Source organism: Microvirga terrestris (assembly GCF_015694425.1).
Lineage (GTDB): Bacteria > Pseudomonadota > Alphaproteobacteria > Rhizobiales > Beijerinckiaceae > Microvirga > Microvirga terrestris.
In genome coordinates, this window is record NZ_JADQDN010000010.1 from 1 (window position 1) to 56721 (window position 56721).

Below are 56721 nucleotides of genomic sequence, written 5' to 3' on the forward strand. Positions count from 1 at the left end.
GAGCGGGCGAGCTGGCCGACCTCGTCCTTGCGCTCGACCCCCGTGACGCTCACCTCCAGATCGCCCGAAGCCAAGCGACCCATCGCTCCCGTCATCGAGCCCAACGGACGCGTGATCCCGTAAACCGTAATCGCGCCAATGAGGCCAAGAGCAACAAGGATGCCGACAGCCGCAGAGGAAATCAGCATCCAAGAAGTGCTGGAGGCCAGCGCATCGGCATCGTCAGCGGCCTGAGCCAGAGACTTCTTGGCTCCCTCAATGCGCTCGGCGAGAAGTCCTCGGATCTTGATACGAACATCTCGGCCTTCGCCGTTGGAAATCTTGAGAGCGCCCGAGTCATCGTTCACACGAGCCCGCTCGATGCTCTTTTCCATGAAGCCGAAGTAATTCGCGACCTGGGTCTTCACCTCGGTATAGCTGGCTTTCCTCTCGGCCGTATCAGCGAGAGCCAGAAGCTCATCCGCATGCTGGAGCGCTGCGTCCTTGTATTTATCGAACTGCTTCGCGGCCGAATTCATCAGGTCGCCAGGCTCGTACAGGATGATGTTTTTCTCCTGAATCGACGCCTCATTCACCTCAGCATTGATCTGGAGCGTCAGCACTTGGCGTGCGACTTCCTGCTCCACCAGTTTCTGGGTGTCCTGCGCCATGTGGTTCAAACCGATGTCGGCGAGAAAAATGAGACCCGCTGTAATCGCGACGAAAATGGTGACCGGGATGGCCAGCTTCGTGAGAAGCTTCAAATTATTGAGAAAACGCATCGTCTTTCGGTGACCTGTCCGCATCGCCGCGGAGAGCGCGCGCCCCCCTGGCACGCAATATTCAGGTGAGAAGACCATTAGACAGATAAGTAAATGAGATATTAATTGAACATCATAAAAACTACTGAATAAATTCTTTAGGTATTAATACGTATATCAACGTTCACCTCTAAACTTTCCACGTTGATACTTACTTCGGAATGTCATTCCTCATCTGGATCTGCCTCATATTCCCTTTAGGCAGAATCATCGCCCGCTCGAGACGGCTCCTGTTCCAGAGCCTGCCCAATGCCTTCGTCACGGCTTGATCCCTGACGCGCCTGATGTCAGCTCCCGGCAGGGACACTTTTCGCGGAGAAAGCCTACTCGGCGGCTTCGCTGTGCTCCCGCTCGCCGGTGAACTGGAGGCGCGCGAGCCGCGCGTAAAGGCCGCTCTGGGCGAGCAGCGCCTCGTGGGTCCCTTCCTCGACGATCCGGCCCTGGTCCATGACCAGGATCCGATCGGCGGAGCGGATTGTGGCGAGCCGGTGGGCGATGACGAGGGTGGTGCGGCCTTCCATTAACCGGTCGAGGGCGCCTTGAACCTTGCGTTCGCTCTCCGCGTCCAGCGCCGAGGTGGCTTCGTCGAGAAGCAGGATCGGCGCGTCCTTCAGGATGGCGCGGGCAATGGCAAGGCGTTGGCGCTGGCCGCCGGAGAGCGTCACGCCGCGCTCGCCGATCATGGTGTGGTAGCCCTGCGGCATGGCCCGGATGAAGCCGTCGGCGGAGGCGAGCTCGGCAGCGCGGCGCACGTCGTCCTCCGTGGCCTCGAGCTTGCCATAGCGAATGTTGTCGAGAACGCTTGAGGCGAAGATCGTCGGCTCCTGCGGCACAAGAGCCATGCGGGCGCGCAAGGCAACGGGATCGGCCTCGTGGATAGGAACGCCATCGACCCAGATCGTGCCGCCCTGCGGATCGTAGAAGCGCAGGAGAAGTTGCAGGATCGTGCTCTTGCCGGCCCCCGAAGGCCCGACGATGGCGACCCTTTCACCGGCACTCACGGTCAGGCTCAGGCCATGGAGAGCGCGTTGCTCGGAGCGGGTCGGATAGGCGAAATGCACGTCCTTGAAGGCCACCGTGCCCAGGGGCGGGTTCGGCAGGGGCTTCGGGTTGCGCGGCGCCTCGATGGCGGGTTTGGTGGCGAGGATTTCACCGAGGCGCTCCGCCGCGCCGGCGGCTTGAGCAAGTTCGCCATAGACCTCCGAGAGCTGCCCGAGGGAGCTTGCGGCGAAGACCGCGTAAAGGACGAACTGCGACAGACGCCCGCCCGTCATGGTGCCGGCCAGCACGTCCTGCGCGCCGTACCAGAGCACGGCCACGACGCTGGCCGAAACCAGGAAGAGGCCCGCACCTGTCAGAAACGCCCGCATGGTGGTGGAGAGCCGGGCCGCACTGAAAGCCTCCTCGGCGGCTACGGCGAAGCGGGAAGCGGTCGCGCGTTCCATGCCGAACGCCTGCATGGTGCGCACCGCCCCGACGGCCTCCGCCGCATAGGCCGAGGCGTCGGCCAGGCGATCCTGCGCCGCCCGCGAGCGGCGCCGCACGGCACGGCCCGAGAACACGAGGGGCAGGACGATGACCGGAATGGCGAGCAGCACGAGGGCCGAGAGCTTCGGGCTCGTGATGATCATGAGCACCGTCGCGCCCAGGAACAGGAACAGGTTGCGCAGCGCGATCGAGATGCTGACCCCGAAGGCCGCTTTGACCTGGGTGGTGTCGGCGGTGAGCCGCGAGACGATCTCGCCGCTCTTGGTCTGATCGAAGAAGGCCGGGTCGAGGGAGGTCAGGTGGCGGAACACGGCGGAGCGAAGGTCCGCCACCACCCGCTCGCCCAGGGTGATGACGCAGTAATAGCGAAACGCGCTGGCCAGAGCCAGGATGCCGACCACGCCGATGAGGAGGATAAAATACGCGTTGATGTAGTCGCGGCCCTGGTCCGAGAAACCGAAATCGATGACCCGGCGCACTGCGATAGGAACGATGAGCGTGGCCGCGGAGGCCAGCGTGAGGGCTACCAGCGCCGCGGCAATCCTGCCCTTGTAAGCGAGGCCGTAAGGAATGAGCGGTCTCAGAGCGCTAAGCGCGGCCTTGGAGCGGGATGGGTCGGAGGGCAAATCGGCCATGTCAGCCTTCGTTGACGAAAATCACGGATCGGAGCTGCTTCCTTTGGCATGGGATCAGCCCTTGTCTTTTGAGCTGTCTCAATTTCCGGCAGCGAACCAAGCTTACGTTGCCAAAAAATGCTCTGGGACGGTTTAGCACCTTTGCCCCGGCTTGTTTCAACCACCTAAGTGAGGTATAGGCGCGCATTCATCAATTCAGGCTCGATTTCACATTGCGGGCTGACCAGACTTGGCTGGCCGCGAGAAGGACTATGGCAATGGCGCGCAAAGATACCGATCACCCCGACTACCACTTCATCAAGGTGGTCATGACCAACGGCACCGAGTACACGACCCGCTCGACCTACGGCAAAGAGGGCGACACCCTCAACCTCGACATCGACCCGAGCACCCATCCGGCCTGGACCGGCGGCTCGCAGCAGCTACTGGACCGCGGCGGCCGCGTGTCGCGCTTCAACTCGCGCTTCGGCGGCCTGAGCCTCGGCGGCAAGAAGTAACCGGGCGCCTCGCGCCGGTTGTTTCAACCCGGAATACAAAAAGCCCCGCTCTAGCGGGGCTTTTTCATTGTGTCCTATTCAGTCGGCCCAAAGGCTTTCTGGAGCATGCCAAGCTGGGCCGCGATCGGGTTGGGCGGTGCTTGGCGGGGAGCGGGTCCGGTCTCGGACATAAGCCGCTCCAGATGAAGGATCCGGGCATGGAGACGGGTCGCGAGACCCATGAGCTCCCGCAACCGTTCCGGCAATGCCTCATACTCGCCGATGCTCGTGGTGGTCTCCGACGAGTTCAACCGCACCCTGTTCTTCTCGGTCTGGGCCTGATCGGGAGAGATCTCTCCTTCGGCGACGGCCCGCTGCAGCAGCAGCCACGAGGCGACCTGCATCAGGCGGGTGGTGAGCCGCATGCTTTCGCTGGCATAGACAAGGCTCGTCTGGCGCTCCAAGTGACTGGACTCCTCCCGGCCCGGGCCGTCGAGATAGGCCGCCGTCTCCTCGATCAGCTCCATGCCCTCCTGGAACAGGGCCCTGAAGGCATCCGACCCCACGAAGCTCTGCCCGAACCGGACAGGATCGACACCAAGCTGGATCACGTCGGGTTCGTTCACGCGTCTCTCCCAAAGACCTCGCCTCCGCCAGGGCGGAGGGCTGCAATTCATGAGACGATTATAGGACGGTCCGGGAAGACTTGCCTCGGTAACCTCTTCTTAAGGTTAAGCCGGCGCATCGGGCGAAAAAGCGGTTCTGGTTTTAGTGCCACAGATGCGCAAATCAAAGAAAGTCATCGGGTCAATCCCAAAAGGGCAAATCCACTTTCGGGTCTGACGCCCCAAAAAATTGAGCCGCTCGTGGCGGCTCTTGAAGTCTAACAGGGAAGCGTCAAACAGAGTGAGCCTCTAAGCCACTCAGCATCCAGGGAGAGACCTGGATGCCCTATTCATGCTCGAAAATGGTTAATGGGCGGTTAAAGATCCTCAGGCCTGGCCAAGCTTGAAGAAGGCGCTCGCAGCAGCCAGGGAGCTTTCCTTCTTGGCCCTCGCCTCCTTGAGGCGGGCGATCTCCCGCTCAAGCATCTCGACGCGCTCATCGAGTTCGTCGATGGAGAGCATCGACAGGTCCTGACCGATTTCGTGTCCGCTGACGAGGGGCCGCGGTTCATCAGCGAAGGGATCGAGGGCCATGGCATTCTCCTCTTCAAGGGTGGTCGTGAGGTTAGTCGGACGTGTGTTCCTTGCCAACGGGGCCTATATCCCGGGAGAGTGTTGACCAAAGGAGGGAAAAATGGGGCAGATTCCGGACATGATGCGCGCCATCATCGCGGAAGGAAGCGGCGGACCCGAGGTCCTCAAGGTCGTGCAGCGCCCCGTTCCCAGGCCGGGAGACGGTGAAATCCTGGTGCGCGTGAAGGCCGCAGGGGTGAACCGCCCCGACGTGATCCAGCGCCAGGGCGGCTATCCGCCTCCGCCCGGGGCACCGGATATTCTCGGGCTTGAGATTGCCGGCGAGGTGGTAGCCGCAGGTCCCAGTGCCGGGCGCTTCTCGGTCGGCCAGCCCGTCATGGCCCTGGTGCCGGGCGGAGGCTATGCGGATTACGCGGTCGTGCACGAGAGCAACGCCCTACCCGTTCCTCCGGGCCTGTCCAACGAGGAGGCCGGGGCGATCCCGGAAACCTACTTCACCGTCTGGACCAACGTGTTCGACCGGGGCCATCTCCAGGCCGGCGAGACCTTCCTGGTCCATGGCGGCACCTCGGGTATCGGCACCACGGCGATCCAGCTCGCCAAGGCGTTCGGCGCCACGGTCATCGCCACGGCCGGATCCCAGGAGAAATGCGACGCCTGCCTGCGGCTTGGCGCCGACGTGGCGATCAACTACCGAACCCAGGATTTCGTGGCGGCCGTGAAGGAGGCCACAGGCGGCCGGGGCGCGGACCTGATCCTCGACATGGTGGGCGGCGACTACATTCCGCGCAACTACGAGGCGGCGGCCCAGGACGGGCGGATCGTGCAGATCGCGTTTCTGCAAAGCCCCAAGGTCGAGGTCGACTTCCGCCGCCTGATGGTCAAGCGGCTCACCCACACGGGTTCGACCCTGCGGCCCCGTTCGCCGGCGGAAAAGGCGGTTATCGCCCGCGCGCTCGAGGACAAGGTCTGGCCGCTTCTCGCCCAAGGGCGCTGCCGGCCTGTGATGGATTCAACCTTCGCCTTTGAGGATGTGGCCAAGGCCCATGCCCGCATGGACGGGGGCGAGCATATCGGGAAGATCGTGCTGAGCCTCTAGCGTCAGGCCGGAGCATCGGATCGGAAAACCTGAAACCAATTTTCGGGCCCGATGCTCAAAAGTTTGCAACATCGCGGCACGATCCCTATAATCATCCCGTTTCCCTCACATCGTGAGACGAGATGCTCCGGTCCGCACCGGTTCGGAGCGCAAGAGAGTTTTGCCGTGCGGCGCCGAAATGTCCGGCGCCCGGCCTGAAGGAGGTTCGCTTACATGTCCCAGGGACCGCTGATGCCGAAGGCGACGGCCGTTTGGCTCGTCGAGAATACGTCGCTGTCGTTCGACCAGATCGCCGACTTCTGCAAGCTCCACCCGCTCGAGGTGAAGGGCATTGCCGATGGCGAAGTGGCGGCGGGCATCAAGGGAGCGGACCCCATCTCCATGGGCCAGCTGACCCGCGAGGAAATCGAGAAGGCGCAGAGCGATCCGAGCCACCGCCTTCGTCTGGCTGAGTCGCGCGTGAAGCTGCCCGAGCAGAAGAAAATCAAGAAGGGCCCGCGCTACACCCCCGTGTCGCGCCGTCACGACCGTCCGAACGCGATCCTCTGGCTGGTGCGCAACCATCCGGAGCTCAAGGACGCGCAGATCATGCGTCTCGTGGGCACCACCAAGACCACGATCCAGCAGGTCCGCGACCGCACCCATTGGAACTCGGCAAGCCTCACCCCCATGGACCCGGTGACCCTGGGCCTGTGCTCGCAGATCGATCTCGACTTTGAAGTGCAGCGCGCCGCCAAGGACCGTCCGCAGGTGGAAGCCCAGGACCATGGCGGCACCCTGATGCCGGCGGAAGTCTCCACGGCCCCCGAGCGGCCCGTCGACCCCTTCACGGACATGAGCCGGCCGAAGCCGGTTCAGGAAGAGACCATCGACGTTAACTCGGTCTTCGCCAAGCTCAAGACGCTCAAGCGTGACGACGAGGATGAGGAATAAGGTTTACGCAAAAAGGCCCGGATCGCTCCGGGCCTTTTTGCTTTGTAGTCAGCCCGGACGAAGCGCAACGTAGATCCGGGATCGCCGGATGAGTGTGGCACGACAGCCCTCCTCCCCCTTGTGGGGAGGAGTTGGAGGTGGGGGTGCCGCGCAGGACTAGTTCAAGGTTGGCGCTCACACCCCCACCCTGGCCCTCCCCACAAGGGGGAGGGAAACCCGCGCTACATCCTGAAGCCGATCTCGGGTCGGCTTCGCCGTCCGGGATGACATTCGCTAGCCTCAGCCCACCAGCCCCCTCGCCTTCAGCACGTCGCCGATCTCCTCCAGGATGATCGGGTCATCGATGGTGGCGGGCGTGGTCCAGGGGTCGCCGTCAGCAATCTTTTTCATGGTGCCGCGCAGGATCTTGCCGGATCGGGTCTTGGGCAGCCGCGGCACGGTGATGGCGAGCTTGAAGGCGGCCACGGGTCCGATCTTGTCGCGCACGAGGCCGATGAGATCCTTCTCGATCTCCTCAGGGGTCTTCTGCACGCCGGACTTCAGCACCACGAAGCCGCACGGCACCTCGCCCTTGAGCGCGTCCTTCACGCCGATGACCGCACATTCGGCAACCGCCGGGTGCGAGGCCAGAACCTCCTCCATGCCGCCGGTCGACAGGCGATGGCCCGCCACGTTGATGATGTCGTCCGTGCGGCCCATGACCCAGACATAACCGTCCTCGTCGATGTAGCCTGCATCGGAAGTGTTGTAGTAGCCGGGGTAGACGGAGAGATAAGCTTCCTTGAATCGCTGCTCGGCCTGCCAAAGGGTCGGCAAAGCGCCGGGCGGGAGCGGCAGTTTGATGACGATGGCCCCCATGGTGCCGGGGGCGACCTGCTTGCCGCCTTCATCCAGCACCTGCACCGTGTAGCCCGGCAGCGGCACCGTGGGGGAACCGTGCTTGACCGGAAGTGCCCCAAGGCCTAGCGGGTTGCCGACCACCGGCCAGCCCGTCTCCGTCTGCCACCAATGGTCGATGACCGGAACCTGTAGGATGTCCTCGGCCCATTTCACCGTGTCGGGATCCGCCCGCTCGCCGGCGAGAAACAGGGCGCGGAAGGCCGAGAGATCGTATCGCTTCAGGAGTTCCGCACCCGGATCCTCCTTCTTGATCGCCCGGAAGGCGGTCGGCGCCGTGAATAAGGTCACGACTCCATGGTCGGCGATCACCCTCCAATAGGCACCGGCATCGGGCGTTCCCACGGGTTTGCCCTCGTAGAGGATCGCCGTGCAGCCATGAAGCAGTGGGCCGTAGACGATGTAGGAATGGCCGACCACCCAGCCCACATCGGAAGCGGCCCAGAAGACCTCGCCGGGCTCGATGCCGAAGAAATTCCCCATGGACCATTTCAACGCGACCATGTGGCCGCCGTTGTCGCGCACGACGCCCTTCGGCTTGCCGGTCGTGCCCGAGGTGTAGAGCACGTAGAGCGGATCGGTGGAGGCGACCGGCACGCATTCGGCCTGCCGTCCCTCCTGACGGGCATCGGCTATCGCCGTCTGCCAGTCCAGGTCGCGGCCTTCGACCAGGGAAGCCTCGCATTGTGGCCGCTGGTAGACGAGGCAGGCATCGGGCTTGGAAGCGGAGAGCGTGATCGCCTCGTCCAGGAGCGGCTTGTAGGGGATGGTGCGGGCGCCCTCGATGCCGCAGGACGCCGTGAGGATGGCCTTGGGCTTGGCATCGTCGATGCGGGTGGCGAGTTCCTTTGCCGCAAAGCCGCCGAACACCACCGAGTGGATGGCCCCGATGCGGGCGCAGGCCAGCATGGCGAAGGCCGCCTCGGGAATCATCGGCATGTAGATGACGACGCGGTCGCCTTTTTGGACGCCCATGTCCTGCAGCACGGCCGCGAGCGTCGCCACCTCGTCCTGCAATTCGGCATAGGAGATGCGGCGCTTGGAGTTCGTGACGGGGCTGTCGTAGATGATCGCCGCCTGATCGCCGCGGGCCGCCGCATGCCGGTCGACGGCGTTGTAGCAGGTGTTGCAGACGGCTCCCGTAAACCACGCGCCGTAGGTGCCGACAGCGGCGTCGAAGACTTTATCGGCGGGCTTGATCCAGTCGATCTCCCGCGCAGCCTGTGCCCAGAACCCTTCCGGATCGGCTTTCCAACCGGCATAGACCTCATGATAGCGGCTTTGGGTCGATGACATGGCGTTTCCCCGTTGCGTTCACGGCATGAGACTTCGAACGGCTGTTGTGGTAGCAGGCGTGAACGTCGTGGTCAGCGGAGACTTTCGGCGAGTCCTGCTTTCGGCGAGTTCCTCGTGATTACCGATCCTCTCTTCTATGCCGCGGCCATTCCTGCCGTGACGCTTCTGGGCTTAGCGAAAGGCGGCTTCTCGGGCCTCGGGATGCTCTCCCTGCCGCTTATGGCGCTCGTCGTCTCGCCGGTGCAGGCGGCCGCCATCATGCTGCCAACGCTGATCGTGCAGGACGTGGTCTCGGTCTGGGCCTATCGCTACACCTGGGATAAGCGCAACGTCGTCATCCTGGTCGTGGGCGCCACTTCGGGCATTCTCACCGGGTACCTCCTGGCGGCTCAGGTGTCGGATGCGGCGATCAAGCTCGCCGTAGGCCTTATCTCCATCGCCTTCGCCGCCCGCCGGCTGGTCCTGGAGCGGGGCGGACGGGAGCCGAAAGCCACACCGGCCGACCTGCCGCGCGGCATCTTCTGGGGCTGGGTGACGGGTTTCACCAGCATGATCGCCCATGCGGGCGGGCCGCCCTTCCAGATCTACGTGATGCCGCAGCGCCTGTCGCGCGACGTCTTCGTCGGCACGGGCGCAGTGGTGTTCGCGCTGATCAACTGGATCAAGGTGCCGCCCTATCTGGCGCTCGGCCAGATGACGGCCGAGAACATGGCAACGGCCGGAGCCCTGTTTCCCGTGGCCATCGCCTCCACATGGGCCGGGGTTATCCTGGTGCGCCGGGTGTCCGGTCAACTCTTCTATACGGCGGTCTATGTGCTGCTGGTCTTCGTGGGCGCCAAGCTCGTCTATGACGGAGCGAGTGCACTTCTCTGAGGCGCTCAAGCAAAAGCCGCCGCTTCCGAATGAAGCGACGGCTTCTTGAGGGTGGGAAAATTGAGGAAACGCGCGGCTAGTGCACCGCCGATTCGGAGCTTCTCAGTCGTGTGATCTCGTCCTTGAGCTGAAGCTTCCTTCGTTTGAGTTCTGCCAGCCTCATGTCATCTGCGGAGGGTCGGTTGAGCGTGTCCTGGATCTCGCGCTCGATAGCCCGATGCTTGCGTTCCAGTTCCGTCAGGTGATTCTGCAGCGGCATGTCAGTTCCTCCTATGTGATCTCTGACCCGGATATTGTGGCAGCCCGAGTGTGGCGAGTCGAAGGCAAAATTTGCAAAATCGAGAGGAGAAGATGCTTGGGCGATCTTGCTCTCCACAGACCCGCAGAGCATACTTCCGCCCCTCTTGGCCTGGCATCCATAGACGGCTTGGCGTTCTGGGTATTTTCAATGACCGAATTGGCTGAACTGGAAGCGGAATTGGCCCGCCTCAAGCAGGAACACCGCGATCTCGACATGGCGATCGATGCTTTGGAGAGCATGGTCGCCGGCGACCAGCTGCAGGTCCAGCGCCTGAAGAAGCGCAAGCTTTCCCTGAAGGACCAGATCATTCGGCTGGAAGACCAGCTCACCCCCGACATCATCGCCTGAGAATTCCGGTCTCAAGGGTCCGTATCGCCCTTGCCTGCCAGGGGAGCCTTCGCTATTCCGGCTGGACACTGAAAGCCCTGAAGCCGGAGCTACGCCATGGCGGGAACGCCCATTGCCATCATCATGGGCAGCCAGTCCGACTGGGCGACCATGCGCCATGCCGCCGAAACGCTGGAGGCGCTGGGCATCACGTATGATGCCCGCATCGTGTCCGCCCATCGCACCCCGGACCGGCTCTATGCCTTTGCCAAGACGGCCAAGGCCGACGGTTTCCAGGTGATCATCGCAGGCGCCGGAGGGGCGGCGCACCTTCCCGGCATGACCGCCGCCATGACCCCCCTGCCGGTTTTCGGCGTGCCGGTGGAATCGAAGGCTCTCTCGGGTCAGGACAGCCTGCTCTCCATCGTCCAGATGCCAGCCGGCATCCCGGTCGGAACGCTGGCCATCGGCCGAGCCGGAGCCGTCAATGCGGCGCTCCTCGCCGCCGCCGTGCTCGCCCTCCATGATCCGGCGCTTGCCGACCGCCTCGACGCGTGGCGCACGCGTCAGAGCGAGGGCGTCGCCGAGCGCCCCTCTCGTGAAAGCTGAAACGCGCATGATCCGTCCCGGCTGCACCCTCGGCATTCTCGGCGGCGGCCAGCTCGGCCGTATGATCGCCATGGCGGCGGCGCAGCTGGGCCTGAGAACCCATGTTTATGCGCCTGACGACAACAGCCCGGCCTTCGAGGTGGCGGCCGAGTGCACCATCGCGCCTTATGAGGACGAGGCGAACCTCGTGCGCTTCGCCAAGGCCGTGGATGTGGTCACCTATGAATTCGAGAACGTGCCGAGCGAGACCGCCGCGACCTTGAGCGCCCATACCCTGCTGGCGCCCAACGCACAGGCTTTGGCCGTGTCGCAGGACCGGTTCCTGGAAAAGAGCTTCATCGCAGGCCTCGGTATCGACGTTGCCCCCTTCGCAACTTTCGCGGACGAGGCCGAACTCGTCGAGGCGCTGGGGCGCATCGGCCGGCCGGCCGTGCTCAAGACCCGGCGCTTCGGCTATGATGGCAAGGGGCAGGTCATGCTCCGGCACGACACCGACCCTGCCGCCGCCTGGGCCGAGATTGGCCGCGCCTCCTCCATCGTCGAGGGCTTCGTGCCCTTCGAGCGTGAGGTCTCGGTGGTTGCCGCCCGTACCGCCTCAGGGGCCTTCGCAGCTTACGATTTGTGCGCCAACGAGCATAGCCACCACATCCTCGACACCACCCAGGTCCCCGCCGGTGTCTCGCGAGAAGCCGAGGAGCAGGCTGTCCGCATCGCCCGCTCCATCGCCGAGGCCCTAGACTATGTGGGTGTGCTCGCGGTCGAGATGTTCCTGGTCACGGAAGGCGGGCGCGAGCGCCTCGTGGTGAACGAGATTGCCCCGCGGGTGCACAATTCAGGACACTGGACCCTGGGCGGAGCCGTGACGTCGCAGTTCGAGCAGCATGTGCGGGCCGTCTGCGGCTGGCCCTTAGGGACCACCGCCCGGCTCGGCCGGGTCGAGATGAAGAACCTGATCGGGCACGATGCGGATGCCTGGGAGGAGATCTTAAGCGAACCGGGCGCGCGGCTTCACCTCTACGGCAAGGCCGAAGCGCGTGCCGGCCGGAAGATGGGGCACGTGACGCGGGTTTTTCCGGAGCGGGACTGAACTGTTTTCAGACCTAGCCGTTGTCTCTCTGGCCCGGCGCTTTTCTTGAGGGGCAACCCTGGACAGGCAAGGCTTCTTCTGATACTGACGCCGGCCAGATAGAGGTGCGCCTGACGCGCCTCCTTTGTTTTTTATCACAATCGAAACGGTTCAAATACGAGGAATTCGCGTGCAGGTTCTTGTCCGGGATAACAACGTCGATCAGGCGCTCCGCGCTCTCAAGAAGAAGATGCAGCGTGAAGGTATCTTCCGCGAGATGAAGCTTCGCGGCCATTACGAGAAGCCGTCCGAGAAGAAGGCCCGCGAGAAGGCTGAGGCCGTTCGCCGCGCCCGCAAGCTGATCCGCAAGCGCATGCAGCGCGAAGGCCTCCTGCCTTCGAAGCCGCGCCCGACGACGGGCGGCCGCTAAGCTCTTAATCGAGCCATCGGCTGGACTATCGGTTGTGAAACAGCGCCCGACGCGCAAGCGGGGCGCTGTTTGCATATCCAGCACTTGCTTACTGCGACCCAATGCTCCGTGCGGGAGCGAATTCGCCTGCCAAACGCCTTTTTGATGCCTTGTTTCACGGCTGTTAAGGATTTCCCGCCAGAGTGCCGCCTCCTGGTACTGAGTAAGAAGCTGGAGACGAACGTGTTCGCCCCATCGATCCGCCGTTTTGCCCCCTTGAGCCTGACCCTTGTTGCCCTTGGCCTTTCCGCCTGCGGTACGATGAGTAGCGGCCCTGCCCAGCGCATCGCCGTGGTGGAGGAGGACACTCAAGGAACGAGCACGGTCAACATCTCGTCCCTCTCGGACGTGATCCAGCGCAACCCGAACGACCCGAGCGCCTACAACACCCGTGGCGCGGCCTATGCCCGCGTGGGCAATTACAGCAGCGCGATGGCGGACTTCACCAAGGCGGTGCAGCTCGATCCGAATTATGCGCCAGCCTATTCCAACCGGGCCCTTGCCCTGCGCCAGACCAACCGCAACGACCAGGCGCTCGCCGACTTCACTCGCGCGATCCAGGCTGATCCGAACTACGGCCCGGCCTATATCGGCCGCGCAAACCTTTACCGCGCCCAGAACCAGTTCCAGGAAGCCCTCAGCGACCTGAACACGGCCACCCGCCTCCTGCCCGAATCGGCTGAAGCGCTGCATTCCCGCGGACTGCTCTACCAGCGCCAGGGCATGCATCCCCAGGCGATCCTCGATTTCGACGCCACCATCGACCGCAATCCTTTCGTGGGCGCGCCCTACGCGGCCCGCGGCCAGAGCTTCGTGGCGACGAACCAGTACGATAAGGCCATCGAGGACTTCAATGCGGCCCTCAACGTTGACCCCAAGGACGCCAATTCCTGGGCATGGCGCGGCGTCGCCATGGAGCGCAAGGGCGACAAGAGCCAAGCCCTCGAGAGCTACTCGCGAGCCCTCACCCTCGACAACGGCAACACCGTCGCCCGTCAGGGCTCGTCCCGCCTGCAGGGCGGCGTCGCCGGTCTGTTCCGCTCATAAAAAACTCTGGAGCGTGGCGACATGAACCCCGCCCCTCCCCTGCGGACGATCACCGACATCGAACGGCTTCTCGAAGCGCATGCGGCCTCGCATGCGCTTCTTGTCTATGTGGAGAGCCTCGGGCTCCCCGACGCCTGGATCGGCGCGGGCTTCATCCGCAACAGCGTCTGGGACGTGCTGCATGGGCGCTCCATTGATGTGATGCGGCTCGCCGATGTAGATGTGCTCTTCTTCGACTCCGACGACACAAGCAAGGAGCGGGAGGCCGGAATCGAGCGCCGGCTCCGTGTCTTGGCGCCAGGCATCCCTTGGTCGGTGAAGAACCAGGCCCGCATGCACCTGCGCAATGGCGATGTCCCCTATCGCAGCACCCTCGACGCCGTCGCTCATTGGGCGGAGACCGCCACGGCTATCGCGGCCCGATCAATCAGAGGAGAGGTGGGGGTGATGGCACCATATGGTGTCGACGACCTTCTGAACATGATCGTACGCCCGACCCCGGTCTTCGAACACAAGATCGACGTCTATCGCGAGCGGGTCATGGCCAAGGATTGGCCTGCGCAATGGCCGAGGCTGACCATGCTGATGTCATGGGAGGCGGCCTATCCAGCGCTTCACAGCTCCTTCGACAGGATCGACACGTAAGGCGCAAAACCGAAGGCTCGGTAGGTGCGCTCGGCCCGCTCGTTGGCCACCAGTGCTCCGATGACGAGGCGCTTGTGACCGGCCTCCTTCGTCAGGCGCTCGGCCTCGCTCAAGAGCATCTGGCCGATACCCTGCCCGCGCCACTCGCTGTGCACGATCAGGTCCGTCACGGTGCCGTGGTTGCGGACACCATCGATCACATAGGCCGCATCCTGATCAAGCGAAAAACCCATGGCGCCGACGATGACTCCCTCCGCTTCCGCCAGGATGATGCGGCCGTTGCGACGGGACAGACGCTGCATCAGCTCATCGTAATACTCCTCGGCCGACCCGTAATCGCGGCGCCGGTCACCGACGAGATCGGCCTCGAAGACGTTGAGCTGGTGGATCAGCTCGACGACGACGCCCCGGTCGGCGGGAAGAGCGGTGCGAAGGGTGATGGAAGGCATCGGAGAATCCGGCTGGCGCGACAGAGACGGCGTTAAAGCAGATTTCACCTTTGCCGTCACCGTTCCCCTGTCATTCCGGGGCGAGCGTTCGCGAGAGCCCGGAATGACAGTGACAGCGTCGACCAAAACAAAATGCCCGGCATGAGGCCGGGCATGAAGCGTTTCTCTGATGGCAGGATCAGAGGTTTTTCAGGATCTCGTCGACCACCTTCTTGGCGTCACCGAAGAGCATCATGGTGTTGTCGCGGAAGAACAGCTCGTTCTCCACGCCCGCATAGCCCGAGCCCATGCCGCGCTTGATGAATAGCACGGTCTTGGCCCGCTCCACGTCGAGGATCGGCATGCCGAAGATCGGCGAGGCCGGGTCGGTCTTGGCGGCCGGATTGGTCACGTCGTTGGCGCCGATGACGAAGGCCACGTCGGCCTGGGCGAACTCGCCGTTGATGTCCTCGAGCTCGAACACCTCGTCGTAGGGAACGTTGGCTTCCGCGAGCAGCACGTTCATGTGGCCGGGCATGCGGCCCGCCACCGGGTGGATGGCGTACTTCACTTCCACGCCCTCGGCCTTTAGCTCATCGGCCATTTCGCGAAGAGCGTGCTGGGCCTGGGCGACCGCCATGCCGTAGCCCGGCACGATGATGACCTTGGAGGCGTTCTTCATGATGAAGGCTGCATCGTCCGCCGAGCCCTGCTTAACGGGCCGGGTCTCGACCGCACCGCCGGCTGCAGCGCCTGCGGTCTCGCCGCCGAAGCCGCCGAGGATCACGGAGATGAAGCTCCGGTTCATGCCCTTGCACATGATGTAGGACAGGATCGCGCCCGAGGAGCCTACCAGCGCGCCGGTGATGATGAGCGCGAGGTTGCCGAGCGTGAAACCGATGCCCGCCGCCGCCCAGCCCGAATAGGAGTTGAGCATCGACACCACCACGGGCATGTCGGCGCCGCCGATGGGGATGATGAGGGTGACGCCGAGCACGAAGGAGACCAGCACGATCAGCCAGAAGGCCGCGTGGCTCTCGGTGCGGATGAAGGCGACGAGCAGCACCAGCAGCAGAAGGCCGAGGCCGATATTGATGAGATGGCGACTCGGCAGCATGATCGGCTTGCCGGACATGCGCCCGTCAAGTTTCAGGAAGGCGATCACCGAGCCGGTGAACGTGATGGCCCCGATGGCGACGCCCAGGGCCATCTCGAACAGCGAGCCGCCGTGGATGGCGCCCTCCTGGCCGATGCCGAAGGCCTGCGGCGCATAGAGCGCGCCTGCCGCAACCAGAACGGCTGCCAGACCCACCAGGGAGTGGAAGGCGGCGACCAGCTGAGGCATCGCCGTCATGGGCACGCGCCGGGCGATCACCGCGCCGATTCCGCCGCCGATGGCAAGGCCGAGGATCACCAGCGCCCAACCGCCGAAGCCGCTCGGGGGCGAGACGAACAGGGTGGTGAGGATCGCGATCCCCATGCCCACCATGCCGTAGAGATTGCCCTGCCGGGAGGTGGTGGGGTGCGACAGGCCCCGCAGGGCCAGGATGAACAGGACGCCTGAGACGAGGTAAAGGATCGAGGCTAGATTGGCCGACATTGCCTCATCCCTTCTTGCGGTACATGGCGAGCATGCGCTGGGTCACCAGGAAGCCGCCGAAGATGTTGATCGATGCCAGGATGAGGCCGATGAAGCCGAGGGCCCGGGCCCAGATCGGGCCTTCGCCGAGGCTCGGCGCCACGTTGACGCCCACCGCCAGGACGGCGCCGACCACGATCACGGACGAGATGGCGTTGGTGACCGACATGAGCGGGGTATGCAGCGCCGGGGTCACCTGCCAGACCACGTAGTAGCCGACGAAGATCGCCAGCACGAAGATGGCGAGACGAAACACCGTCGGGTCCACGGCCCCGTGGGTGACAACTGCTGCGGCATGACCTGCCGTGTCGGCCAGCTGATCGGCGATGCTCTGGGCCGATTCAGCGGCACGGCGGGCGGCATCCGCCGCCGCTCGGGCCTGCTCGACAGCCTGTTCGGGCGTGAGTGCCATGATGTCCTCCCCTGGACGTTTTTAAGCGGTCGGCTGGAAAGCGGTGTGAACGATGGCGCCGTCGCGGGTCAGGCAGGTGGCCTTGACCAACTCGTCGTCCCACTTCACGGCCAGTTCCTTAGTGTCCTTGTTCACCAGCGTCTCGACGAAGGCATAGAGGTTCTTCGCGTAGAGGCTGGAGGCCGTGGCGGCGAGGCGCCCGGGCACGTTGAGGTGGCCTACGATCTTCACGCCGTTATGCTCCACCACCTGTCCGGGAACTGCGACCTCGCAATTGCCGCCGCGCTCGACCGCCAGATCCACGATCACGGAGCCGGGCTTCATGGATTCGACCATGGCGCGGGTGACGAGCTTCGGGGCCGGGCGACCGGGGATCAGAGCCGTGGTGATGACGATGTCCTGCTTGGCGATGTGCGAGGCGACCAGCTCGGCCTGCTTGGCCCGGTACTCGGCCGACATCTCCTTGGCGTAGCCGCCCGCGGTCTCGGCCTGCTTGAACTCCTCGTCCTCGACCGCAATGAACTTGGCGCCCAGGCTCTCCACCTGCTCCTTGGCGGCAGGGCGCACGTCAGTGGCGGTGACCACCGCACCGAGGCGGCGGGCCGTGGCGATGGCCTGGAGGCCGGCGACGCCTGCTCCCATGACGAAGATGCGGGCGGCTGGAACGGTTCCGGCAGCGGTCATCATCATCGGGATGGCGCGGCCGTATTCCGCAGTGGCATCGATGACGGCTCGGTAACCGGCGAGGTTGGCCTGGGAGGAGAGCACGTCCATCACCTGGGCCCGGGTGATGCGGGGCATCAGCTCCATGGAGAAAGCGGCAACCTGCGCATCGGCCAGGGCCTTGAGGGCGGCGTCCTGGCCGTAGGGGTCCATGATGGCGATGACGAGGGCGCCGGGCTTGGCGCCGGACAGCTCGCCTTCGGCCGGACGGCGGACCTTCAGGATGACGTCGGCATCCTTGAGGGCGTCAGCGGCATTGGCCGCCACCGAGGCACCCGCTGCCTCGAAATCGGCATCGGGGATGCCGGCCTTGGCGCCGGCGCCGGCCTGGACGACCACGTCCGCACCGAGCGTTTTGTACTTCTTGACCGTATCGGGGGTGGCGGAAACACGGGTCTCCGCTCCATCGGTTTCGGAGAGAACGGCGATCCGCATTTTAGCCCCCCTGCGATCTGGTCAACGGCTTGAGATCAAGCTCTTGTCTCGTGTCAGTGGAAACCCCCGCTGCTCAGTAGAAGACGAGCGCCAGGAGGAGAAGAACGCCGACGGCGGCTGGTGCCCGCACCCCGACAGATGGGGCCATGGCCCCGAGCCCGCCGGCGGCCAGGGAGAGGACGACGCCGAAGATGGCCGTCAGCCAGGCGTGCTTGATGCCGCCGACGGCCAGCGCCAGCACGAAGCAGATCACGACGGCGGTGCTGATTTCAGCGAACTGGATGAACCCGTTGTAGGTCGCCTCATGAGCGCGGGCGTCCATATCCGGACTGTAGCCCCCATGCGGCGCATGTTTTGTATCGGCCATGATTCAAAGCCCTGTTTGAGCGTCACGTGTTAATTGCTGCGTTTAACGCATGCGGTGAGGAGCCGCAATCTTTCGAATGGCTCCCGACGAGAACTTTCTCAATGTTTCGTGGAATTATTGGATCCCCAGGAAGTCGCGCCATTGGGGCAGGCACACCTTTTCGTAATCGTATTTCGCAATGGCGATTCGGCGGGCCTCTGTGGCCATCGCGGCTGATTTCTCCTTCTCGGCCAAGGTCTCGCGCACCCGTTCGGCCAGGGCCTTTTCGTCGAAGAAGGGGAAGAGACGGCCGTTGACTCCGTCCTGAATGATCTCGCGCACCGGTTCCGTGTCGGACGCCACGATCCGGCATTCGAGCGCCATGGACTCGATGGACGACCAGGACAGCACGAAGGGATAGGTCATGTAGACATGGGCCGAGGAGACCTGAAGCACCTTCACGAACTGGTCGTAGGGCAGGTTTCCAACGAAATGAACCCGGGACCAGTCCACCGGACGCTCGATTTTGGCCTTGAACACGTCGAACCAGGACTGCCCGCCCGGGGCCGAGCCGGAATAGCTGGTGCCCTTGCCGCCGATGATCACCACCCGGAGTTCGGGGTCGATATCGAGCAGGTAGGGCAGGCTCTTGAAGACGATGTGGGCGCCCCGCATCGGCTCGATGTTGCGGGTCACATAGGTAACCACGGGTGTGTTGCGGGTGAGCGGGGGCCCGTCCTGTCCGAGCCTGATACGGACATTGCGGTCGGGGATGAGTCGCTTGGTGTCGATGCCGTCATGGATGATGGCGAGCCGGTCGCGCAAGTAGGCCGGGAAGGTGTCGCGCTGGTAGCGGGTGGGCGCCACTGCCAGATCGGCCGCATCCAGGGCGCCGAGCTGCATGGAGTTCTTGAGGCGCAGGCGCCAGATCACCTCCTCGTTGGTGACCGGAAACTCGGGATCGAAGTCGAGATCCTGCCCCTTGGCATGGTAGTAATATTCGAAATAGGCAACATGCTTGGCCTTCGGCCAGATGTCCTTCAGGAACAGGTTTTCGCCCCAGCCCGTGTTGACCACGACCACGTCCGGCTCGAAGCCTTGGCTAGCGAGCGCCTTGGCCCGGTGAGCGACGCCGTAGGCCCGGCGCAGGCGCGGAATGACGGGAGAATAGCGGTTCTGGAAGGGCGCATCCTCCGGCCCCGGCACGGCATCGTAGGAGAAGTATTTCACGCCCGGAATGGAGCATTGCTTGACCATTCCCAAACCCACGACCTCATGCCCCTCAGCGGCGAAGGACCCGGCCAGGCGCAGGAACTGCCCCGGAAAGTTCTGGTGAACGAAAGCGATCTTCATCGGCTGCCCCTAACGTATCGTTAGCCTCTAGGGCTAGATCACGAAAGATGCAACCTCATTACATGGGTTTTGGTAAACTGGAAGCCGCCAGGACCTCCCCTTGCCTCCGCTCAAGGTTTTCCAAGGAAAACCGCGCGATCTCGTTCTCGAACAAGTGGTGGTAGTTCAACTCGGCCTTCAGGTGCAGGAAGACGGCGCCCAGGCCCACCGCAGCCCGGTCCATGAAGACGAACTCGCGCGGCACCGTGACCGGCCCCTTCTCCTTCAGAGCCTTGTGCACCTCGAAGGCCTGCCGACGGCCGTATTCCCCCGGCTTGACCCCATCGGCTACGGTGCGGACCCGGTCGTCGAGGAGCGGGGCATAGATGAACCGGGCCCAGATATTGAGAATGTCGATCAGCTCGTTCGACAGGCTTTTGAAGCCCCAAGTCTCATAGGCATGGACGATGCGGGCACGGTCATCGGTCTGCAGGCCCCGGTAGAGATCAACCACACCGCCGACGAAGCGCGGGTGGAAGATTCGGACACAGCCGTAATCGAGGAGGTTGATGCCCCTCGCCTCTCCTGCCTCGGAGAAGACCGTGTAATTGCCGAGATGCGGATCGCCGTGGATCACGGCCGCATGGCTGAAGGGATGCCACCAGGCCTTGAACATGGCTACCGCCAGCCGGTTGCGGATCTCGACCGGTGCCTCGGTGAAGCTCAAGATCTTCTCACCCTCGAGCCACTGGAGCGACAGGAGCCGTTTGGTGGACAGCTCTGGGTGAACCCGCGGCACCCGAACCTCCTCTACATCGGAGAGCGTCTGGGCATAGAGCGCCGCGTGCTTGGCCTCGCGCTCGTAATCGAGCTCTTCGCGCACCCGCTCGCCGATCTCCTTGGCGATCTCCCGCGTGTCGATGGCCGGATCCATGCGGCGATGGACGGCAAAGACCCATTCGAGCTGACTCAGATCCGCCTCCACGGCCGATTGCATGTCCGGGTACTGGAGCTTGCAGGCGAGCGCCTCGCCGTCCTTCGTGGTCGCCCGGTGCACCTGGCCGAGGGAGGCAGCGGCCGAAGGGCTAAGCTCGAACGAGCCGAACCGGCTCTGCCATTGCGCGCCCAGCTCCGCCTGCATACGGCGTTTGACGAAGGCCGCCCCCATGGGCGGCGCCTCGCTCTGGAGCTTCTGCAGCTCTGCGGCGTATTCCGGCGGGATGAGGTCGGGGATCGTGGCGAGCAACTGCGCCACCTTCATGATCGGGCCTTTCAGGCCGCCAAGGGCCTGCGCCAGCACCGCCGCATTGGAGGCATCGCGATCATCGCCCCCGAACAGGCGCGACCCTGCCATGCGGGCAGCGACCCCACCCATATTGGCACCGACCCTGGCATAACGGGCAGCGCGCGCGGAAAAGCGGTTCGCTTCGCGGTCGGACTCAGCCATATCGTGAGATCTCTTGCTCTGAACTGGAGAACTTTAGATATGTCGCGCGGCGCTGAACGCTAGACTGCTGCGGCTTCAAGCCCTCTGGCTGCCGGCAGCCGCGAACAGCGGCATGGGTTCGCTCATTCCCCTGAGGGTAAAGGCGCCCCGATCCTCAAGGTGCAGGTTGGAGCCGGCAACGAGATCGCGCACTGTACGCGACACCAGGACTTCGCGGCCATCGGCCAGCGCGGCGATGCGGGACGCGATATGGACCGCAATACCGCCGATATCACCGTCTTTCATCTCGATTTCGCCCGTATGAACTCCGCAGCGGACCTGCAGCCCCAGCGCACACAGGGCTTCGATGATGGCGCTTGCACATCGCACGGCCCGCGCGGGACCATCGAAGGTTGCCAGGAACCCGTCGCCAAGGGTCTTGATCTCCTGCCCTTTGAAGTGGCCGATTTGGTCGCGCACGATCCGGTCATGCTGATCGAGGAGCGTACGCCAAGCGCGATCGCCCATCTTCTCGGCCTTGCCGGTCGAGTCGACGATATCGGTGAACAGCACCGTGGCCAGCACCCGGTCGGGTTCGCTCTCTGCGTGGGTACCGGTGAGGAATTCCTCGATCTCATCGGCCACCGGGTTCACATCCCCAGCCCACAGGACATGATCGATCCCTGGGAACTCGACATACTTGGCACCGGGAATGTTGGCCGCGAGATAACGGCCTCCCTCGACATTGACCCGCGTATCGCCGGCTCGATGCAGGACGAGGGTCGGAACGCGGATCGTCGGGAGGATATGGCGCACGTCGATCCGGCTGTTCATGCGCATGAGCGTGATGACGGAGGATGGGCTGGCGCTCAGCCGTTCGAAGCGGGCCCACCATTGCCGGAAGCGCTCGTCCGCAACCTTCGTCGGCGCGAAGGCGGCCAGGCTCTCGCCCTGACCCCAGGATCGGTCGATCTTCTCCAGAAACGTCTCGAAACGGTCACGCGGCAGGACCCAGGTGTGAAAATCGGCATAGGTGCCATAGAGGATCAGCGCCTGGGTGCGCTCCGGATAGGTGGCGGCGAAGAGCATGCTCATGGCGCCACCTTCGGAAATGCCGAAGAGCGCCGCCTTCCTGCTGCCTACCGCATCCATGACCGCGCGCACGTCATCCATGCGCTCTTCCAGGGTAGGCATGTTTCCGAGACGGTCCGAGAGGCCGGTTCCACGCTTGTCGAACAGGATCAGGCGGCTGAATGCACCCAGCCGTGATAGGAAGCGCGCCATGTTGGGCTCGTCCCAGTAGAGATCCAGGTTCGAGATGAAGCCCGGCACGAAGACCAGATCGAGCGGCCCCTGGCCGATGATCTGATAGGCAATCCGAAGATCGCCGCTCCTGGCATAATGCGTGTCGACCGGCATGGCCCGGCTCCCGAACAGGCTCCCGGTGAAAGGACCGGGAGCCGGTGGCGTTCAGGCTTAGAACTCCAACCTCATAGTGCCAGCACTATGGCGCTCGGCCAAGCAGAACGGGCCTAAGCGGCGGTCTCCTCCATCGCCTCAAGCTCGCCGATCAGCCGCTCGATCATCGACAGGCCGATCTGCCAGAACGAAGGATCGCTCGCATCGAGGCCGAAGGGCGCGAGAAGCTCGGAATAATGCTTGGTGCCGCCGGCCGCGAGCAGCGCGAAGTACCGGTCCACGAAGCCCTCGTTGGAGCGCTCGTAGACGCCGTAGAGCGAGTTCACCAGGCAGTCACCGAAGGCATAGGCATAGACATAGAACGGCGAGTGGATGAAGTGCGGGATGTAGGTCCAGTAGCTCTCGTAGCCCGTGCCGAGGCGGATCGCCGGGCCCAAGGACTCGTCCTGCACCGACATCCAGAGCTCGCAGAGCTTATCCGCCGTCAGCTCGCCGTTGCGGCGCTCCAGATGGACCTTGCGCTCGAAGGAGTAGAACGCGATCTGGCGCACCACCGTGTTGATCATGTCCTCGACCTTGGCCGCCAGCATCGCCTTGCGCTGTACCGGATCGGTGGTCTGGTCGAGGAGCCGGCGGAAGGTGAGCATCTCGCCGAAGACGGAGGCCGTCTCGGCCAGCGTCAGAGGCGTGGGCGCCATCAATGCGCCATTGGGCCCGGCCATGACCTGATGCACGCCGTGTCCCAGCTCGTGGGCGAGGGTCATCACGTCCCGCGGCTTGCCCTGGTAGTTCAGGAGCACATAGGGGTGAGCCGAGGGCACCGTCGGATGAGCGAAGGCACCGGGCGCCTTGCCGGGGCGGGTCGGCGCGTCGATCCAGCCCTCGTCGAAGAAGCGGCGGGCGATGTCGGCCATACGGGGCGAGAAGGCCGTGTAGGCGGAGAGCACCGTGTCCCTTGCCTCGTTCCAGGAAATCGTGCGTTGCTCGACCTTCGGCAGGGGCGCGTTGCGGTCCCAATGGTCGAGCTTGTCCTTGCCGAACCATTTGGCCTTCAAGGCATAGTAGCGGTGCGACAGGCGCGGATAGGCCTCATGCACGGCCGAGACCATGGCCTCCACCACCTCACGCTCGACCCGGTTCGCCAGATGGCGGGAATCGGCCACGTCCTCGAAGCCGCGCCAGCGGTCCGAGATCTCCTTGTCCTTGGCGAGCGTGTTGGTGATGAGCGTGAAGGTGCGCAGGTTCGCCTTGAAGGTCTTGGCCAGGGCGTCCGAGGCGTCCTTGCGCACGCTTTCGTCCGGATCCTGGAGCTTGTTGAGCGTCGGCTCGATGGGCAGTTCCTCGCCGCGCACGGTGAAGCGCAGGGAAGCGATGGTCTCGTCGAACAGGCGGTTCCAGGCGGAACGACCGGTGACGGACTTCTCGTGGAAAAGCTGCTCGATCCGGTCGTCGAGCTGGAAGGGTTTGTCCTTGCGCAGGTCCTCGATCCAGGGCCGGTAATGCTTCAGCGGCTCTTCGCCCATAACCTTATCAAGGACCGCATCCTCGATACGGTTAAGCTCGAGCGCGAAGAAGAGCAGCTCGGTCGAGGCGGCGGTGAGGCGCTCCTGTGTGTCGCCGTAGAACTTGGCCCGCACCGGATCGGTGGTGTCGCCGGAATAGACGAGACCCGCATAGGACATGAGGCGGCCGAGGAGATCCTCCAGCGCCTCGTAACGCTTAACGACGTCGGTCAACGCCTCGGAAGCGCGCTCGCCCCGCGCCATGGCATCGAGCTTGCCGCGATGAGCGGCGGCGAAGGATTTGCACTCGGCTTCGGCTTCGGCCAGGTCGCGCTTGAACTCCTCGCTGTCCATGCCGGGATAAAGATGGGACAGGTTCCATTCGGGCAGGGCCCCAAGTTCGGTCTGCGCCGCACCGGAGGACAAGGGGATATGAAAGGAGTGTGGTGTCTGAGAGGTCACGGGCAAAGGCCTGTCCGGGGATCGAGGGTCGGAGGTACTGCACACATATTGGCCGCCGGCCCACAGGGATCAACCCATGCCGGGCCGTCATGGGAGATCGCATGTCATTGTCAGCAATGACGCATTGCCATCCTGCCGGCTCGCAGATTTGCAAATGCCGAAGACGAGAGCAGCGTAAGACCCGACACGTACGCTTTACCGCTGATTAACCCTGTCTGGGAAATGTGGATGCCAGCCGCTCCAGACGCGCAGGCGATTGGCTCCGCGCTCCTTTACTATCAAGGACATAAGCCAGCCGATGCCGAGGCCGTGCGGGATCGGCCGACGTGCTCTTTACAGAAAATTGAAAGAACTTGGCCTAGACGGTGAAGCCGCAGAGCGTTTTGCGCGTTAAGCGTAACAGACGTGTGCCCGCACACGGACGAATTTCATTCGATGGAGGATTGATGAAGTCCTCCACCTTCATTGCGACGAGGAGCATGGTCATGCGTGGATTGCGCAAGACAGCCGTTTGGCTCGGTCTGATCGGATCGGTTTCCCTCCTGCCTCTCGTCGCTTCGGCGGACGATGTCGCCATCAGTCCACAGGCTGATCGGCTGGAACCCGTCGCTCTTGAAAGCCCCGCGCAGCCATCCTTCCACGATGTAGCGATGAAGGATGCGCCAACATCGAAGGATGTCGCTTCGCAGGCCATTCCGCTTGCCGAACCGGCACCCGTGTCGATCGAAGCCGCGGACCTGAAGCCTGCTCCCGCCATCGAGCTTCCCCTGCCCGATGCGGCGCCCGTCACAGCCCTCATGCAGGCTGATATCGGCCGTATGGCCGTGGAAGGCCTGTTCGCCGACGATGCGGCCATGCGCGAGTTGCGCGTGAGCGCCAAGGATCGCGACGTCCTGGCCGCCTATTACGCACAGTCCGAGCGTCCGCTGGTCTGGTCGCAGGATGGAGCCTGGACACCGGCGGCTCAGGCCGCCATGGAACGCCTGAAGGCCGCAGACGAGGACGGGCTCGACCCTGCCGACTACGTGCTCCGTGATGCGGGGCTGCGCAAGGATGCGCCGTTGGCGCAATGGGCTAGGGCCGATGTGAAGCTCTCCCTTTCCGTGATTCGCTATGCCCGCGATGCAAGAGGCGCCCGCATCGATTTTCCGCGCCTTTCGCCGCTCGTGACCCCGAAACTCGCCATGCCGGAGATCGGCGAGGTGCTGAGCAAGGTCGCTTCTGCGAAGAATGCCGGCGCGGCGCTGGCGGCCTACAACCCGCCGCATGCCGGTTACAAGGCCTTGAAGGAGCGGCTGGCGCAGCTACGGGACAATCACCCCTCCCAGCCCAGCGTACGCCTCCCAAAGGGGCCGATCCTGCGTGTGGGCATGACGGATCCGCGTGTGCCCCTGATCCGCGCGCGCTTCAACCTTGCCAAGGGTTCTGACAACCAGACCGTCTATGACGAACGCGTCGCCTCTGCGGTGGCAGCCTTCCAGAAAGAAAAGGGCCTGCCGGATACGGGCGTGCTGAACGCTCAGACGGTGGCGGCGCTTTCCGGCCCGTCCGTTGCGCAGCGCGAATCGGAGATCATCGCCAACATGGAGCGCTGGCGCTGGCTGCCGGCGGATCTGGGCGCTCGGCACATCACCGTGAACGTGCCGGAGTTCCGACTTCAGCTGGTCGAGGGCCGCAACGTGGTCCACCAGACCCGGGTCATCGTCGGCAAGGAGCAGTCGCAGACGCCGATCTTCTCCGAGAACATGAAGTATCTCGTGGTCAATCCGTCCTGGACGATCCCGCCTTCCATCATGAAGAAAGAGATCCTGCCGGCGCTGGCCAATGATCCTTATTATGCCGCGCGCAAAGGCTACAAGGTGATCCGCCGCGGCAATCAGATTTCGGTGCAGCAACCCCCGGGGGAGCGCAATGCGCTGGGCTTCGTGAAGTTCATGTTCCCCAACCAGCACGCGGTTTACCTGCACGACACGCCGAACCGCAATCTCTTCTCGGCGAGCAAGCGCGCCTTCAGCCATGGCTGCGTGCGCGTCGACAAGCCCTTCGAGCTCGCCGAAGCGGTGATGGGCCGGGACGGCAAATGGACCGAGGAGAAACTGCGTGGGCTCATCGGCAAGGGCGAGCGCTATGTGAACCTCACGGATTCCCTGCCGGTACACCTGACCTACTTCACCCTCTCGGTTGACGAGAAGGGCGAGTTGAAGCGGTTCGAGGATATCTATGGCCTCGACCGCAAGGTTCGTGCTGCTCTGAACTTGTCCGAATAGCTCCGTCACCCTGGCAGCTTTTTCTGCCGCTTTCCCTCGCCCACTTAACGGGAACGTAACCGTCTTCGGCAAAGATCCCTTCACTATAAGGATCGCTGCATCCACGGATGCCGCCCGGTAAAGACGAGTATCACAGTGAGAGTAATGCGTACGGACCGGCTCGCGTCTCGCGTCGGCATTGGTCTTGCGGCCTTTCTGGCCGTCATGGTGGGCGGAGTGCGCGGCACGCAGGATGCCGTTGCCAATGGCGACACCCGCACACTGACCTTTTATCACAATAACACCAAGGAAAGCCTCACCGTCACCTTCAGGCGCAACGGGCAGTACGATTCGGCCGCCCTGCAGCAGCTCAACTGGTTCCTGCGCGACTGGCGGCGCGCCGAGGCGACCCGTATGGACCCGCGCCTGTTCGATACGGTGTGGGAAGTCTATCGCGAAGTCGGATCCGATGCGCCCGTTCACGTGAACTCGGCCTATCGCTCCCCCCAGACTAATTCGATGCTCCGGCGGCGGTCCAGCGCAGTGGCCAAGAACAGCCAGCACATGCAGGGCAAGGCGATGGACTTCTACCTGCCCGACGTGTCCACGGCGCAATTGCGCGCCGTCGGCATGCGGCTCCAGAACGGCGGCGTCGGCTATTATCCCAATGCCTATACGCCCTTTGTCCATCTCGACGTGGGCAGCGTCCGCGCCTGGCCGCGCATGACCCGGTCGCAGCTCGCCAGCATCTTCCCCGACGGGAAGACCGTGCATATCCCGGCCGACGGCAAGCCCCTGCCCGGCTATGAGGAGGCCCGGGCCGAGGTGCTCGCCAAGGGTGGCACGGTCGCCGGCTACACTGCTTATGCCGATGCAGAGGAAGCCGTCGCGACGCAGCCACGCCGCAAGAGCTTTTGGGCCACCCTATTCGGCGGTGGCGACGACGAGGACGAGGATGCGGAGGAGATCCGTGTCGCGTCGCGGCCGGGCCGGGCGCTCATCGCGTCCCGCCAGCAGGCATCGCCGCCGGACAATTACGCCAGCGATTCCAACTCGTCGGTCTATGCGGCCCTGCAATCCTACGGGAGCCCCGCTCCGGCAGCACGCCGCGCACCGGTGGCGATCCAGCCGCGGCCCGAACCGCCAGCGCCTGCTGTCGTAGCCTCCATGGCCCCGGCTCTGCGTGAGGACCTGACGCCGCCTGCGCCGCCACCGCTGCCGCCGACCCGGATCAACGGGGCACCCGGGACGGTCCAGACCGCATCCGGCCCTGCCCTGGGCTGGCAGCAAGGTCCGGGCGCGTCGGAGATGTCGATTGCGAAGGGCATGGCCTTCGCGCCGATGCCGCCCCGGCGGCCGGATTCGGATGACACGGACGTCGAGGCTCTCGCCGGCACCGTCGCCCTGGCCTACGCGCCGCTACCTCCGGCCCGCCCGGGCTCGCTGGCGGCGACGAACCCGATCCCGGCCCTCGCGGAACTGCGCGGCACGACCAGCGTCGCGAGCATCTCCTCGGCTCCGCTGCCCCCACCCCGCCCGGACCAGCGCCCGATCCAGGTCGCGGCCGCTGCTCCGGTGGACATTCCGGTGGCGACCACGGGCTCTACGCCCAAGGACCCCAAGCCTACGAAGCTCCAGCCTGCCACTTCACCCAAGGCCCCGGCAGCCGCAGCGAAGCAGCCGCCTGCCACGGCGCTCACGGCCCTGATGTCGGCTGAGCCGAGCCTGCATATGGGATTCTCGAAGCAACCGGTGGCCGATCTGGCGACGAGCCGATTCACGGGGCCGGCGGTCAAGCCGCTGAAAGTGGTGCAATAAGAAAGGGCCCCATCGGGGCCCTTTTTGTTTCAGTCCTCATGCCTGCGGCTGTAGCCGTTGCGGGTTGGCGAGGTCCACCCGGCAGGCGGTGCCTTTGGCCTGTAGACCTCCACCAGGAGCGGATGGCAAACGGCGACGTCGCTCGAATGCTCCGCACTGCAATCACCGCCGGGACAGGCGGAGAGCGCGCCCAGAAGATCGATCTCCGCGAAGAACTCGAGGTAGTCGCCCGGCCGCACCGGGCTCGCCTTCATGAAATACTGCCCCGTGTCGCGGGTGAAGCCCGTGCACATGAAGACGTTGAGCACGTCGTGTACGGCAGGCTCCACTTCCAGCTTCGGCTTCCCCAGACGATCAGCCAGGGCACGGGTCAGGTTCGAGTGGCAGCAATGGTGATACTCGTCGCCCGAAAGCAGCTTGTGGGTGTAAGGGTCGCAACGCGTGCCGATCACGTCGTGCACAGAGCCGCCGAACCCATCGAAGCCATACCAGTCCAGGGTGTCGTGGGTGATGGTCGCCATAGGGCGCAGGTAAGGCAGGCATGACCAGAGCTGGTCGCCGGTCGAAAGGTGCGTGCCGTGCAGCGCCCGCGTCTTGCCGGAGAAGAAGCGCTCGTTGATGTCCTCCGCCGCCCAGAGATTGAGATCGCCCACCTGCGGTCCCTCGATGCTGACGATGCGAAAGAACGAGCCCGCCGGCACGTGGAAGCAGCGCGCTTCGCGAGGCGGCACCACGACCTCGTCTACCTTCTCCCAACCGTCACGGGCCGCCTGATAGGAAGCAAGGTCGGGCCGCGGCAGGGTATCGACCGGGTAGCAGATGACCGGCGGGATCCTCCGGCGCGCCTCCGCATCCTGAGGTTCCGTCACTTCGTTTGCCGCGCGCTTCATGTATTCCTCCCGTGTCGAATCTGCCTGAATCTATAGAGAAGCGGAATGCCGGGAGCGAGAGTGCGGGCTGCATGGCTGATGGTCCACGCCGGACAAGCCTTCCGTGGCAGCTCCCTCTCTTGAGCCGCACGGCATTTCGTATTCTATGGCCTCATCACGAGGACCGGACGATGACAGACCCGAACGCCCTGCGCCCGCTGGAGGCCTATCCGAGCCGTGCCTCCACCGACATCCGTTACGCGGATCTCGACCGGCAGGGGCATGTGAACAACGCGGTCTTCGCCACTTTCTCCGAGGTCGGGCGGGTCGCCTTCATGTACGATCCGGCAAGACCCCTCGCCTCGGAAGGGCGGAGCTTCGTCATCGCCCGGCTGCAGATCGATTTCCGGGCAGAGCTCTTCTGGCCAGGCCACGTCGAGATCGGCACGGGCGTCATGCGGGTCGGGCGCAGCTCGTTCACCCTCGCCCAGGGCATCTTCAACGCCGGGCGGCTCGTTGCCACGACGGAGGCGACCATCGTGATGGTCGACAAGGAGACGCGCCGCTCGACCCCGCTGCCGCCTGCGACAGTGGAGGTACTGCAGTCCCTCTATCTGGCAGACGCGCTTCAGGAATGACGAAGGCTCCGCAGATGACTCTGCGAAGCCTTTGAAAGTCTTGGAGAAGGCTGATCTGAAACTAGCCGATCATCCCGAGCGCCTGCATGTAGAGCTCGAGGATCGCCTCCTCCTCCTGGCGCTCGGCGTAGTCGCGCTTGCGTAAGGAAATGATCTTGCGCAGGACCTTGGTGTCGAAGCCGTTGCCCTTGGCCTCGGCGTAGACATCCTTGATGTCGCCCGCGATGCCAGCCTTTTCCTCCTCGAGGCGCTCGATGCGCTCGATGAAGGCCTTCAGCTGGTCGGCGGCGACGGATTCGGTATTGAAAGCTGCGTCATCCATGAATGAAGCCCCTGATTGATGGCGTTGGTGCCAGTGTTATGGTCATTTGGTTGAAGCCGTTTTAATGCCCGGGCTTCGATTTCTCAAAATCTGCGAGCTGTGACGGACTGGCCTCGGCCTGATGGAGCTGCTTCCACTCGTCGTAGGGCATGCCATAGACATGGGTTCGGCTGTCCTCCTTGGAGAGGGCGACGCCCCGCTCGTCGGCCGCATCCTTCAGCCAGTTGGACAGGCAGTTGCGGCAAAAGCCCGCCAAGTTCATGAGATCGATATTCTGGACGTCCCTGCGCTCGCGCAGGTGCTGGAGCAGCCTGCGGAAGGCGGCGGCCTCCAGTTCGACCTGCGTCTTCTCGTCGATGTCCTTCATGGGTCTATCCTCCATGCTGGCGCAGGCGGTCGCGGGTGCGGGTGCCGAAAATTCGAGGCGCCCGAAGCTCCGGCCGGCGCGCGAGCGGCTCAAGCAGCCGGGCGAAGCGCTCCGACCATTCTTGAGCATCCTCGTCCGAGGCAATCAGGTCTTGCCGAATCTCGATGAGCGCATTGGCAAGGCCCCGGACTGTGGCGTGACGGTCGATCGTGTCACCCGCCAGCGCCCCATCATAGGGCTCGTTGTCGCCGACGACGAGTCCGTCCTCCGTCTGCAGTCCCTCCAGGAGTGGCTTGGCGAAACGGTCGTCCGCATCCCAAAGGATGCCCACATGCCAGGGCCGGGGCCAGCCGCGCCAGACGGGCGTGAAGCTGTGGACGGTCACGATGACGGGCGGATGGCCCGCCACCATGGCCCGGTGGATCGCGTCGGCGATCGCATGGTCGTAAGGGTCGTAGAAGCGGGCGATGCGCTGCTGTACTTCCGTGTCGTCCACCCTGGCATTGCCCGGCACCACGGCGCCGTCGGAGAGGCGCATGACCAGGGTCGGATCGTCCCTGCCCCTGTTCGGATCGATAATCAGCCGGGAGAACTGGGTGAGGATCGCCGGAGCCCCAAGGCGCTGGGCCAGTGAGCGGGTCACCGCTGCGGCGCCGATATCGTAGGCGATGTGGCGCTGGAATTCGGATTCCGGCAGGCCGAGATCGCCTAAATCCGGCGGCACCGCGTTTGAGGCATGGTCGCACAGGATCAGGATCCCCGATTCGACGGAACCGGGAATGATCTCGACCGGATGTGGCTCAAGAGAAGGATCGACGAGCTCGAGCGCAGCGGAAGCAGGCATGGAAAGATGGGTTTCGGATAAGGATGGATTGAACAGCGGAGGAAAAGCCTTACCCTGCCCCTCCAACCCTGACAACGCGACCTTCCGCGCAACACACTTTCACGTTCCACATGTCCCCGACATCCACCACAGCCCGCCTCGAGCCGGGCCTCGCCTCCGCTTTTGCCGCCCTCAGCCTGGGCGCCGTGGCCATGGGCATTTCCCCGATCTTCGTCCGCTTCGCCTCCGCCGACATGGGCGGAACCCCGGCCGATGTGGGGCCCTTCGCCAGCGCCTTCTGGCGCGTCTCGCTCTGCCTGCCCCTGCTTTATGCCTGGATGCGCATCGAGGAGAGGCGCGCACCAACTGACACGCCGAGGGTTCGGTTTTCCAAGGCCAGCATCCTGGGCGGCATCGTCTTTGCGGGGGATCTGTTCTTCTGGCACCTGGCGATTCTCAAGACCACGGTGGCAAACGCCACGTTCTTCGCCACCATGGCGCCGCTCTTCGTCGTGCTGACCGTCTGGCTCGTGCTTCGGCACCAGGTGTCACGGGGGACCTTCCTGGGCCTCGGTCTTTGCCTCCTCGGCGGCGCGGCCCTGATCGGCCAGAGCCTCCAGGCGGATCCGGGTCGGATCGAGGGCGATCTCTACGGCATCGCCACGGCGTTCTTCTTCGGCATGTATTTTCTCGCGGCCAGCCGGGCACGCAAGACCGCAGGCGCGGCACGGGTGACTTTCGAGGCAGGGCTCATCACCTCGGCCATCCTCCTCGTCATCGCGGTTCTGTTCGACACGCGGGTGATTCCGCAGACGGGGCAAGGCATCGCGGCGCTGCTGGCCATGTCCTATGTCAGCCATGCAGGCGGCCAGGGATTGCTCGCCATCGCGCTCGGACGACTGCCCGCAACCTTCTCGTCGCTGGTAATCTTCCTGGAGGCCATAGCTGCGGCCGTGTTCGGCTGGGCCGTGTTGGGCGAGGCGCTGACGCTGGTCCAAGCCCTGGGCGGCGCACTTATCCTCTTCGGCATCTGGGTGGCACGCCCGAAACCTGAAACACAGGCGAAGTAGCGCAGCGTCGAGCCTCTCCGAACGGGGAGCAACACCGGCTTGAGAGTCCTTCGCCTGTGTCGTCGCAGCCATGCAGGCGGCAAATTCTTCCGCCCGGCGGCTCGAAGGTCTTGCTCCTGCGGCTCATCTGGCCGACAACGATTCGCCAAAGTTCTTGAACCATTGTGCGATTTCATTCCTTTCGATTCGACCAAACCATATCCATGAAGGCCATCACCCTCACATCGTCTGCTGTCTGCCGGCGAAGCCTTGCACTCGCGACGTTTGTCCTGAGCGGATGCCTGCTGGCCGCTTCTCCCGCGAAGGCGGACCTGCGCCTGTGCAACATGACCTCGAGCCGGGTCGGCATCGCGCTCGGCTATCGGGACGCGCAGGGGTGGGTGACGGAAGGCTGGTGGAATCTCACCGCTCGCGGCTGCGAGACCCTGCTGAAGGGCCAGCTCTCCGGGCGCTTCTATTACATCTACGCCATCGATTACGACCGCGGTGGCGAGTGGAGCGGGCGCTCCTTCATGTGCACGCGCGAACGCGAGTTCACGATCCGCGGCACGGAGGATTGCCTCGCTAGGGGCTTTGATCGCAGCGGCTTCTTTGAAGTCGACACCGGAGAACAGAAGAGCTGGACCATTCAGCTCACCGAAACAAACCGCCCAGGGGGGCAGCCATAATGAGACGCGCACGTCGTACGAAGATCCTAGCAACCTTGGGGCCCGCCTCCGAGAACCCGGAGATGATCGCCAAGCTGTTCGAGGCAGGCGCCGACGTCTTCCGCCTCAACATGAGCCACCTACCCCGCGAGAAGCTGAAGGAGCGGGTCGCGATGATCCGTGCGGTCGAGGCCAAGTTCAAGCGGCCCATCGCCATCCTGGCCGACCTTCAGGGCCCGAAGCTGCGCGTCGGGGCCTTCGAGGGCGACGGCGCCATGCTGGTGCCGGGACAATCCTTCACGCTCGATGCGGACAAGACCCCGGGGACTATCGACCGGGTACACCTGCCTCATCCGGAAATTCTCTCCTCGCTCGAGCCCGGCCACACGGTGCTGATCGATGACGGCAAGCTGCGGCTGCGCGTCAAGAGCGTGAAGAAGGGATCGGCCACCACTTCGGTAGAGGTTGCCGGCAAGATCTCCAACCGCAAGGGTGTGAGCCTGCCCGACACCACCATCCCAGTCGCCGCCATGACCGAGAAGGACCGCTCGGATCTCGAAGCGGCGCTCGATGCCGGCGTGGACTGGATTGCCCTGTCCTTCGTGCAGCGTCCCGAGGACGTGGCCGAGGTCAAGAAGGTGGCCCGCGGCCGCGCGCTCGTGATGTCCAAGCTCGAGAAGCCGCAGGCCATCACCCGCCTCGAGGAGATCATCGAGATTTCGGACGCGGTCATGGTCGCCCGCGGCGATCTCGGCGTCGAGATGCCGCTGGAAAAGGTGCCCGGAATTCAGAAGCGCATCGTCCGCACGGCGCGGCGTTACGGCAAGCCGGTCGTGGTAGCGACCCAGATGCTGGAATCCATGATTACCTCCCCGGTGCCGACCCGCGCCGAGGTCTCAGACGTGGCGACGGCCGTCTATGACGGGGCCGATGCGGTGATGCTCTCGGCCGAGAGCGCCTCGGGTCAATACGCGATCGACGCGGTGGCCACCATGAACCGCATCGCCGAAGAGGTGGAGCAGGACCAGAACTACTGGTCGATCGTGCGCACGCTCAATGCCGAGCCGGAGGCCACAGGTTCGGACGCCATCGCGGCGGCCTCTCACCAGATCGCCGATACGCTCAACCTCAAGACGGTGGCGGCCTGGACGTTCTCGGGCTCGACGGCCTTCCGCATCGCCCGCGAGCGGCCGAACTCGACCGTGATTGCGCTGACCCCGAGCATCGACACCGCCCGCCGTCTAGCCCTGGTGTGGGGCGTGCATTCGATCCGCACGAAGGATGCGAGCGATATCGACGACATGGCGTTCCGCGCCTGCAAGTTCGCCGTGCGCGAAGGCTTCTCGAGTGTCGGGGACCGGGTGATCATCGTGGCCGGCATGCCCTTCGGCACGCCGGGCGCCACCAACATGGTGCGCATCGCCTTCATCAGCCAGGAGCACGCCGCTCAGGCGTGATCCTCTTCCACCCTGGCCGGCACAGCTCGTTCGGCCAGGGTCTCGATGGCGGAGAGCACCGTTTCCTGATCGGCATATTGCGGCATGTGGCCTATCCCCGGCATCACGATCAGCTCGGCGCCCGGCACCTCGCGGGCGAAGCACCGACTGTGAAGATCAGTCCAGACGATCTCGTCCGCATCGCCGGCGATCACCAGCGTGGGCAGGCGAATGTCCTTGTAGCGCCCGCACTGTTTGAGAACGCTGTCGTACATGACGGCGAAGTCCTGCATGTTGACCTCGTAGGCCCTTGGCCGGAAGGCCAGCGGGATGAAGGCTTTGGTCACGATGTCAGGTGGAGGCCGCTGCGGCCAGAACGTCTTTTTCTTCATCAAAGGCCGGAACGCGAGCAGGATTGGCACGGCTAATGTGCGAAACCAGAGCCAGCCCGCCCTGGAGTCGATGAGGCGGCGGTACCAGCCGATATAGCCGCCGGGCCAAGGGGTCGTGATGCCAGCGAGCACGACGATCGCGCCGGCCACATCGGTGTGGTCGAGAGCGAAATGCGGCACGATGGTTCCGGACCAGGAATGCCCTACAATCACTGCGTTGCGGACGCCGAGCTGGCGCAGGGCGCTGGCGATCAGTTCCGTCTGCCGGGCAGAATCGGCCTCACCCAGGCCGGGCTTGCGTTCGCTCCAGCCATGGCCAGGGCGGTCGATGGCAATCACCCGGTAGCGCTGCGAGAGCGCCGTTCCCATTCCCACCATGGATTCGACGAGGTTCGAGGAAGCGCCGTGGAGGATGACGATAGTGCCACGCGGCGGAGCCTTCTTAGGTCTCTCCTCCCGGTAGTGGATCCTGCAGCCCTCGACCTCAATGAAGCGGCCCGTCGGCGGAAAGCGCCGCTCGATGCTCCAGGCATAGAGGTAGGTGAACGCGGCGCCCAGGATCAGAAGAAGGACAGGCGCAGCCAGGACGAGAAGCAGGGTCATCCCCGCAAGCTGGGTCAGAGATCCTGCCCGTCAACCTCGGGAGCCAGCCGCGTCACGATGGTTTTGACGTCATCCATCTGCGGATTGATCTCCAGCACCTTCCGGTAGGCTTGCAAAGCCCGCGCCTTGTCGTCGGAGGCCATCAGGATATGGCCCAGGCCCGTCCAGGCATTGAAGTGGCGGGGCTCGATCTTCAGCGCCCGATGAAGGTCAGCCATGGCCCCCACCGGATCGTCGAGCTGGTAGAACACGGTGGCGCGCTTGTACCAGGCTTCCGCCCAGTTGGGCTGGAGCGCCAGCACCCGGTCGATCAATTCGATGGAAAGCGGAAAATCCTTCTTCCCGAACGCTTCGGCGGCCCGGCTCAGCAGGAGATCGGCGGTGTCGGAGCCGGAGCGGGAAAAACGCCGCTCGATCAGGGATGCGATGCCTTGGGCTTCCCGCTCGCTATGGGCCTTGCCGAGTCGCTCGAACAATTCGTCCAGGCTGGACGCCCGCGGAGGGGTGGGCTTGGCTGGCTGAGTTTGATCCTTCGGGGCGTCCTTCGGACGTGCAGGCTCCTGCGCACCGACGGGGTGGGACACGAGGCTCAGGGAGAGGATCAGGGCAGACGCGAAAAAGCGCATGCCGGGAGTTTAGGGTCCCGGCATGCGCGGTCAATTCAGATTCTCGTGTGCGGCATCGCCGCACCCGCTAGCTTAGCCCTGACGAGCCTTGTAGCGCTTCTGGGTCTTGTTGATGATGTAGACCCGGCCCTTGCGACGAACCAGCTGGTTGTCGCGGTGACGGCCGCGGATCGACTTCAACGAGTTACGGATCTTCATATCCGGTCTCCTGCGGCCCCTCGGGAAGGCCGGAAAAAAGAAAAATGGTGGGCGCGGCTGGGATCGAACCAGCGACCCCTACGATGTCAACGTAGTGCTCTCCCGCTGAGCTACGCGCCCGGGAAACGGTGATTTTGAGGCCCCGTCTCGGCTGTGGGGGCGATATACCCACAAGCGGGCGCGGGCGCAAGCCTGATGGCAGGCCTTTTTTAGGCCGCCATCATTTTATCGACTTCGGTCACCAGGTCGCGCAGATGGAACGGCTTCGACAGCACCTTCGCATCGCGAGGAGCCTGGGAATCCGGGTTGAGCGCGACGGCGGCGAAGCCCGTGATGAACATCACCTTGATGTCCGGATCGAGCTCAGTGGCCTTGCGGGCCAGCTCGATGCCGTCCATCTCGGGCATGACGATGTCCGTCAGCAGCAGTTCGAACGGTTCCTCCCGCAGCCTGTTGTAAGCGGAAAGGCCGTTGTCGAACGAGGCCACGTCGTAGCCTGCGTTCTCCAGCGCCTTCACGAGGAAGCGGCGCATGTCGTTGTCGTCTTCGGCGAGAAGGATCTTCATCGGCTGCCAGCCCCGAATCATGGCGAATGGGTTCAGTCCTTCATGCCGGACTGAGAGTAAACAAGCCGTGAAAGAAGGACGCGGTCCTGATACGATATTGTCATGGACAGGCGACGGTGCTGCCTTACACTAGCCTGAAGACCGGCTTTTCCTCCACCATAGTCAAGTTCATTTCCTGATGCGGCCAGCCATTGTCGATGAGTTCGATCCTCCCTTCACCGTCACTGAACCTGCCATGCAGACGGTTCCTTTCGTGTTCAACGTTCCGCATGCAGGTGCGATCTACCCGGCCTCCTTCCTGACCGCATCCCGGCTCGATGCCATTGCGTTGAGACGCTCGGAGGATGCCTTCGTCGATGAGCTGTTCACCTCGGTGATGGAGCTCGGCGCTCCCCTGATGACGGCGCATTTTCCACGGGCTTTTCTCGACCTGAACCGGGAGCCCTACGAACTCGATTCCCGCATGTTCGACGGGCGTCTGCCGTCCTTTGCCAACACCCGCTCCATGCGGGTGGCAGGGGGCCTGGGCACGATCCCGCGCATCGTGGCCGACGGCCAGGAAATCTACCGTACGCGTATACCGGTGGACGAAGCCCTTCACCGGATCGAATGGCTCTACAAGCCTTATCACCGCACCCTGCGGCATCTGGTGCGCCGTACGTCGCAGCTCTTCGGCCATGCGATCCTCATCGATTGCCATTCCATGCCCTCCTCCAGCGTCAGCCGCGAGGAGGGGGTCAAGGCCGATATCGTGCTGGGGGACCGCTACGGGACGAGCTGCGCCACCCTCCTGATCGATCTCGTGGAAGCGGCTCTCCGGGGGCGCGGCTATGCGGTCGTGCGCAACAAGCCCTATGCGGGCGGCTTCATCACCGAGCACTACGGCGAGCCGGCCCTCGGACGGCATGCCCTGCAGATCGAGATCAATCGCGCGCTCTATATGGACGAGCGCAGCATGGGGAAGAAAACAGCCTTCCCGGTGCTGGCCGATGATCTGACGCAAGCCTTCGCCCAAGTCATTGCAGATATCGAGGGTGAACTGACAACACGGCCTATCGCGGCGGAGTGAGCCTCAACGCCTAGCGGTCATACAGGCAAAGAAAAAGGCCACTGTTGCCAGCGGCCCGAAGTTTAGGGAGGAAACGCCCAAGAAGGGCATGCGATAAGGCGACGCCATCGCCATATCGCACTGCAATAATTACGCCGCACCGCACAAATTGCAACTAAAATTTCGCGCTCAGTTATGACTTTGTTGCATATCTGCTCGGATGAGGATCGATGGCTCTGACATAGAAGATCAGGCTGAGCAGAAGGGCTGTCGCTAAAGCGCCGAAGACGAGGCGGTAACCCTCAGGCCGATAAAGGCCCTGCTCCGAGCGCCCCACCAGATCAATAAGCATGCCGGTCACACTCTGGGACAGAAAGGCGCCACCCATCGTACCGATGTTCATCAGGGTAATGCCCCGCCCCGTCAGGGCAGACGGGAACAGCGACTTGCCGTGGCTGGTGAGAATGGGCGTATAGGCGACGAAGAGGCCGAACGGCACGAACCAGAGCGTGGCCCAGGGCTGAGGCAGGGGTACGAACGCCACTACGGCGAGGAGCAGCACCGTCATCGTGCCACCGATGAAAACCGGCTTCTTGTAGCTGCCCCAGAAGCGGTCCATCGCTCCCCATGCCAGCATGCCGCAGATCTGCGCCGAGGCGCCCAGGAGCAGGACATTGCCCCTGGCGGTGAGATCCGCCCCGTGTACATCCGAGAGCCACGGCCCAGCCCAGAGCCCAATGACGGAGGCGAAACAGCCGTATGTGGCCAAGTGCATGAAGAAGACGGGCCAGAAGGAAGGTACCTTCAGGGCAGCCGTCACGCCCCGGAAGGCAGCGCCCCAGGTTTCCTTTGGCTTGCCTGATCCTGCGTCCCGCGGCACAAGAAAAACGATGACCAGGGCAATAGCTACCGTCAGGACGGCGACGGCCAGGAACGAGGCCCGCCAGCCGAAAGCCGCTGCCGAGGCGGCCAGGGGCGCCGTGGCCGCCAGGGTGCCCGTATTGGCTAAGCCCATCTGCAGGCTGGTGAGCCCGGCAAAGCGCTCCGGCGGAAAGCGTCGCGCATAGATCACGAGCGGGGCCATGAAGAAGGTCGAGCAGCCAAGCCCCATCAGCACCCGGGCAGCGATGAGAAGAGAGGCCGACGGGGCGAGTGCAAAGAGGACAGTACCGAGAGCGGTCAGCACGGCCGTCGCCAGCATGGTGCGCTTCGGGCCATAGCGGTCGATCAGGATGCCGATCGGGATCTGGACGGCCGCGAAGGAGAAGAAGAAGGCGCTGGAGAGGAGCCCCGTCTGGGTGGCCGAGAGATCAAGCTCCCGGGCCAAGTCGTTGGCGATGACCCCGATGGAGTTGCGCAGGAATTGGCTGACCGCATAGATCGAGACCAGCGCGGCAATCAGGAACAGGGCCGTTTCCGAGCGGGTCGGGCCGGGCTTGGGCGCAAAATCCATGCGTTCACGATCCTTATTCGCCGCTGCTCTCTTGCCGCGCGACAGGCGCTTGATAAAAGCTCAGCGCAAGCGAGCCAAGGCAGCTCGCCTTATTCTTTCAGGGGATTGGGACGCTATGGCCCTCATCGACTTCACGCATTTCGTCAACGATCTCGCGACCCAGTCCGGCCAAGCGATCCTCCCCTTCTTCCGCACCGCCATCGCGACAGAAGACAAATCCCGCGGCGGCGCCTTCGATCCGGTCACGGAAGCCGACCGGGCGGGTGAGGCGACCATGCGCCACCTCATCAAGCGCAGCTTTCCCACGCACGGCATCATCGGCGAGGAATTCGGCGCCGAGCAGCCGGAGGCCGATTATGTCTGGGTGCTCGATCCCATCGACGGCACCCGAGCCTTCATCGCCGGCCTTCCCACCTGGGGCACGCTGATCGGCCTGACCCACAAGAAGCAGCCTGTCTTCGGCATGATGCATCAGCCCTTCACGGGCGAGCGCTTCTTCGGCGACACCGGCAGCGCCACCTATCTCGGCCCCGGCGGCGAGCGCAAGCTCAAGGTCCGGCGCTGCGCCTCGCTCAAGGATGCGGTGATTTCCACCACGAGCCCGCGCCTGTTCGCCGGTGACGAGCTGCGGGCCTATGACCGGGTGGAGAGCGTGGCCCGCCTCGCCCGCTACGGCTGCGATTGCTACGCCTATTGCATGCTGGCGGCCGGCCATATCGACCTCGTGGTCGAGTCGGGCCTAAAGCCTTACGACATCGCGGCTCTGATCCCGATCATCGAGGGCGCCGGCGGCATCGTCACCGCCTGGGACGGCGGCTCCGCCGCCGAGGGCGGACGCATCGTCGCTGCGGGCGACCGCCGGGTCCACGCCGCGGCCATCGAGCTGCTCAGCCGATAAGCCCACCTCGGCCAGATCGCGCTTTCCGGGGACTACGGGATCGGGCGTGCCCGGGACGAAGGCATCGAAAGCGGCCCAGAACTGCTCCCGGATGACGTCCCGCTCCATGAGGATCTCATGCCGGGCGCCCGGGATGACGATCACACGGCCTGCCTTGAGCCGCGACGCGAAGCGCTCCGTGGCCGGCGTTGCGCAGACCGGATCCGCGCCGGCCGCCACGATCAGCGTGGGCAGGCGGATCTTGATGGCATAGCGCGGATCGGCGAAGCGCTTCATGAACCGGAGCGCACCATCGATCCATGAGACGGTCGGCGCCCCGATAGCCCCAGGCCCGATGGCATGGGCGGCCTCGGCGTTGCGGCCATAGCGCACGGGATCGCCCGTGAGGCGATTGCCCTTGAACGGCATGGTAGAGATGGAGGTCTCACCCCCGCCGGGCACGAACATCTTGCCCATGCCAAAGAGCTTGAGGAATCGCGCGAAGAAGGCCGAGATCCTGGTACGCTTGATGATGCACAAAGCGATCATCGGCGTGGTGGTCACGAGGCGGCGGAAGGGGATCCAGGTCTCGTAGGCCGCGTTCAGGGCAATGGCTCCGCCCATGGAATGGGCGAGGCCGAAATGCGGCTCCGGCATATGCGGCACGAGAATCTGGTCGCGGATCGCCTCAAGGTCGTGACGGTAGTCGGAGAAGCGACGGACATGGCCCTTGCGCGGGTTGCTCACCTGCCGGCCCGAGAGCCCCTGGCCCCTCCAGTCGAAGGTGACGACGGCAAAGCCGCGGTCAAGGAGTTCGCCCACTACCTCGAAGTACTTCTCAATGAACTCCGCTCTGCCCTGCAGGACACAGACCGTGCCCTGCGGCTCCTCGGTCTCCGGCATCCAAGTGGCGGCCCGCAGGGCAATGCCGTCTCGGGTGGTCACGCTGACCAGCTTCGGCTCGCCGGGGACGGGATTGTTGGGGGTGGTGATGAATTCCACAGTGAGGTCCAACTCGGGGTTCCAACTCGAAGACGTGACCTCTTTATAGGGCATCCTGGGCTTAGAAAACGACCCTCTTGAAAGCAATCTTATCCGCTCCCACATCGAGGATGTGCCGGCCCTGATGGCGGCACGACAACCCGGATCCAGCCTATGAAGGTGGATCTTCCCTGACTGCATGTCGCTTCAAGCGGAGGATATGCCATGCGACAGTTTGATCTTGCTCCCCTATACCGCAACACGGTCGGCTTCGACCGTTTGTTCTCGATGCTCGACCAGATGGTCGGCGTCGATGCGGCCCCGAGCTACCCGCCCTATAACATCGAGCGCACCGGCGAGAATGCCTATCGCATTTCGATTGCGGTGGCTGGCTTCACCGATCGCGACCTGACGGTCGAGGTGAAGGAGAACACCCTCTCCGTGCGCGGTGAGCGCAAGCCCTCGGAAGAGCGCAAAGTCGATGTTCTCCACCAGGGCATCGCTGCCCGCAGTTTCGACCGGCGTTTCCAGCTGGCCGATGGCGTGCAGGTGGTTGGCGCAGCCCTCGAGAACGGCCTGCTTCACCTTGATCTCGTGCGCGAGACGCCGGAGGCCAAGAAGCCGAAGCTCATCCCGATTTCCACGAATGCCGCCCAGACCATCGAGGCGCAGAAGGCTGCCTAATCGTCTGACCTATGGCTGAAACGAAGAGCGCCCCGGTTCATGCCGGGGCGCTTTTTATTATTAGTCCTGGTCCTTGGGAAATTCCCGCTGGGGCTGGAGGGCTGCCCCGTCGGTCAAGGGTCTCCTGAGACGACCATTCGCGCGGGAATGCGGCAGGGTTAGGGCAATCACTCCGCGGCCTGGCGCTCTACTCCGGAAGTGGCGATCTCCAGAAGCCTGCGCACATCCTCCTCCTGTGTGGCCCAGGAGGCAACGAGGCGGATCAAAGCTTCGTCTTCTGCGATCTGCTCGCCTTCCGGCAGGCTCAGCTCCGTCCAGGAATTGTAGAGGACGCCGGCAGCCTTGAGCCTCTGGTTCAAGGCTTGCGGAAGGATCGGGAACACCTCGTTGGCCTCGGTCGGCCAGGCGAGACGCACGCCCGGCAGTTGCAGAAGTCCCTCCGACAGAAGCTTGGCCATTCGGTTGGCGTGGCGGGCATTGGCGAGCCAGTGATCGTCCGCGAAGTAGCCCTCGAACTGCGCCGCGATGAGACGCCCCTTGGAGATGATCTGGCCTGCGCGCTTGGAGCGATAATCCAGCGCCTCCGACAACTCGGGCTTGAACACCACGATGGCCTCGGCCATGAGCCCGCCGTTCTTGGTGGCGCCGAATGACAGGATGTCGACACCCTGCTTCCACGTCATCTCGGCCGGGGTGCAGCCAAGGGCCACGAGAGCATTGGCGAAACGTGCGCCATCCATGTGGAAGAACATGCTGTGCTCGCGGCAGACCTGTCCCAGGGCGGCCAACTCATCGGGGCTGTAGACGAGCCCACCTTCGCTCACCTGCGAGATCGAGAGCGCCTTCGGGGGCATCTGCTTCACCGCCTTGGGCAAGCTGCTCAGATAGGCGGCAACTTCATCCGCCTTCAGCTTGGCGCCGACGCCTGGCAGACCGACGAGCTTGGCCCCGTGCATGAAGAATTCCGGCGCCCCGCATTCATCGTCAATGATGTGCGCCTCCCGATGGCAAACGCAGAGGCCATAAGGTGGCACGGCAGACGAGAGGGCAAGCGCATTGGCGGCAGTGCCGGTTGCGGCGAAGAACACGGAGACCTCGCGCTCGAAGAGTTCGCTGAAGCGCGCCCTCACCCGCTTTGAGATCTCGTCGTTCCCATAGGCCGCCATGGCTCCGGCATTGGCCTCCACAATGGCCTGGAGAACGGGAGCGCTGGCGCCCACGATGTTGTCGCTCGCAAAGTTCATCTGTTGTCTCCTCGGGGGCGCACCCTGGCAAAGACGTCCGACATGTCAAGAACATTGACCCATCGGTGGAGACTTTCGTTCTAAGAGCTCCAAAAGCTGCTTTTGTTACATTCCTAGTCGTCAGCTTGTAACTTTCGTCTAAAATTTTTCTAAACCCACTTGTGCCCTGCAACAAACTCTGGCAGGTTGCAGTCATTAGGACAGCGATGCTGTCCCTTTTGGGGTGCCTGCACCCTTTTCTGACGCCCTGGGGTTTTCTTGATGCTTCGCACCACGCGAACGAAACGAGATACCACGAAAGCCGCCCGCAAAGCGTGGGCGGGACGGGCGACTCTGGGCTGAACTCAAGCCCAAAGGATGCCCGCGAGGAGCGGGCTCCCCTGCCGGACCCACCCCTCGAAACCTGAAGAAGCGGCGGGCATCCGGACGATCCGATCATCCGGCCGGCCCAAAAGCCGCCTCAAAGAAAAGCGCATCGTGCGGAAAAGTGGACCCGGTTTTCCGATCCACGCGATGCGCAAACTAGAAACGGAGCATCGGGTTGGTCCCAAAAGTGCAAATCCACTTTTGGGCCCGATGCTCGGAAGACGCGTTCGGATGTAAGGATCTGCCATGAGCGACGTGCCGACCAGGAGCCTGGAAGCCCAAGTGCCAAGCCGCACGGCCAATGCCGCGGATACGGTCAAATTCGTGCGCGATCCGGGACTGCCCGCAGCCCAGGGCCTCTACGACCCTTCGAACGAGCAGGATTCCTGCGGTGTCGGCTTTATCGCCGATATGAAGAACCGCAAGTCGCATGACATCGTCGAGCAGGGTCTGTCGATCCTGCACAACCTCGACCATCGCGGCGCGGTGGGCGCCGACCCCAAGATGGGCGACGGCTGCGGCATCCTGGTGCAGATCCCGCACAAGTTCTTCGCGGCGGAGTGCGCCAAGATCGGCATCTGGCTGCCCGAGGCCGGCCAATACGGCGCCGGTCACCTATTCATGCCCCGCGATCCGGAGGGCCTCAAGCTCGTCGAGGAGATCGTCACCAAGGCGATCACCGACGAAGGCCTGCAGGTTCTGGGCTGGCGCGACGTGCCGGTGGATTCCAGCGACCTCGGCGAGAGCGTGAAGGCGACCGAGCCCTTGCACCGGCAGATCTTCGTCGGCAAGGGTAAGGGGATGGATGATGCCGAGACTTTCGAGCGCCGCCTGTTCATCGCCCGCAAGGTGATCTCCAACGCCGTCTACGACATGAAGGACCAGCGCACGGCGGGCTATTACCCGGTCAGTCTGTCCTCGCGCACCATCGTCTACAAGGGCATGGTGCTGGTCACGCAACTGCGCGACTACTACCTCGACCTGCAGGATCCGCGCTTCGAGAGCGCTATCGCTCTCGTGCACCAGCGCTTCGCCACCAACACCTTCCCGACCTGGCAGCTCGCGCACCCCTATCGCATGGTCGCGCATAATGGCGAGATCAACACGCTGCGCGGCAACGTGAACTGGATGGCGGCCCGCCAAGCCTCTGTCGATTCCGAACTCTTCGGTAACGACATCTCGAAGCTGTGGCCGATCTCCTACGAGGGCCAGTCCGACACGGCCTGCTTCGACAATGCCCTCGAATTCCTGGTGCGCGGCGGCTACACGCTCTCGCATGCCATGATGATGCTGATCCCGGAAGCATGGGCCGGCAACCCGCTCATGAACGACGATCGGCGCGCCTTCTACGAGTATCACGCTGCCCTCATGGAGCCGTGGGACGGCCCCGCCGCCGTGTGCTTCACCGACGGCAAGCAGATCGGCGCGACGCTCGACCGCAACGGCCTGCGCCCGGCACGCTATCTCGTGACCGATGACGGCCTCGTGGTGCTGGCCTCCGAAATGGGCGTGCTGCCGATCCCGGAAGAGAAGATCGTCGAGAAGTGGCGCCTGCAGCCGGGCAAGATGCTCCTCATCGATCTGGAAGAAGGCCGCATCGTCTCCGACGATGAGATCAAGCAGCAGCTCTCCAATGCGCACCCCTACAAGGAGTGGCTCAAGCGCACGCAGATCGTGCTGGAAGACCTGAAGCCTGTGCAGGCCAGAGAGTCCCGCACGGACGTGTCGCTCCTCGATCGTCAGCAGGCCTTCGGCTACACGACGGAAGACCTGAAGCTCCTCATGCAGCCCATGGCCGTGACCGGCCAGGAGGCGGTCGGCTCCATGGGATCGGACACGCCGATCTCCGCGCTCTCCGACAAGTCGAAGCTCCTCTACACCTATTTCAAGCAGAACTTCGCCCAAGTGACGAACCCGCCGATCGATCCGATCCGCGAAGAGCTCGTCATGAGCCTCGTGTCCTTCATTGGTCCGCGCCCGAACATCCTCGACCTCGAGGGCACCTCGCGCCGCAAGCGCCTTGAGGTGCGCCAGCCGATCCTGACCAACGCGGACCTGGAGAAGATCCGCTGCATCGGCCATTTCGAGGACCGCTTCGACACCAAGACCCTCGACATCACCTATGATGCGGAGCTCGGCGCGTCGGCTCTCGACGGCGCGGTCGACCGGCTCTGCGACCGCGCGGAAGCGGCGGTGCATGGCGGCTACAACATCATCATCCTGTCGGACCGCATGGTGGGCCCGGATCGCATTCCGATCCCAGCGCTGCTCGCCACCGCGGCCGTGCATAACTACCTCATCCGCAAGGGGCTTCGCACCTCGGTCGGCCTCGTGGTGGAGAGCGGCGAGCCGCGCGAGATCCATCACTTCGCCTGTTTGGCCGGCTACGGCGCGGAGGCGATCAATCCTTATCTGGCCTTCGACACCATCGCGGCCATGCGTGAGGCCGGCGAGCTGCCTGAAGAGGTGGACGCCGACGAGGCAGTCAAGCGCTACATCAAGTCCATCGGCAAGGGTCTGCTCAAGGTGATGTCCAAGATGGGCATCTCCACTTATCAGTCGTACTGCGGCGCGCAGATCTTCGACGCGGTCGGCCTGCGTTCCGACTTCGTGGCGCGGGACTTCTTCGGCACGGCCACCACCATCGAAGGCATCGGCATGGACGAGGTGGCCGAGGAGAACGTGCGCCGCCACCGCGACGCCTTTGGCGACGCTCCCATCTACCGCAATGCGCTCGATGTGGGCGGCGAATACGCCTACCGGACGCGCGGCGAGGTGCATGCGTGGAACCCGGACACGGTCGCCACGCTGCAGCACGCCGTGCGCCTCAACGCGCAGGACCGCTACCGCGAATATGCCCGCCTCGTGAACGAGCAGGATAACGAGCTCAAGACCATCCGCGGCCTCTTCCGCATCAGGAAGGCTGAGGAGACAGGACGTGTGCCCGTTCCGCTGAACGAGGTCGAGACCGCACAGGAGATTGTGAAGCGCTTCTCCACCGGCGCCATGTCCTTCGGATCGATCTCCAAGGAAGCTCACGAGACACTGGCGCTTGCCATGAATGCCATCGGCGGCAAGTCGAACACCGGCGAAGGCGGCGAGGAGCCGGAGCGTTTCCGTCCGCTGGCGAACGGCATGTCCAAGCGCTCGGCGATCAAGCAAGTGGCTTCCGGCCGCTTCGGCGTAACGACCGAATATCTCGTCAATGCCGACATGATGCAGATCAAGGTCGCGCAAGGCGCCAAGCCCGGTGAGGGTGGGCAGCTGCCCGGCCACAAGGTCGATGCCAAAATTGCCCGTGTGCGCCACTCGACTCCCGGCGTCGGCCTCATCTCGCCGCCGCCGCACCACGACATCTACTCCATCGAGGATCTGGCACAGCTGATCTTCGACCTGAAGAACGTGAACCCCTCGGCCGACGTGTCGGTAAAGCTCGTGGCGGAAGTCGGCGTCGGCACAGTGGCGGCGGGCGTCGCCAAGGCACGGGCCGATCACATCACGATCTCCGGGTTCGAGGGGGGCACGGGTGCTTCGCCCCTCACCTCCCTCAAGCATGCGGGCTCGCCCTGGGAGATCGGCCTCGCCGAGACCCAGCAGACCCTGGTGCTCAACCGCCTGCGCGGTCGCGTGGCGCTCCAGGCCGATGGCGGCCTGCGCACGGGCCGCGACGTGGTGATCGCGGCGCTGCTCGGCGCCGACGAATACGGCTTCTCGACCGCGCCGCTGATTGCGGCCGGGTGCATCATGATGCGCAAGTGCCATCTCAACACCTGCCCGGTCGGCGTGGCCACGCAGGATCCTGTCCTGCGCAAGCGTTTCAAGGGCCTGCCCGAGCATGTCATCAACTACTTCTTCTTCGTCGCCGAGGAAGTGCGCGAGCTGATGGCCGAGATGGGCTTTCGCACGATTGACGAGATGATCGGCCAGTCCGATCTCCTCGACAAGAACGGCGCGATCAATCACTGGAAGGCGAAGGGTCTCGATTTCACGAAGCTCTTCCACAAGCCCGAAGTGCCCGCGAACGTGGCGATCCGCCATCTGGAGCGTCAGGTTCATCCGATTGCCAATGTGCTCGACCGCGATTTCATCGCGCAGGCAGGAAACGCACTGGAGAGCGGCGAGGCCGTCACCATCGAGTCGAAGGTGAAGAGCTCCGACCGGACGGTGGGCGCCATGCTCTCGGGTGAAGTGGCAAAGCGTTACGGCCACGAGGGCCTGCCCGACGACACGATCACCGTGAAGCTCAATGGCACAGCGGGCCAGAGCTTCGGCGCGTGGCTGGCGGCCGGCGTGACCCTCAACTTAGAAGGTGAAGCCAACGACTATGTCGGCAAGGGCCTGTCGGGCGGCAAGATCATCATCAGCCCGTCCTCTGCCTCGAAGGCTCTGCCTGAGAACTCTATCGTCGTTGGCAACACGGTAATGTACGGGGCGATTGCCGGCGAAGCCTATTTCCGCGGTGTGGCGGGCGAGCGCTTCGCCGTGCGCAACTCAGGCGCCATCGCGGTGGTCGAGGGCACGGGCGATCACGGCTGCGAATACATGACCGGCGGCCTCGTGGTGGTGCTCGGCCAGACCGGCCGCAACTTCGCGGCGGGCATGTCGGGCGGCATCGCCTATGTGCTCGACGAAGACGGCACGTTCACCAAGCGCTGCAACCTGTCCATGGTCGATCTCGAACCCGTCGAGGAGGAGGAGGACCTGATGCGTCGCCTTCACCACCACGGCGGCGATCTGGAGACCAAGGGCCGCATCGACATCATGGCCAACATGTCCGGTCCCGATGAAGAGCGCCTGATGCAGCTCATCACCAACCACCACACCTACACGGGCTCGACGCGCGCCAAGGAAATCCTCGACAACTGGACGACCTACCGCACCAAGTTCGTGAAGGTCATGCCGGTCGAGTATCGCCGCGCGCTCCAGGAGATGGATCGTCTCCGGACCCTGCAGGCGGCGGAATAAGGATTGTAAGGGGCAAACCCATGGGCAAGGTCACAGGCTTTCTCGAATACGACCGGCAGGAGCAGAAGTATCAGCTCGCCGGTGAGCGCGTGCGCCACTTCCGCGAGTTCACGCTGCCGCTCGACACCAACGATCTGCGCAAGCAGGCGGGGCGCTGCATGGATTGCGGCATCCCGTTCTGCCACGGGCCGACGGGCTGCCCGGTGCACAACCAGATCCCCGACTGGAACGATCTCGTCTGGTCCGACGATTGGGAGGAGGCTGCGCGCAACCTCCACACCACCAACAACTTCCCCGAATTCACGGGCCGCATCTGTCCGGCGCCGTGCGAGGAAGCCTGCACGCTCAATCTCGAAAACCAGCCGGTCACCATCAAGACCATTGAGCAGGCCATCGCCGACAAGGCATGGGAGATGGGCTTTGTGAAGCCGGAGCCGGCGGAGATTCAGACCGGCAAGCGCGTGGCCGTGATCGGTTCAGGCCCCGCCGGCATGGCGGCGGCCCAGCAACTCGCCCGCGCGGGTCACGAGGTGCATGTATTCGAGCGTCAGGCCAAGCCCGGCGGGCTGCTGCGCTACGGCATTCCGGACTTCAAGATGGAGAAGTATCACATCGAACGGCGCGTGAAGCAGATGGAAGCCGAGGGCGTGATCTTCCATTGCGGCGTCAATATCGGCGTCGACCGCAGCTTCGCCTCGCTCCACAACGAGTTCGACGCGGTGTTGTTCGCCGGCGGCGCCGAGGATCCGCGCAATCCGAACCTGCCGGGGCAGGATCTTGCCGGCGTTTATTATGCGATGCCGTATCTCACGCAGTCCAACCAGCGCGTCAACGGTGAGGATGTGACGGACGAGCCGATCCTCGCGGGTGGCAAGCATGTGGTGGTGATCGGCGGCGGCGACACTGCCTCCGACTGTGTCGGCACCGCGTTCCGCCAAGGCGCGCTCTCCGTGACGCAGCTCGATATCCGCCCCAAGCCTCCGGAGCGGGAGGACAAGCTCACCGTGTGGCCCTACTGGCCCACCAAGATGCGCACCTCCTCGTCTCAAGCCGAAGGCGCTGAGCGCGAATTCCAGGCGGCGACGCTCGGCGTCGTCGGCAAGAAGGGCCGCGTCTCTGGCGTGCAATGCGCCCGTGTGGACGAGAAGCGCCAGCCCATTCCCGGCAGCGAGTTCATCTTGAAAGCCGACCTTGTCTTCATCGCCATCGGCTTTGCCGGCTCGGTGAAGGAAGGTCTGCTGGAGCAGTCGGGCGTCGCCATGGACCGTCGCGGCAACGTGGTGGCCGACGACCGGAGTTACAGAACGTCGAACGACAAGGTTTTTGTCGCCGGTGACATGCGGCGCGGCCAGTCGCTGGTGGTGTGGGCGATCCGCGAAGGCCGTCAGGCCGCCCGCTCCATCGACACCTTCCTAATGGGCTCCAGCACCCTGCCGGCCTAATCAAACGATCTTCCATGAAATGGAAAAGCGGCGGCTCACCTCGGGATGAGCCGCCGTTTACCTTTGCAGACCTGTCCCTATGGATTGGGCCAGCGGAAGTCATCCGCCCGGCCGGGGCGTGAGCTGGGGGCGATTCCGACCCGCAGCGCGCGCTGAACCGGGTAGGCATGGTCGCCGGTGAGCTTCGGCGGCGCCGCCACGAGGGTGCCTCCCGGCGCAACGTCCTGGCGGGTCAACGGCAGAACCGGACCGACCAGCGGTTTCTGCGGCAGAGCGATCGGAGCGGCGGCATCCGGCGGAAGCGGCACGGCCATCTCGATGGTCGGGGCGGCCGAGCCATCGGCAGGCGTGATCTGTGCGGGAGCCGGCGTGGCCGCCGTCGCTGTTCCACCCATGCCCAGGACCCGCTTGATTTCCGTATCGGCGAAGAAGGCCACCTTCCGAGCACCGGCCCGGGTGAAGAACACACCCTCGTTGGTCCGAAGCTTGGTCGGATCCCCATCCACATCCGGGCCGATATCGGTGTAGCGGTTATCTTCGTCCACGAAGCCCGGCCAGATATCCACATAGACGCCGCCGTTGCGCTGGACGCTCTCCTTGTAGATCTCGTTCATGGCGACGAGATCCTCGGAAATCTTGCTGTTCTTCATGGGCGGCAGGCCGACCCACACGAAAGGAACCTTGCGCTCCTTCAGAACACCCGTGATCGCATCGACGCGCTGACGGTAGAGTTCCTTCCAGCGGTCGGACAGGGGCTCTACGCTGTTCTCACCGTCCCGGATTGACTGCCGGTCGCTCGTGCCCAGCATGACGACTGCGATGGAAGTTTTCTGCCCGCCGTCGAGGGTGGCCCTGATGAAGTTGGGCCAGTCGGCCGGGTCAGAGCGAACGAGGTTCGTGTCGCTTCTGACCTTGGAGACGACCGCAATGTCCTGATCGTCGCTGAAATGGGCATCAAGCCCTTGCCGGGCATAGCCCGCCAGCGCGTCGCCGAACACCACCACATGGGTACTCGGATTGACCTTCGGCTTTTCCTGCTTGGCGACGGCCGCCGGCGGCGGGGCGGACCGGCGGGGTCTCGAAACAGGCGCCCGCGCCGGCGGCGGGGGCTCCTCTTGAGCACCGAAAAAGCGCCTGAGGCTGAAGCCCTGCTGCGGCTGGGGCTGTGCCGGCTGCACGAGCTTTCCAGGGTAATAGCCGGGCGGATAAGCCCGCGGATCCCGGTAGCCCGGCTGCTGCTGGTAGTAGCCGGACTGCGCCGAGGCCGCATCGATCCCGCCCGCCATCAGGAGCAGGACTAGGGTCAGAGGGCGAAGAATCGGCACGAATTTCATAGGCGGTTCCATTTTGGTCCGGACCGGCCTGGGGTAGCTCCGTCAGCGGGTCGCGCGCAGTTCGCGTAAGACAGCATAATCCGCATAGCCGTCCGGGATCAAACCACGCCGAAGCTGGAAGTTCCGCACGGCCTCCCGGGTCTTGGAGCCGAACTTGCCGTCCGCATCGCCCTCATAGAAGCCGAGGCGAACCAGGCGCTCCTGCAATTCCTGACGCTGATCCTTGTCCAGCATGGGCTCCTTGGGCCAGGCAGCCTGGATCGGCTGCCCGCCCATGAGGCGGTCGCCGAGATGCGCCACGCCCATGGCATAGGCGTCCGACGAATTGTAGGTCTTGATCACGTCGTAGTTCTTGGTGACCAGGAAGGCCGGCCCGCCTGCCCCGCCCGGCAGGAACAGGGAGGCCTCGCCCGCCCGCGGCATGGCCTTGCCGTCGGCCCGGCGCAGGCCGAGCGTCTGCCATTGGGCGAAGTTCAGCTTCAGGTAGCGGAAGTCAAAGCCCTTCGGCAGTTGCACCTCGAAGCCCCAGGGTAGCCCCGGCTCCCAGCCCTGCTTGCGCAGGTAATTGGCCGTGGACGCCATGGCATCCGGCACCGACGACCAGATGTCCCGCACTCCGTCCCGGTTGCCGTCGACGGCGTATTTCATGAAGCTCGAAGGCATGAACTGGGTCTGGCCCATGGCACCCGCCCAGGAGCCCAGCATCTTGGAGCGGTCCACATGGTCCTGCTCCAGGATCTGGAGCGCGGTAAGCAGTTCCTCTCGGAAAAAGTCGGCGCGATAGCCCGTATAGGCCAGCGTGGACAGCGCCCGAATGGCATAGATCGAGCCGGTGAAGCTGCCGTAATTGGTTTCCATGCCCCAGACGCCGAGCACCACGGCGGGCGGAACGCCGTAGGTCTTCTCCACGGCCGCGAGCGTCTTCGACCACTCGGCGGCCATGTCCCGCCCGCGATTGAGGCGCTCCGTGGAGATGGAGCCGTTGATGTAGTCCCAGATCGGCCGGACGAACTCGGATTGCTTCTTGGTGAGCGCGATGATCTTGGCATCAGGCTCGATGCCTTGGAAGGCCTCGTTGAAGGTTGCTTGAGAGATGCCCCGCACCCGGGCCTCGAGCCAGAGCCCCTGCACGAAGCGCTGGAACCCGGCCTGGGACACCTCCTGCGCCTGAACAGGCAGTGCCAGAAGCTCCACACCGGCGGTGAGGCTCAAACCGAGAAGGAGGGCGCCGGACAGGCGGCGCACCAGAATCTGGCGCATAGGGGTCGCTCGCGGAAACAGGACAGATCGTCCTGCCATTGCGACACTACGAGAGTTAACAGCAGGTTGACACCTAGCCTTATAGGTAGGGTCCTATGCGGCTTTTCGACCCGCCAGCGCCTGCTCCCAGCGTAATGCCTGGTCAACGATGGCCTCCAGATCGTTATGCTGGGGTGTCCAGCCGAGCTCACGAATCCGGTCGACCTTCGCCACGAGCTGGGCCGGATCGCCGGGCCGGCGCGGGCTCAGGCGGACCTCGAAATCGACGCCCGAGACCCGTTTGACGACATCCACGACCTCCAGAACAGAGGCGCCATGGCCGTAGCCGCAATTCATGATCGTACAGTCTCCGCCACTGCGGAGGTGTTGCAAGGCCACGAGATGAGCGCGAGCCAAATCGTTGACCTGGATGTAATCGCGCACGCAGGTGCCGTCCGAGGTCTCATAATCCGTTCCGAACACGTCGAGATGGGGCCGCTGGCCGAGTGCGGCTTGAGCCGCCACCTTGATGAGATGGGTCGCCTGCGGAGTCGACTGGCCGGAGCGGCCCTTGGGGTCGGCACCGGCAACGTTGAAATAGCGCAGGATGGCATAGCGCAGGCCGTGGGCCGTGTGGGCATCCTGCAGCATCCACTCGGACATGAGCTTGCTGCGGCCATAAGGGTTGATCGGCACGAGCGGCATGTCCTCGGTCAGAAAGGGCGCTTGCGGGTTGCCGTAGACGGCGGCCGTGGACGAGAAGACGAAGTTCCTGATGCCCTTCTGGACCGCCGTCTCAATGAGTGCCCGGGTCTTCACGGTGTTGTTGAAGTAGTAGCCCAGCGGGTCGGTGACGGATTCCGGCACGACGATCTTGGCGGCGAAATGCAGGATGCTGTCGATGCCGTGCTCGTCGATGAGGCTGGACACGAGGGCCTGATCGCTCACGTCGCCGGTGACGAAGGCTGCCTCCTGTGGAACCGCCCAGCGGAAGCCCGTCGACAGGTTGTCGAGCACGACCACGGTCTCGCCTGCATCCAGAAGCTCGAGTACCATGTGGCTGCCGATATAGCCCGCGCCGCCCGTCACCAGAACCGCCATGTCCATCTCTCCGAAAACCCGCTCCGCTCGGCGGGTTAACCACAACGCTTCAGCTTCAATTCAGGTCCGGGCCTTCAATGAAGAAGCGCTATTGATGAAACAAGGCGGGGCACAGCGCGTTATGGGTCACCGAAGCTTGACCTTTGTCGGTTTCCTTTTCCGGGTCCTGTCTTAGATTATCCTTCCACCTTTCTGCTCACTCATGGCTCATTCGATGAAGCGTATCCGCAAAGCAGTCCTGCCTGTCGCCGGCCTCGGCACCCGTTTCCTGCCCGCCACCAAGGCCGTGCCCAAGGAGATGCTGTGCGTCGTCGACCGTCCCGTGGTGCAGCACGTGGTCGATGAGGCGCGCGCCGCCGGGATCGAGCACTTCATTTTCGTCACCGGCCGCAACAAGGCCGTGATCGAGGATCATTTCGACATTGCCTACGAACTCAACCGCACTCTTGAAGGACGCGGTAAGACCAAGGAGCTGGAGACCCTGTCCAAGGATCAGCCCCAGGCCGGCCAGACCAGCTTTACGCGCCAGCAAGAGCCTCTGGGCCTCGGCCATGCTGTCTGGTGCGCCCGGGAGTTGGTGGGCGACGAGCCCTTCGCGGTGATCCTGCCCGACATGCTCAGCCGCGGGTCCATGGAGCAGATGATCGCGGCTTATGACAAGCACGGCGGCAACATCATCGCCGTGGAGGAAGTGCCCGAGGACCAGACCCATCAATACGGCATCGTCTCGGTTGGCCAGGAATTCGGCCAGACCTTCGAGATCACCGGCATGGTGGAGAAGCCCCCGAAGGGCACCGCCCCGTCGAACTACATCATCTCCGGCCGCTACATCCTGCAGCCCGAGGTCTTCGACCTGCTCTCCACGCAGGAGCGCGGCGCGGGCAACGAGATCCAGCTCACGGATTCCATGATCCGCCTGATGAAGGAGCAACCCTTCTTCGGCATGAAGTACCAGGGCAAGACCTACGACACGGGCTCGAAGATCGGCTTCCTCATGGCCAACGTGGCCTATGCCCTCGAGCGCGAGGAGCTCTCGGCGGAGTTCCGTAGGGAGCTCGAAGCCCTGCTCCGGCAGAAGTAGGCGACCTCAGGGTTCCGCTGAAGGGTTTCGTATGGCCGCCCGCCTATGCTAAAGGGGCGGCCATGGCACTTGCAAAATCCGCGCCCGACTCGTCCGATCCGGCCGTCCAGTCTGCCTTGCGCACGCTTGAGACCGAACGGGACGGCCTGACGATCCTGATGGACGCCATCGGCAACGGCCTCGGGCATCCCTTCACGGCCGCGGTCGAGACGATTGCTGCTGCCAAGGGCCGGGTCATCGTCACCGGCATGGGCAAATCCGGCCATGTGGGCCGCAAGATGACCGCCACCTTCGCGTCCACCGGCACCCCTGCCCATTACGTTCATCCGGCGGAGGCGAGCCACGGCGACCTGGGCATGATCCAGACCGACGACGTGATCATCGCCCTGTCCTGGTCGGGCGAGACGGCGGAGCTTGCGGATCTGATCGGCTATGCGAAACGCTTCCGTGTTCCGCTCATCGCCATTACATCGAATGCCGCCTCAACCCTTGGCAGCCAGGCGAATATATGCCTTGCCCTGCCGAAGGCTAAGGAGGCCTGCCCGAACGGCCTCGCTCCCACAACATCTACCACAATGCAGCTTGCTCTCGGGGATGCCTTGGCCGTTGCACTTCTAGAACGGCGTGGCTTCACCGCCGAGCATTTCCGCGTATTCCATCCAGGCGGCAAGCTTGGCGCTACGCTCAAGCATGTCGGTGATATCATGCATACTGGTGACCGACTGCCCATCGTGACAGTCGGCACATCCATGGCTGATGCGCTCGTGGTCCAAAGCGACAAAAGCTTCGGTTGTGTGATCGTGGTAGAAACGGGAGGTGATCTCGTCGGCATCGTGACCGATGGAGACGTGCGCCGCCATATGAGCGGCGATCTGCTCCACCGCCGCGTCGAGGAGGTGATGACCGCGTCGCCAATCACGGTCACCCCAGACACACTCTTGGGCGAGGCTCTTGAGATCATCGAATCTCGCAAGCGTGGTGCCCTGATTGTCGCCGAGGGGCGTAGGCCCATTGGCCTTGTGCACGTGCTCGACCTACTGCGCGCTGGCGCAGCGTAATCAGGGATCATCAACGACGAGCGTCGAGCCCTCGATCCGTACCACGCGCACCTTGGCGCCGGCAAAGCGGTCGGCGCCCGTCACGCGCCAGGAGCTGTCATCGACACGGATGCGACCCTCCCCGTCCTTGATGGGCGTTTCAAGAGTAAAGACCCGGCCCACAAGGGACTGACCGCGCCGGTTGAGCGTCTCGGCCTGGGGCTCGTCCTGTGTTTTGGAGCGGGTGACGGCCCGCCCGAGGATCACCGCCGCCACGCAGAGCAATGCGAAGAGCAGCGCTGCGGCCTGCCAGGAGAGGTCCAGCACCGCATCGATCAACCCCGTGGCAATGGCCGCCAAGCCGAGCCAGAGGAAGAACGCTCCGGGCGCCAGCAGTTCGACCCCAACCAGGATGACCCCGAGAATGATCCAGGCCCAGGCTCCGAGGCTGATGAACGCGTCTTGGATCATGAGCGTTCATTGCCTCCCGTCACCTTGGGGACAGTGCGGGAGGGCTTGTTGAGGCCTGCCCCTCCCTCCCCGAAGACCGATTTGGTGAGTTCTGCGATGCCGCCGAGCGTTCCGGCAAGCCCCGCCGCCTCGATGGGAACGATCACGACCTTCTGGTTGGGGGCCGATGCAAGGGCGCGGATGGCATCGATGTATTTCTCAGCCACGATGAAATTGGCTGCGGCGAGATCGCCCTTGGTGATGGCCTCGCTCACCATGCCGGTCGCTTTCGCCTCGGCCTCCGCCTGCCGCTCGCGGGCCTCGGCATCGCGGAACGCTGCTTCCTTGCGGCCCTCGGCCGCCAGGATCTGCGACTGCTTCTGGCCCTCAGCGCGCAGTATCTCCGCCTGGCGCAGGCCTTCGGCCTCGAGCACCGCGGCGCGCTTCTCGCGCTCAGCCTTCATCTGACGCGCCATGGCGCCGGCAAGATCCTGCGGCGGGAGGATGTCCTTGA

Annotated in this window: 53 protein-coding genes, 1 tRNA gene and 1 pseudogene (1 of these 55 only partly in view); 23 read left to right on the top strand and 32 right to left on the bottom strand. The window is 64.0% G+C overall.

Annotation, left to right across the window (positions count from 1 at the left end):
- Window positions 1-761: HAMP domain-containing protein (locus I2H36_RS16485; RefSeq protein ID WP_196264999.1), on the bottom strand; the 761-nt coding region annotated here is incomplete at its 3' end.
- 362 nt (window positions 762-1123) lie between these two features.
- Window positions 1124-2923: an ABC transporter transmembrane domain-containing protein gene (locus I2H36_RS16490; protein ID WP_196265000.1), complete on the bottom strand. Its 1800-nt coding sequence runs from the start codon at window positions 2921-2923 to the stop codon at window positions 1124-1126.
- 257 nt (window positions 2924-3180) lie between these two features.
- Here I2H36_RS16490 and rpmE point away from each other — a divergent pair, with 257 nt between their 5' ends.
- Window positions 3181-3420, top strand: a complete 240-nt coding sequence (gene rpmE / locus I2H36_RS16495) for a 50S ribosomal protein L31 (protein WP_196265001.1) — start codon at window positions 3181-3183, stop codon at window positions 3418-3420.
- Between the two features lie 74 nt (window positions 3421-3494).
- Here rpmE and rcdA read toward each other — a convergent pair whose 3' ends face one another.
- Window positions 3495-4025 carry a protease adaptor protein RcdA gene (gene rcdA, locus I2H36_RS16500; protein WP_343234465.1) on the bottom strand — a complete coding sequence of 177 codons (531 nt, stop codon included), beginning with the start codon at window positions 4023-4025 and terminating at the stop codon, window positions 3495-3497.
- Between the two features lie 366 nt (window positions 4026-4391).
- Window positions 4392-4598: a DUF1192 domain-containing protein gene (locus I2H36_RS16505; protein WP_196265003.1), complete on the bottom strand. Its 207-nt coding sequence runs from the start codon at window positions 4596-4598 to the stop codon at window positions 4392-4394.
- 100 nt (window positions 4599-4698) lie between these two features.
- Between I2H36_RS16505 and I2H36_RS16510 the strand changes: the two genes are divergently transcribed.
- Window positions 4699-5697: an NAD(P)H-quinone oxidoreductase gene (locus I2H36_RS16510; RefSeq protein ID WP_196265004.1), complete on the top strand. Its 999-nt coding sequence runs from the start codon at window positions 4699-4701 to the stop codon at window positions 5695-5697.
- Between the two features lie 213 nt (window positions 5698-5910).
- A complete protein-coding gene (locus tag I2H36_RS16515) occupies window positions 5911-6630 on the top strand; it encodes a DUF1013 domain-containing protein (RefSeq protein WP_196265005.1) in 720 nt (239 codons plus the stop codon).
- 279 nt (window positions 6631-6909) lie between these two features.
- On the opposite strand, the gene I2H36_RS16520 is transcribed toward I2H36_RS16515, so the two are convergent.
- The gene (locus I2H36_RS16520) at window positions 6910-8823 is read right to left on the bottom strand and encodes a propionyl-CoA synthetase (RefSeq protein WP_196265006.1); all 1914 of its coding nucleotides are present in this window, start codon (window positions 8821-8823) and stop codon (window positions 6910-6912) included.
- 114 nt (window positions 8824-8937) lie between these two features.
- Here I2H36_RS16520 and I2H36_RS16525 point away from each other — a divergent pair, with 114 nt between their 5' ends.
- A complete protein-coding gene (locus tag I2H36_RS16525; protein ID WP_196265007.1) occupies window positions 8938-9696 on the top strand; it encodes a TSUP family transporter in 759 nt (252 codons plus the stop codon).
- Window positions 9697-9772: 76 nt separating this feature from the next.
- Here the strand turns inward: I2H36_RS16525 and I2H36_RS16530 are convergent, their stop codons facing one another.
- Entirely contained in the window at window positions 9773-9955 is a 183-nt protein-coding gene (locus tag I2H36_RS16530; protein ID WP_196265008.1) for a YdcH family protein, read from the bottom strand.
- Window positions 9956-10144: 189 nt separating this feature from the next.
- On the opposite strand from I2H36_RS16530, the gene I2H36_RS16535 reads away from it, so the two are divergent.
- From I2H36_RS16535 to I2H36_RS16560, 6 genes are all read left to right on the top strand, one after another.
- Window positions 10145-10345, top strand: coding sequence for a YdcH family protein (locus tag I2H36_RS16535; RefSeq protein WP_036355000.1), 201 nt, complete (start codon window positions 10145-10147; stop codon window positions 10343-10345).
- A gap of 96 nt (window positions 10346-10441) precedes the next feature.
- Window positions 10442-10933, top strand: a complete 492-nt coding sequence (gene purE / locus I2H36_RS16540) for a 5-(carboxyamino)imidazole ribonucleotide mutase (protein ID WP_196265009.1) — start codon at window positions 10442-10444, stop codon at window positions 10931-10933.
- 7 nt (window positions 10934-10940) lie between these two features.
- Window positions 10941-12020, top strand: a complete 1080-nt coding sequence (locus I2H36_RS16545) for a 5-(carboxyamino)imidazole ribonucleotide synthase (protein WP_196265078.1) — start codon at window positions 10941-10943, stop codon at window positions 12018-12020.
- A 169-nt stretch (window positions 12021-12189) separates the two neighbouring features.
- Complete coding sequence (gene rpsU, locus I2H36_RS20375) at window positions 12190-12429, top strand: 30S ribosomal protein S21 (protein WP_190846124.1); 240 nt, start codon at window positions 12190-12192, stop codon at window positions 12427-12429.
- 222 nt (window positions 12430-12651) lie between these two features.
- Window positions 12652-13515 carry a tetratricopeptide repeat protein gene (locus I2H36_RS16555; RefSeq protein WP_196265010.1) on the top strand — a complete coding sequence of 288 codons (864 nt, stop codon included), beginning with the start codon at window positions 12652-12654 and terminating at the stop codon, window positions 13513-13515.
- A gap of 21 nt (window positions 13516-13536) precedes the next feature.
- Window positions 13537-14160, top strand: a complete 624-nt coding sequence (locus I2H36_RS16560) for a nucleotidyltransferase family protein (protein WP_196265011.1) — start codon at window positions 13537-13539, stop codon at window positions 14158-14160.
- On the opposite strand, the gene I2H36_RS16565 is transcribed toward I2H36_RS16560, so the two are convergent.
- The 9 genes from I2H36_RS16565 to I2H36_RS16605 all read right to left on the bottom strand — a co-directional run bounded on the left by I2H36_RS16565 (window position 14130) and on the right by I2H36_RS16605 (window position 24254).
- Window positions 14130-14609, bottom strand: a complete 480-nt coding sequence (locus I2H36_RS16565; RefSeq protein ID WP_196265012.1) for a GNAT family N-acetyltransferase — start codon at window positions 14607-14609, stop codon at window positions 14130-14132. The genes I2H36_RS16560 and I2H36_RS16565 overlap by 31 nt on opposite strands.
- A 178-nt stretch (window positions 14610-14787) precedes the next feature.
- The gene (locus I2H36_RS16570; protein WP_196265013.1) at window positions 14788-16188 is read right to left on the bottom strand and encodes an NAD(P)(+) transhydrogenase (Re/Si-specific) subunit beta; all 1401 of its coding nucleotides are present in this window, start codon (window positions 16186-16188) and stop codon (window positions 14788-14790) included.
- Window positions 16189-16192: 4 nt separating this feature from the next.
- On the bottom strand, window positions 16193-16639 hold the full coding sequence (locus I2H36_RS16575; protein WP_196265014.1) for a proton-translocating transhydrogenase family protein: 447 nt from the start codon (window positions 16637-16639) through the stop codon (window positions 16193-16195).
- 21 nt (window positions 16640-16660) lie between these two features.
- Window positions 16661-17797, bottom strand: a complete 1137-nt coding sequence (locus I2H36_RS16580) for a Re/Si-specific NAD(P)(+) transhydrogenase subunit alpha (protein WP_196265015.1) — start codon at window positions 17795-17797, stop codon at window positions 16661-16663.
- 73 nt (window positions 17798-17870) lie between these two features.
- A complete protein-coding gene (locus tag I2H36_RS16585) occupies window positions 17871-18164 on the bottom strand; it encodes an aa3-type cytochrome c oxidase subunit IV (protein ID WP_196265016.1) in 294 nt (97 codons plus the stop codon).
- 114 nt (window positions 18165-18278) lie between these two features.
- Entirely contained in the window at window positions 18279-19496 is a 1218-nt protein-coding gene (locus I2H36_RS16590) for a glycosyltransferase (RefSeq protein ID WP_196265017.1), read from the bottom strand.
- Between the two features lie 58 nt (window positions 19497-19554).
- Window positions 19555-20922: an ABC1 kinase family protein gene (locus tag I2H36_RS16595; protein ID WP_196265018.1), complete on the bottom strand. Its 1368-nt coding sequence runs from the start codon at window positions 20920-20922 to the stop codon at window positions 19555-19557.
- A gap of 75 nt (window positions 20923-20997) precedes the next feature.
- Window positions 20998-22320 carry an adenylate/guanylate cyclase domain-containing protein gene (locus I2H36_RS16600; protein WP_196265019.1) on the bottom strand — a complete coding sequence of 441 codons (1323 nt, stop codon included), beginning with the start codon at window positions 22318-22320 and terminating at the stop codon, window positions 20998-21000.
- Between the two features lie 113 nt (window positions 22321-22433).
- Window positions 22434-24254, bottom strand: a complete 1821-nt coding sequence (locus I2H36_RS16605; protein ID WP_196265079.1) for a M3 family oligoendopeptidase — start codon at window positions 24252-24254, stop codon at window positions 22434-22436.
- Between the two features lie 476 nt (window positions 24255-24730).
- On the opposite strand from I2H36_RS16605, the gene I2H36_RS16610 reads away from it, so the two are divergent.
- Both I2H36_RS16610 and I2H36_RS16615 read left to right on the top strand, forming a co-directional pair.
- A complete protein-coding gene (locus I2H36_RS16610) occupies window positions 24731-26551 on the top strand; it encodes a L,D-transpeptidase family protein (RefSeq protein WP_246718867.1) in 1821 nt (606 codons plus the stop codon).
- A gap of 144 nt (window positions 26552-26695) precedes the next feature.
- Complete coding sequence (locus I2H36_RS16615; RefSeq protein WP_196265020.1) at window positions 26696-28348, top strand: peptidoglycan L,D-endopeptidase MepK; 1653 nt, start codon at window positions 26696-26698, stop codon at window positions 28346-28348.
- A gap of 29 nt (window positions 28349-28377) precedes the next feature.
- Here I2H36_RS16615 and I2H36_RS16620 read toward each other — a convergent pair whose 3' ends face one another.
- On the bottom strand, window positions 28378-29238 hold the full coding sequence (locus tag I2H36_RS16620; protein WP_196265021.1) for an urea carboxylase-associated family protein: 861 nt from the start codon (window positions 29236-29238) through the stop codon (window positions 28378-28380).
- A gap of 170 nt (window positions 29239-29408) precedes the next feature.
- Between I2H36_RS16620 and I2H36_RS16625 the strand changes: the two genes are divergently transcribed.
- A complete protein-coding gene (locus I2H36_RS16625; RefSeq protein ID WP_196265022.1) occupies window positions 29409-29855 on the top strand; it encodes an acyl-CoA thioesterase in 447 nt (148 codons plus the stop codon).
- Between the two features lie 61 nt (window positions 29856-29916).
- Here the strand turns inward: I2H36_RS16625 and I2H36_RS16630 are convergent, their stop codons facing one another.
- The 3 genes from I2H36_RS16630 to I2H36_RS16640 all read right to left on the bottom strand — a co-directional run bounded on the left by I2H36_RS16630 (window position 29917) and on the right by I2H36_RS16640 (window position 31388).
- Window positions 29917-30177: a DUF2312 domain-containing protein gene (locus tag I2H36_RS16630; RefSeq protein WP_196265023.1), complete on the bottom strand. Its 261-nt coding sequence runs from the start codon at window positions 30175-30177 to the stop codon at window positions 29917-29919.
- A gap of 61 nt (window positions 30178-30238) precedes the next feature.
- Complete coding sequence (locus I2H36_RS16635; protein ID WP_196265024.1) at window positions 30239-30544, bottom strand: DUF1244 domain-containing protein; 306 nt, start codon at window positions 30542-30544, stop codon at window positions 30239-30241.
- Window positions 30545-30548: 4 nt separating this feature from the next.
- The gene (locus I2H36_RS16640) at window positions 30549-31388 is read right to left on the bottom strand and encodes an N-formylglutamate amidohydrolase (RefSeq protein ID WP_196265025.1); all 840 of its coding nucleotides are present in this window, start codon (window positions 31386-31388) and stop codon (window positions 30549-30551) included.
- 110 nt (window positions 31389-31498) lie between these two features.
- On the opposite strand from I2H36_RS16640, the gene I2H36_RS16645 reads away from it, so the two are divergent.
- From I2H36_RS16645 to pyk, 3 genes are all read left to right on the top strand, one after another.
- Window positions 31499-32437: a DMT family transporter gene (locus I2H36_RS16645; protein WP_196265026.1), complete on the top strand. Its 939-nt coding sequence runs from the start codon at window positions 31499-31501 to the stop codon at window positions 32435-32437.
- 203 nt (window positions 32438-32640) lie between these two features.
- A complete protein-coding gene (locus tag I2H36_RS16650; protein WP_246718868.1) occupies window positions 32641-33105 on the top strand; it encodes a DUF1036 domain-containing protein in 465 nt (154 codons plus the stop codon).
- The gene (gene pyk, locus I2H36_RS16655; RefSeq protein ID WP_196265027.1) at window positions 33105-34541 is read left to right on the top strand and encodes a pyruvate kinase; all 1437 of its coding nucleotides are present in this window, start codon (window positions 33105-33107) and stop codon (window positions 34539-34541) included. The genes I2H36_RS16650 and pyk overlap by 1 nt, the downstream gene beginning before the upstream one ends.
- Here pyk and I2H36_RS16660 read toward each other — a convergent pair.
- The 5 genes from I2H36_RS16660 to cpdR all read right to left on the bottom strand — a co-directional run bounded on the left by I2H36_RS16660 (window position 34532) and on the right by cpdR (window position 36905).
- Complete coding sequence (locus tag I2H36_RS16660) at window positions 34532-35515, bottom strand: alpha/beta fold hydrolase (RefSeq protein ID WP_196265028.1); 984 nt, start codon at window positions 35513-35515, stop codon at window positions 34532-34534. The genes pyk and I2H36_RS16660 overlap by 10 nt on opposite strands.
- A gap of 14 nt (window positions 35516-35529) precedes the next feature.
- Window positions 35530-36141 carry a tetratricopeptide repeat protein gene (locus I2H36_RS16665; protein WP_196265029.1) on the bottom strand — a complete coding sequence of 204 codons (612 nt, stop codon included), beginning with the start codon at window positions 36139-36141 and terminating at the stop codon, window positions 35530-35532.
- Between the two features lie 72 nt (window positions 36142-36213).
- On the bottom strand, window positions 36214-36339 hold the full coding sequence (gene ykgO / locus I2H36_RS16670) for a type B 50S ribosomal protein L36 (protein WP_009763379.1): 126 nt from the start codon (window positions 36337-36339) through the stop codon (window positions 36214-36216).
- A gap of 45 nt (window positions 36340-36384) precedes the next feature.
- Window positions 36385-36459: transfer RNA gene (locus tag I2H36_RS16675), tRNA-Val, on the bottom strand.
- An 89-nt stretch (window positions 36460-36548) separates the two neighbouring features.
- Window positions 36549-36905: a cell cycle two-component system response regulator CpdR gene (gene cpdR / locus I2H36_RS16680; protein WP_036355105.1), complete on the bottom strand. Its 357-nt coding sequence runs from the start codon at window positions 36903-36905 to the stop codon at window positions 36549-36551.
- A 178-nt stretch (window positions 36906-37083) separates the two neighbouring features.
- On the opposite strand from cpdR, the gene I2H36_RS16685 reads away from it, so the two are divergent.
- The gene (locus tag I2H36_RS16685; RefSeq protein WP_196265030.1) at window positions 37084-37974 is read left to right on the top strand and encodes an N-formylglutamate amidohydrolase; all 891 of its coding nucleotides are present in this window, start codon (window positions 37084-37086) and stop codon (window positions 37972-37974) included.
- A gap of 172 nt (window positions 37975-38146) precedes the next feature.
- Here the strand turns inward: I2H36_RS16685 and I2H36_RS16690 are convergent, their stop codons facing one another.
- Window positions 38147-39406 (bottom strand): MFS transporter, encoded by a 1260-nt coding sequence (locus tag I2H36_RS16690; protein ID WP_196265031.1) that lies wholly within the window; start codon window positions 39404-39406, stop codon window positions 38147-38149.
- Between the two features lie 115 nt (window positions 39407-39521).
- Here I2H36_RS16690 and hisN point away from each other — a divergent pair, with 115 nt between their 5' ends.
- Window positions 39522-40304: a histidinol-phosphatase gene (gene hisN / locus I2H36_RS20190; protein WP_343234467.1), complete on the top strand. Its 783-nt coding sequence runs from the start codon at window positions 39522-39524 to the stop codon at window positions 40302-40304.
- Window positions 40305-40352: 48 nt separating this feature from the next.
- On the opposite strand, the pseudogene I2H36_RS16695 reads toward hisN, so the two are convergent.
- Window positions 40353-41297 (bottom strand): annotated as a pseudogene (locus tag I2H36_RS16695) (alpha/beta fold hydrolase); the annotation flags it as partial.
- Between the two features lie 192 nt (window positions 41298-41489).
- Between I2H36_RS16695 and I2H36_RS16700 the strand changes: the two are divergent.
- A complete protein-coding gene (locus I2H36_RS16700; protein WP_036355066.1) occupies window positions 41490-41948 on the top strand; it encodes an Hsp20 family protein in 459 nt (152 codons plus the stop codon).
- Between the two features lie 167 nt (window positions 41949-42115).
- On the opposite strand, the gene I2H36_RS16705 is transcribed toward I2H36_RS16700, so the two are convergent.
- Window positions 42116-43192 carry a threonine aldolase family protein gene (locus I2H36_RS16705; RefSeq protein WP_196265033.1) on the bottom strand — a complete coding sequence of 359 codons (1077 nt, stop codon included), beginning with the start codon at window positions 43190-43192 and terminating at the stop codon, window positions 42116-42118.
- A gap of 612 nt (window positions 43193-43804) precedes the next feature.
- Here I2H36_RS16705 and gltB point away from each other — a divergent pair.
- Together gltB and I2H36_RS16715 are read left to right on the top strand one after the other, a co-directional pair.
- Window positions 43805-48523 carry a glutamate synthase large subunit gene (gltB, locus tag I2H36_RS16710; protein WP_196265034.1) on the top strand — a complete coding sequence of 1573 codons (4719 nt, stop codon included), beginning with the start codon at window positions 43805-43807 and terminating at the stop codon, window positions 48521-48523.
- Between the two features lie 20 nt (window positions 48524-48543).
- Window positions 48544-49965: a glutamate synthase subunit beta gene (locus I2H36_RS16715; protein WP_196265035.1), complete on the top strand. Its 1422-nt coding sequence runs from the start codon at window positions 48544-48546 to the stop codon at window positions 49963-49965.
- Between the two features lie 77 nt (window positions 49966-50042).
- On the opposite strand, the gene I2H36_RS16720 is transcribed toward I2H36_RS16715, so the two are convergent.
- The 3 genes from I2H36_RS16720 to galE all read right to left on the bottom strand — a co-directional run bounded on the left by I2H36_RS16720 (window position 50043) and on the right by galE (window position 53639).
- Complete coding sequence (locus tag I2H36_RS16720) at window positions 50043-51299, bottom strand: SGNH/GDSL hydrolase family protein (protein ID WP_196265036.1); 1257 nt, start codon at window positions 51297-51299, stop codon at window positions 50043-50045.
- Window positions 51300-51341: 42 nt separating this feature from the next.
- A complete protein-coding gene (locus I2H36_RS16725; RefSeq protein WP_196265037.1) occupies window positions 51342-52559 on the bottom strand; it encodes a lytic murein transglycosylase in 1218 nt (405 codons plus the stop codon).
- A gap of 93 nt (window positions 52560-52652) precedes the next feature.
- Window positions 52653-53639: a UDP-glucose 4-epimerase GalE gene (galE, locus tag I2H36_RS16730; RefSeq protein ID WP_196265038.1), complete on the bottom strand. Its 987-nt coding sequence runs from the start codon at window positions 53637-53639 to the stop codon at window positions 52653-52655.
- 214 nt (window positions 53640-53853) lie between these two features.
- On the opposite strand from galE, the gene galU reads away from it, so the two are divergent.
- Window positions 53854-54720: a UTP--glucose-1-phosphate uridylyltransferase GalU gene (gene galU, locus I2H36_RS16735; RefSeq protein WP_196265039.1), complete on the top strand. Its 867-nt coding sequence runs from the start codon at window positions 53854-53856 to the stop codon at window positions 54718-54720.
- Window positions 54721-54782: 62 nt separating this feature from the next.
- A complete protein-coding gene (locus tag I2H36_RS16740) occupies window positions 54783-55778 on the top strand; it encodes a KpsF/GutQ family sugar-phosphate isomerase (RefSeq protein WP_196265040.1) in 996 nt (331 codons plus the stop codon).
- Here I2H36_RS16740 and I2H36_RS16745 read toward each other — a convergent pair whose 3' ends face one another.
- Both I2H36_RS16745 and I2H36_RS16750 read right to left on the bottom strand, forming a co-directional pair.
- Window positions 55779-56228, bottom strand: a complete 450-nt coding sequence (locus I2H36_RS16745) for an NfeD family protein (protein ID WP_196265041.1) — start codon at window positions 56226-56228, stop codon at window positions 55779-55781.
- A protein-coding gene (locus I2H36_RS16750; protein ID WP_196265042.1) for an SPFH domain-containing protein crosses the window boundary here: on the bottom strand, window positions 56225-56721 show its 3' portion. 490 nt of this gene lie beyond the right edge of the window; 497 of the gene's 987 nt are visible here — the last part of the coding sequence; its start codon lies beyond the right edge, outside the window; the stop codon is at window positions 56225-56227. Before I2H36_RS16750 ends, I2H36_RS16745 begins: the two co-directional genes overlap by 4 nt.

Coding starts and splice junctions, on each gene's coding strand:
- I2H36_RS16535 (WP_036355000.1), top strand. CDS start 10,145: ATGACCGAATTGGCTGAACTGGAAGCGGAATTGGCCCGCCTCAAGCAG.
- galE (WP_196265038.1), bottom strand. CDS start 53,639: ATGGCGGTTCTGGTGACGGGCGGCGCGGGCTATATCGGCAGCCACATG.
- I2H36_RS16630 (WP_196265023.1), bottom strand. CDS start 30,177: ATGGATGACGCAGCTTTCAATACCGAATCCGTCGCCGCCGACCAGCTG.
- purE (WP_196265009.1), top strand. CDS start 10,442: ATGGCGGGAACGCCCATTGCCATCATCATGGGCAGCCAGTCCGACTGG.
- hisN (WP_343234467.1), top strand. CDS start 39,522: ATGGCCCTCATCGACTTCACGCATTTCGTCAACGATCTCGCGACCCAG.
- I2H36_RS16705 (WP_196265033.1), bottom strand. CDS start 43,192: ATGAACTTTGCGAGCGACAACATCGTGGGCGCCAGCGCTCCCGTTCTC.
- I2H36_RS16725 (WP_196265037.1), bottom strand. CDS start 52,559: ATGCGCCAGATTCTGGTGCGCCGCCTGTCCGGCGCCCTCCTTCTCGGT.
- I2H36_RS16640 (WP_196265025.1), bottom strand. CDS start 31,388: ATGCCTGCTTCCGCTGCGCTCGAGCTCGTCGATCCTTCTCTTGAGCCA.
- cpdR (WP_036355105.1), bottom strand. CDS start 36,905: ATGAAGATCCTTCTCGCCGAAGACGACAACGACATGCGCCGCTTCCTC.
- rpmE (WP_196265001.1), top strand. CDS start 3,181: ATGGCGCGCAAAGATACCGATCACCCCGACTACCACTTCATCAAGGTG.
- I2H36_RS16575 (WP_196265014.1), bottom strand. CDS start 16,639: ATGGCACTCACGCCCGAACAGGCTGTCGAGCAGGCCCGAGCGGCGGCG.
- I2H36_RS16570 (WP_196265013.1), bottom strand. CDS start 16,188: ATGTCGGCCAATCTAGCCTCGATCCTTTACCTCGTCTCAGGCGTCCTG.
- I2H36_RS16510 (WP_196265004.1), top strand. CDS start 4,699: ATGGGGCAGATTCCGGACATGATGCGCGCCATCATCGCGGAAGGAAGC.
- I2H36_RS16690 (WP_196265031.1), bottom strand. CDS start 39,406: ATGGATTTTGCGCCCAAGCCCGGCCCGACCCGCTCGGAAACGGCCCTG.
- I2H36_RS16590 (WP_196265017.1), bottom strand. CDS start 19,496: ATGAAGATCGCTTTCGTTCACCAGAACTTTCCGGGGCAGTTCCTGCGC.
- I2H36_RS16515 (WP_196265005.1), top strand. CDS start 5,911: ATGTCCCAGGGACCGCTGATGCCGAAGGCGACGGCCGTTTGGCTCGTC.
- I2H36_RS16645 (WP_196265026.1), top strand. CDS start 31,499: ATGTCCCCGACATCCACCACAGCCCGCCTCGAGCCGGGCCTCGCCTCC.
- I2H36_RS16580 (WP_196265015.1), bottom strand. CDS start 17,797: ATGCGGATCGCCGTTCTCTCCGAAACCGATGGAGCGGAGACCCGTGTT.
- I2H36_RS16595 (WP_196265018.1), bottom strand. CDS start 20,922: ATGGCTGAGTCCGACCGCGAAGCGAACCGCTTTTCCGCGCGCGCTGCC.
- I2H36_RS16625 (WP_196265022.1), top strand. CDS start 29,409: ATGACAGACCCGAACGCCCTGCGCCCGCTGGAGGCCTATCCGAGCCGT.
- I2H36_RS16615 (WP_196265020.1), top strand. CDS start 26,696: ATGCGTACGGACCGGCTCGCGTCTCGCGTCGGCATTGGTCTTGCGGCC.
- I2H36_RS16600 (WP_196265019.1), bottom strand. CDS start 22,320: ATGCCGGTCGACACGCATTATGCCAGGAGCGGCGATCTTCGGATTGCC.
- I2H36_RS16505 (WP_196265003.1), bottom strand. CDS start 4,598: ATGGCCCTCGATCCCTTCGCTGATGAACCGCGGCCCCTCGTCAGCGGA.
- I2H36_RS16490 (WP_196265000.1), bottom strand. CDS start 2,923: ATGGCCGATTTGCCCTCCGACCCATCCCGCTCCAAGGCCGCGCTTAGC.
- I2H36_RS16635 (WP_196265024.1), bottom strand. CDS start 30,544: ATGAAGGACATCGACGAGAAGACGCAGGTCGAACTGGAGGCCGCCGCC.
- I2H36_RS16740 (WP_196265040.1), top strand. CDS start 54,783: ATGGCACTTGCAAAATCCGCGCCCGACTCGTCCGATCCGGCCGTCCAG.
- I2H36_RS16620 (WP_196265021.1), bottom strand. CDS start 29,238: ATGAAGCGCGCGGCAAACGAAGTGACGGAACCTCAGGATGCGGAGGCG.
- I2H36_RS16720 (WP_196265036.1), bottom strand. CDS start 51,299: ATGAAATTCGTGCCGATTCTTCGCCCTCTGACCCTAGTCCTGCTCCTG.
- I2H36_RS16660 (WP_196265028.1), bottom strand. CDS start 35,515: ATGACCCTGCTTCTCGTCCTGGCTGCGCCTGTCCTTCTTCTGATCCTG.
- galU (WP_196265039.1), top strand. CDS start 53,854: ATGAAGCGTATCCGCAAAGCAGTCCTGCCTGTCGCCGGCCTCGGCACC.
- I2H36_RS16565 (WP_196265012.1), bottom strand. CDS start 14,609: ATGCCTTCCATCACCCTTCGCACCGCTCTTCCCGCCGACCGGGGCGTC.
- I2H36_RS16745 (WP_196265041.1), bottom strand. CDS start 56,228: ATGATCCAAGACGCGTTCATCAGCCTCGGAGCCTGGGCCTGGATCATT.
- I2H36_RS16685 (WP_196265030.1), top strand. CDS start 37,084: ATGCGGCCAGCCATTGTCGATGAGTTCGATCCTCCCTTCACCGTCACT.
- pyk (WP_196265027.1), top strand. CDS start 33,105: ATGAGACGCGCACGTCGTACGAAGATCCTAGCAACCTTGGGGCCCGCC.
- I2H36_RS16700 (WP_036355066.1), top strand. CDS start 41,490: ATGCGACAGTTTGATCTTGCTCCCCTATACCGCAACACGGTCGGCTTC.
- I2H36_RS16715 (WP_196265035.1), top strand. CDS start 48,544: ATGGGCAAGGTCACAGGCTTTCTCGAATACGACCGGCAGGAGCAGAAG.
- I2H36_RS16610 (WP_246718867.1), top strand. CDS start 24,731: ATGAAGTCCTCCACCTTCATTGCGACGAGGAGCATGGTCATGCGTGGA.
- I2H36_RS16585 (WP_196265016.1), bottom strand. CDS start 18,164: ATGGCCGATACAAAACATGCGCCGCATGGGGGCTACAGTCCGGATATG.
- ykgO (WP_009763379.1), bottom strand. CDS start 36,339: ATGAAGATCCGTAACTCGTTGAAGTCGATCCGCGGCCGTCACCGCGAC.
- I2H36_RS16520 (WP_196265006.1), bottom strand. CDS start 8,823: ATGTCATCGACCCAAAGCCGCTATCATGAGGTCTATGCCGGTTGGAAA.
- I2H36_RS16560 (WP_196265011.1), top strand. CDS start 13,537: ATGAACCCCGCCCCTCCCCTGCGGACGATCACCGACATCGAACGGCTT.
- I2H36_RS16665 (WP_196265029.1), bottom strand. CDS start 36,141: ATGCGCTTTTTCGCGTCTGCCCTGATCCTCTCCCTGAGCCTCGTGTCC.
- I2H36_RS16530 (WP_196265008.1), bottom strand. CDS start 9,955: ATGCCGCTGCAGAATCACCTGACGGAACTGGAACGCAAGCATCGGGCT.
- I2H36_RS16650 (WP_246718868.1), top strand. CDS start 32,641: ATGAAGGCCATCACCCTCACATCGTCTGCTGTCTGCCGGCGAAGCCTT.
- I2H36_RS16545 (WP_196265078.1), top strand. CDS start 10,941: ATGATCCGTCCCGGCTGCACCCTCGGCATTCTCGGCGGCGGCCAGCTC.
- gltB (WP_196265034.1), top strand. CDS start 43,805: ATGAGCGACGTGCCGACCAGGAGCCTGGAAGCCCAAGTGCCAAGCCGC.